Below are 55,248 nucleotides of genomic sequence, written 5' to 3'. Positions count from 1 at the left end.
TTGCCGAAGCTCATCCCGGGCTTGAACTGGTCAAGATAGCGCCGATCCTCGGCGTCGCGCCGCTGCCGCTGGTTCATCTCGCGTTCGCGGGCCTGGCGCTCCATCGCTTCCTGCCGTTGCTGCTCGCGTTCGGCCTGGCGACGCTCGTTTTCCTGCCGCCGCAGCTCCGAATAGTCTGCTTGCGCTCGAACCGCGCCATAGCGGGCCGCATAGGCCTGAAGGTTTCGCGATGCCCACTGCTCATCCGCCGCCTGTCGTAAGACTTCCTTCTCGTTTTCTGCCCGCAGCCGTGCCGCCTCGGCCTCGACGGCGAGCCGCTCCGCCTCGATGCGGCGCAACTCCGTCTGGCGCTCCTTCTCGACCTGGGCATCATGGCTCGACTTCCAATTCCAGCCGACGAATGCGAGTGTCGCAACAACCAGCGCCGCCATGACCTTGGCGCGACTGCCCGACGCGGCCTCGGGCTCCATGGTCGAGGCGCCTCGAGCCTCGAGCGCCCGTTGTGCCGCTCTTTGCAGGGACGCATCATAGACTTCCCGCTTGGCGGGATTCGATAGGGTTGCGAACGCCTCCTCGATCAGATGGATCGAGCAGCCGTCCCGCGTATCCAGTTCCACACCGTTCGCACCGGCATACATCGTCTGCATACGGTCGTAGGCCTTTTCGATCTCCGTCGGCGATGCGTCCCTCCTGACGCCAAGAAAGTCGTAAAGCGTCTTCTTCATTGACCCCCCCCGGGATTTTTCGTGTTTATCGTCAAGCCAGCCGAATTCTAACCAGAATGAATAGCGCGCATCGCCCAGATTCCGGCCCTTGAACAACGCTCGCACAGCCCGATATTGGCTGAAGCCATTATTCAGGAGCCTGCCATGTCCGATGCGTTGCATGTCGTCTGCCCGCAATGTCATTCAGTAAACCGCGTGCCGGCCGAGCGCCTGGCCGAGGGCGGCACCTGCGGCAAGTGCAAGGCCCCGCTTTTCACCGGCGAGCCGGTCGAACTCGATGCGGCCGCCTTCGACAAGCACATCGGCCGCTCGGACCTGCCCGTGGTCGTCGACTTCTGGGCGCCCTGGTGCGGCCCCTGCCGAATGATGGCACCGGCCTTCGCGCAGGCCGCGCGCAGCCTCGAGCCGCGATATCGCCTGGTCAAGGTGAATACCGAGGAAGAACAGCAGCTTGCGGCGCGTTTCGGCATCCGCAGCATCCCGACGCTGGCGATGTTCAAGGGTGGCCGCGAAATCGCTCGCCAGGCCGGGGCGATGGATGCAGCCAGCCTGGTGCGCTGGATCCAAGCCCAGGCCTGAACCTTCGACGCCGGGGTTGAAATCCCCGGATCCATCCCCAATCTTGATAGGGTTAATCGCGACCCCCACCCAAGGAACGGACAAGTGCAGGAGAACAAACAGGAAAATCCCCCCGTCGCTGAACTCGAGGAAAGTCTCGGCGCTGGCACCACGCCGGCGGAATCGACGACCGAGACCATCCCGGCGGCCGACGCCATGCCCAGCCAGGAAGACCTGCTCAAGACCGCCGAGCTCAAGGCCGCCGAGCACCACGACGCCTGGCTACGCGCCAAGGCCGAAGGCGAGAACATCCGCCGCCGCGCCCAGGAGGACATAGTCAAGGCCGGCAAGTTCGCCATCGAGAAGTTCGCTGGCGAGCTTCTCGCCGTCAAGGACAGCCTCGAGGCCGCGCTCGCCAACGAACAGCAGGATGCCGCCGCGCTCAGGGCCGGCGTCGAGCTGACGCTCAAGCAGTTGGTGTCCGCCTTCGAGAAATCGAATCTCGCCGAGATCCATCCGCTCGAGGAGAAGTTCGACCCGCACCGGCACCAGGCCATCAGCCAGATCGAAGCCGATGGCGAGCCCAACCGCGTCATCAACGTGCTGCAGAAGGGCTACGTGCTCAACGAGCGCGTCATCCGCCCCGCGCTGGTGGTGGTGTCGAAGGCCAGGGCCGCCCCGGCGGCTTGAACTGGCCGCGAATAACCCCATCTGCAGAACAGCTTAGTTCTCCAACGAATTTCAGAAGGAATCAGTCATGGGCAAGATCATCGGCATCGACCTGGGCACCACCAACAGCTGCGTCGCCATCATGGAAGGCGGCAAGCCCAAGGTCATCGAAAATTCCGAGGGCGCGCGCACCACGCCGTCCATCGTCGCCTACGCCGAAGACGGCGAGATCCTCTGCGGCGCCTCGGCCAAGCGCCAGGCCGTCACCAACGCCAAGAACACCCTGTATGCCGTCAAGCGCCTGATCGGCCGCCGCTTCGAAGAGAAGGAAGTGCAGAAGGACATCGACCTGATGCCCTTCACCATCTGCAAGGCCGACAACGGTGACGCCTGGGTGCAGGTACGCGACAAGAAAATGGCGCCGCCGCAGGTCTCGGCCGAAGTGCTGCGCAAGATGAAGAAGACCGCCGAGGACTATCTCGGCGAGGAAGTCACCGAGGCGGTGATCACCGTGCCGGCCTACTTCAACGACAGCCAGCGCCAGGCCACCAAGGACGCCGGCCGCATCGCCGGCCTCGAGGTCAAGCGCATCATCAACGAGCCGACCGCGGCCGCGATCTCCTTCGGCCTCGACAAACAGGAAGGCGATCGCAAGATCGCGGTGTTCGACCTCGGTGGCGGCACCTTCGACATCTCCATCATCGACATCGCCGAGATCGAGGGCGAGCACCAGTTCGAAGTGCTGTCGACCAACGGCGACACCTTCCTCGGCGGCGAGGACTTCGACCAGCGCATCATCGATTACATCGTCACCGAGTTCAAGAAGGACCAGGGCGTCGACCTCAAGAACGACGTGCTGGCGCTGCAGCGCCTGAAGGAGGCCGCCGAGAAGGCCAAGATCGAACTGTCCTCCAACCAGCAGACCGAGATCAACCTGCCCTACATCACCGCCGACGCCACGGGGCCGAAGCACCTGGCGATGAAGATCACCCGCGCCAAGTTCGAGTCGCTGGTGGATGAACTGATCGAGCGCTGCGTCGCACCCTGCCGCATGGCCATCAAGGACGCCGGCGTGAAGATCGAGGATATCGCCGACGTCATCCTGGTCGGCGGCATGACGCGCATGCCCAAGGTGCAGGAGAAGGTCAAGGAAGTGTTCGGCAAGGAGCCGCGCAAGGACGTGAACCCCGACGAGGCCGTCGCCATCGGCGCATCAATCCAGGGCGGCGTGCTGCAGGGCGAGGTCAAGGACGTGCTGCTGCTCGACGTCACCCCGCTGTCGCTCGGCATCGAGACCCTTGGCGGCGTCATGACCAAGCTGATCCAGAAGAACACGACGATTCCGACCAAGACCAGCCAGACCTTCTCCACCGCCGACGACAACCAGTCGGCCGTGACCATCCACGTGCTGCAGGGCGAGCGCGAAATGTCGGCCGGCAACAAGAGCCTCGGCCAGTTCAACCTCACCGACATCCCGCCCTCGCCGCGCGGCATGCCGCAGATCGAGGTCACCTTCGACATCGACGCCAACGGCATCCTCCACGTCTCGGCCCGCGACAAGGGCACCGGCAAGGAGAACAAGATCACCATCAAGGCCAACTCCGGCCTCTCCGACGAGGAGATCCAGCGCATGGTGCACGATGCCGAAGCCCACGCCGAGGAGGACAAGAAGGCGCACGAAATGGTCGAAGCCCGCAACCAGTGCGACGCCATGATCCATTCCGTGAAGAAGGCGCTGGCCGATTACGGCGACAAGATCGACGCCGACGAGAAGGCGAAGATCGAGGCCGCCATCAAGGAGGCCGAGGAAGCGATCAAGGGCAACGACAAGGCCGCGATGGAAGCCAAGACCGAAGCGCTGGCCCATGCCTCGCAGAAGCTCGGCGAGAAGGTCTACGCCGAGGCGCAACAGGCGGCGGGCGCTGCGCCCGGTGGCGGCGCCGCCCATGGCGGGGAAGCGAAAAAGGACGATGCCGACGTCGTGGATGCGGAATTTACCGAAGTGAAAGACAAAAAGTAACTTCTTCGACGCAGAGCCGCAGAGGCGCAGAGGAATTGCGGAGAGGTTGAGCTGGTTTCTCGGCCGTCTCTGCGCCTCTGCGCTTCTGCGTCAAGGGTTTTCAAATGGCAAAACGCGACTACTACGAAGTCCTCGGCGTCAATCGCGACGCGTCCGACGAGGAGATCAAGAAGGCCTACCGCCGGCTGGCGATGAAGCACCATCCGGACCGCAATCCGGACAACCCCAAGGCCGAAGAACATTTCAAGGAGGCCAAGGAGGCCTACGAGATTCTGTCCGACGCGCAGAAGCGCCCTGCCTACGACCAGTACGGCCACGCCGGCGTCGATCCCTCGATGGGCGGCGGCCAGGGGGGTGGCGGCTTCGGCAACTTCGGCGACGCCTTCTCCGACATCTTCGGCGACATTTTCGGCGGGGGCCGGGGCGGCGGCGGCCGCTCCAACGTCTATCGCGGCGCCGACCTGCGCTACAACCTCGAGATCACGCTCGAGGACGCGGCACGCGGCACCGAAACGCGCATTCGCATCCCCACCATGGCCGAGTGCGAGGACTGTCACGGCAGCGGCGCCAAGAAAGGCACCGAGCCGAAAACCTGCCCCACCTGTGGCGGCCATGGCCAGGTGCGCATGCAGCAGGGCTTCTTCTCCATCCAGCAGACCTGTCCCAAGTGCCACGGTACCGGCCGCTACGTCGCGGATCCCTGCGGCAGCTGCCATGGTGCCGGTCGCGTCAAGCAGCACAAGACGCTGTCGGTCAAGATTCCCTCCGGCATCGACGAGGGCGATCGCATTCGCCTGTCCGGCGAGGGTGAGCCGGGCGTCAACGGCGGCCCGCCCGGCGACCTCTACGTACAGATCCACCTCAAGGCCCATGCCGTCTTCCAGCGCGATCACGACGACCTGCACTGCGAGATGCCGGTGAGCTTCACCACGGCCGCGCTCGGCGGCGAGATCGAGATACCGACCCTCGACGGCGTCGCCAAGCTCAAGGTTCCCGCCGAAACCCAGACCGGGAAGGTGTTCCGCCTGCGCGGCAAGGGCATCAAGGGCGTGCGTTCGGCCAGCCAGGGCGACCTGCTCTGCCACGTCGTGGTCGAGACGCCGGTGAGCCTTACCGACCGTCAGAAGGAACTGCTGCGCGAATTCGAGAGCGAGAGCCAGAAGAACGCGACGCGCCACAACCCGCGGGCGCAGAGCTGGATGGACCGGGTCAAGGAGTTCTTCGCCGGCTAAGCGCCGGGCGCCGGCGCCGCCAGGCCATTGATGAGGCGGCAGCGCTTGATGTCGCAGGCGGTCGGGAATGCCTGCTGCTTAACGAAAAACAGTTTGTCCGTGTCCCGGATCGTGCGCGGCGCCGCCGGATCGCGATCGCACTTGTCGAACGAGTCCTCGGTCGCCATGACATCGACGCAGCGTGCACTGTGCTCCACCAGGCCGAAGGCATGGCCCATCTCATGCGAGATCAGCCGTTGCATCACGTCCTGGGCGTAGACCTCGGAGTGCGCGCGCATGGTCTGGTAATGCCCGGCATTGAGGTAGATGGTGGTGCCCTTGCGGTAGCCGGCGATCGGCACGCCCTCGGAGTTGTACCACTGCACGACGAAGGTGTTGGCGGCCCCGGACATGTCCTGGGTGGTCCCGACGAATTCGCCGCGGATGCCGCAGGCCGACCATGCCTGTGCCGCGGCCGAAATGATCCCGGCCAGCCGCGCCTCAGGTACGGACTCCGGCGCCAGCGCCGGGTTGTAGGCAAAGCGCAGGGAGTTGAAGCGGCCCGCGACCGCCAGGGCATTGACGGGCACGTTGCCATGCGCGGTCTGCGTCGCCATCTCGCCGTCGGGGCACTCGGCGACTTCCGTCGCCCGCAGGCGTTGCGCCTCGGCCTCGCGCTGCCGATGGGCCGGGTCCGGAGTCACGGCAGCTGCGGCAGGCGTTGTTGCGGCCGGTTTGCCAGAGGCATCGGGCCCCGACGTTGTCGCGAAAAAGATGAACCCGATCAGCACGGCGAAGAACAGGATCAAGGCCTTGCCCACGCGCAGCAGCGAGAAGCCGGCAACGCCTCGATCCGCCCGGCCGTTCGCGTTCGCCATCTTTGCGGCGACATTGAGGAACCTGCCGCAGCCCGGGCAACGGGCGCTCCATGGCAAGGGTCGCGCGAACTCGGTTCCGCAGCCGGCGCAGGCAGCATAGGTCTTTTGCCGGTTCGACATGGTGCGCCCTGTTCGTGGGTCTGTCGCGGCGGCTGATGCCGCCTGTGTTGTTGGTGCCGGGAGTGGGACTCGAACCCACACACCTTGCGGCGGCGGATTTTGAGTCCGCTGCGTCTACCGATTCCGCCATCCCGGCCTGTCGCGGGGCGCGTAGAATGTGCGCCCCGTTGAAGGATCGCGCATTATCCGCGAATCGTCGCCATGCTACAACCGCGGCGGCCGCGGCGTACCGCCGACGCCGGTTTTTCCCATGACATTCACCCTCGACGACTTCGACTATCACCTGCCGCCCGAGTGCATCGCCCAGGCGCCGCTGGCCGAGCGCAGCGCGAGCCTGCTGCTGGTGATGCGCGGCGCGGCGCTCGACGATCGCGCCTTCACCGACCTGCCGGATTTTCTCGTCCCGGGCGACCTGCTGGTGATGAACGATACGCGCGTGCTGCATGCGCGCCTGTTCGGCCGCAAGGACAGTGGCGGCCAGGTCGAGGTGCTGGTCGAACGCGTGACCGGCGACGACGAGGTGCTGGCGCAGGTGCGCGCCAGCAAGCCGCCGAAGGCCGGCGGCACCATCCATCTCGAGGAGGCATTCGATGCCGAGGTGCTCGGCCGCGAGGGTGAGTTCTACCGCCTGCGCTTTCCGGGCGATGCGGTGGAACTGATCGAACACCACGGCCGCCTGCCGCTGCCACCTTACATCGAGCGCGCCGCCGCCAGCGCCGACGAGGAACGCTATCAAACCGTCTTTGCCCGCGAACGCGGTTCTGTGGCGGCACCCACCGCCGGCCTGCATTTCGACGCGCCGCTGCTTGAGCGGCTGCGCCAACGCGGCGCCGGCATCGCCCACGTCACACTGCACGTCGGCGCCGGCACCTTCCAGCCGGTGCGCGTGCATGAACTATCCGAACATCGCATGCACCGCGAGCGCTATGTCGTTCCGCAGGCCACCGTCGAGGCCATCGCGGCGACGCGGCAGCGCGGTGGCCGCGTGGTGGCGGTGGGCACCACCACGCTGCGCACGCTCGAATCGGCGGCCAACGCCGACGGCAGCATAAAGGTCGGCGCCGGCGAGACGGCGATATTCATCACCCCGGGCTTCGCCTTCCGCGTCGTCGATGTCCTGATCACCAATTTCCACCTGCCGAAGTCCACGCTGCTGATGCTGGTCTCGGCCTTCGCCGGCATGGACGAGATCCGTGCTGCCTACCGCCACGCCATGGAATCCGGCTACCGCTTCTTCAGCTACGGCGATGCCATGCTGCTATTCAGAAAATGAAATTCGATCTGATCACCCAAGACGGCGCCGCGCGCCGCGGCACCCTGACCCTGGCCCACGGCACGGTGGAGACACCCGTGTTCATGCCCGTCGGCACCTACGGCACCGTCAAGGCCATGGCGCCAAACGAACTGCACGAGATCGGCGCGAAGATCGTTCTCGGCAACACCTTCCACCTCTGGCTGCGGCCGGGGCTGGAGGTGATCGCGGCGCACGGCGGCCTGCACCGCTTCATGGGTTGGGACGGGCCTATCCTCACCGATTCGGGCGGCTTCCAGGTGTTCTCGCTCGGCGACCTGCGCAAGATCTCCGAGGACGGCGTGAAGTTCCAGTCGCCGATCAACGGCGACCGGCTGTTCATGCGGCCCGAGGATTCGATGCAGATCCAGCACGTGCTGAATTCGGACATCGTGATGATCTTCGACGAATGCACGCCCTACCCCGCCACCGAGAAGCAGGCAGCCGACTCGATGCGCCTTTCCTTGCTCTGGGCCCGGCGCTCGCGTGACGAACACGATCGGCTGGCCAATCGCAATGCCCTGTTCGGCATCGTCCAGGGCGGCATGTTTGAACCGCTGCGCGAAGAGTCATTGGCCGGGCTGGCGGGCATCGGCTTCGACGGCTACGCCATCGGCGGCCTCTCCGTGGGCGAGCCGAAGGAAGAGTTCACCCGCATCCTCGCCCACACCGCGCCCAGGCTGCCTGCGGAGAAGCCGCGCTATCTGATGGGCGTTGGCACCCCCGAGGACATCGTCTATGCCGTCAATCGGGGCATCGACATGTTCGACTGCGTTCTGCCGACGCGCAATGCACGCAACGGCCACCTGTTCACCCGTCACGGCGACATCCGCATCAAGAACGCGCAGCACAAGAACGACCTGCGGCCGCTCGACGCGAGTTGCGGCTGCTACTGCTGCCGCAACTTCTCCCGCGCCTACCTGCACCATCTGCACCGCACCGGCGAGATCTTAGGCAGCAGGCTCAACACCATCCACAACCTCTTCTACTACCAGACGCTGATGGCGGAACTCCGCGCCGCCATCGAAGCCCGGGGACTGGCCGCCTACACGGCCGAGTTCCACCGGGGACGGGCGGGCGGACTGGTATAATTCGCTGGTTTTTCAACGAACTGACCGGAGTTTTTCCAATGCTGATTTCCAACGCCTACGCCCAGGCCGCCGCGGGCGCCACCACCAGCGACAGCCTGATGGGCCTGCTGCCCATCATCATCATGTTCGTGATCCTCTGGTTCCTGATGATCCGCCCGCAGATGAAGAAGGCCAAGGAACACCAAAAAATGGTCGGCGAACTGCAAAAGGGCGACGAAATCGTGACGCAGGGCGGCGTGGCCGGCCGCATCGTCAAGATCGGCGAGAGCTTCATGACGCTCGAAGTGGCCGAGGGCAAGGCCGGCCCGATTGAGATCGTCGTCCAGAAGAACGCCATCGGCACGCTGCTGCCGAAGGGAACGCTGAAGTCGCTGTAAGGCGGCGCGCTGAAATCCCCGTAATTTCTTTCCATCCGCGCCGACCTCCCGCCGGCGTGCGCAGGTAATCCCGCATGAATCGCTACCCCCTCTGGAAGAACGTCACGGTCGTCATCGCCCTGATGCTCGGCCTGCTGTACACCCTGCCCAACTTCTTCGGCGAGGTGCCGGCGGTGCAGGTGTCGAGCGTCAAGGCCACGATCAAGATCGAGCCCAGGCTGCTGTCGCGCATCGAGGACGTGCTGAAATCGGCCGCCGTCGCCCACAACGGCCTCTACGCCGACCAGAACAGCATCCGCGTGCGCCTGGCCGACACCGACACCCAGCTCAAGGCCAAGGACGCCATCGAGAAGGCGCTCAACCCCGATCCGACCGATGCTTCCTACAGCGTGGCGCTGAACCTGCTGTCGGCTTCGCCCAAGTGGCTGTCCGACATGCACGCGCTGCCGATGTATCTCGGCCTCGACCTGCGCGGCGGCGTGCACTTCCTGTTGCAGGTGGACATGAAGGGCGCGATCACCAAGCGCCTCGATTCGACCGCCGCCGACCTGCGCTCGCTGATGCGCGACAAGAACGTGCGCCATGCCGGCATCAACCGCGAGGGGCAGAACATCGCCATCAAGTTCCGCGAGGCCGAACTGCGCGAGAAGGCCAAAGCCGTGCTCGCGGACAACCAGCCCGACCTGCTACTGGTCGAGGCCCAGGACGGCGCCGACCTGAAACTGGTCGCCACACTCAAGCCGGAGGCGCACAAGCGCATCCAGGAATTCGCCATCAAGCAGAACATCACCACCCTGCACAACCGCATCAACGAGCTCGGCGTGGCCGAGCCGGTGATCCAGCAGCAGGGTGCCGACCGCATCGTGGTGCAGCTGCCGGGCGTGCAGGACACCGCCAAGGCCAAGGACATCCTCGGTCGCACGGCGACACTGGAAGTGCGCATGGTCGACGACGAGGCCAGCGACAATCCGGCGACCATGGAGCTGGCCGCCAAGGGTCAGCCGCCGCTGGGTACTGATTACTACGTCGAGCGTGGCGGCCGCGGCCTGCTGGTGAAGAAGCAGGTGGTGCTGACCGGCGAGCGCCTCACCGACGCCCAGCCCGGCTTCGACAACCAGACCCACGAGCCGGCGGTGCATCTGACGCTCGACTCCGCCGGCGCCCGCATCTTCAAGGACGTCACGCGCGAGAGCGTCGGCAAGCGCATGGCCATCCTGCTTATCGAGAAGGGCAAGGGCGAGGTCGTCACCGCGCCGGTGATCCGCACCGAGATCGGCGGCGGCCGCGTGCAGATCTCCGGTCGCATGAGTACCGTCGAGGCCAACGACGTCGCGCTGCTGCTGCGCGCCGGCAGCCTGGCCGCGCCGATGGACATCATCGAGGAACGCACCATCGGCCCCTCGCTCGGCGCCGACAACATCGCCAAGGGCTTCAATTCGACCAAGTGGGGCTTCATCGCCATCGCGGTATTCATGAGCGCCTACTACCTGCTGTTCGGCCTGGTCTCGGTGCTGGCGCTCTCCGCCAACCTGCTGTTCCTGGTCGCGCTGCTGTCGCTGCTGCAGGCGACGTTGACGCTGCCCGGCATCGCCGCCATCGCGCTGACGCTGGGCATGGCCATCGACGCCAACGTGCTGATCAACGAGCGGGTACGCGAGGAACTGCGCAGCGGCTCCAGTCCGCAGGCATCCATCACCGCGGGTTACGAGCGCGCCTGGGCGACGATTCTCGACTCCAACGTCACCACGCTGATCGCCGGCGTGGCGCTGCTGATCTTCGGTTCCGGTCCGGTGCGCGGTTTCGCCGTGGTGCATTGCCTCGGCATCCTCACCTCGATCTTCAGTTCGGTAGTGGTATCGCGTGGCCTCATCAACTTGATCTACGGCCGCCGCCGCAAGCTCGACAAGCTGTCGATCGGCCAGCTCTGGAAGCCCGGCGCGGAATCAGCAGCGGCCGGCGCGGCCGAGTAAGGGGAAAGCACCATGGAATTCTTCCGCATCAGAAAAGACATCCCCTTCATGCGCCACGCGCTGGTGTTCAACGTCATCTCGTTGATCACCTTCCTCGCCGCGGTGTTCTTCCTCGCCACCAAGGGCCTGCACTTCAGCATCGAGTTCACCGGCGGCACGCTGCTCGAAGTGTCTTACACCCAGGCACCGGATCTTGAACGGATCCGCAAGGCGCTCGAGGCCGACGGCTTCGCCGACCCGCAGGTGCAGAACTTCGGTTCATCGCGCGACGTGCTGATCCGCGTCCCCCTGACCAAGAACACCGAGTCGGCCAAAGTCGGCGAGCGCGTCATCGAGTCGCTGCAAAAAGTTCCCGGAGGGACACAGAGCGCTGGCGCTGGCGATACGGCGACAAGCGCCGCAAACACGCCGACGCTCAAGCGCGTCGAGTTCGTCGGCCCGCAGGTCGGCAAGGAACTGGCCGAGGACGGCGCGCTGGCGCTGCTGCTGGTGATCATCGGCATCGTCGTCTATCTCGCCTTCCGCTTCGAGTGGCGCTTCGCGGTATCGGCAATCATCGCCAACCTGCACGACGTCATCATCATCCTCGGCGTCTTCGCCCTGTTCCAGTGGGAGTTCTCGCTGCCGGTCCTCGCCGCGGTACTGGCCGTGCTCGGCTACTCGGTGAACGAGTCGGTCATCGTCTTCGACCGGGTGCGCGAGACCTTCAAGAAGAAGCGCGGCCTCACCACGCCGCAGGTGCTCGACCACGCCATCACCAGCACCATCTCGCGCACCATCATCACCCACGGCTGCACCCAGGCCATGGCGACCTCGATGCTGGTGTTCGGCGGCGCGGCATTGCATTACTTCGCGATGGCGCTGACCATCGGCATTCTCTTCGGCATCTACTCCTCGGTGCTGGTGGCCAGCCCGCTGGTGATGTGGATGGGCGTTTCGCGCGAGCAGTTCGTCAAGGCCAAGAAAGACAAGGCCGAGGGCGTGACCGAGGACGGAGCCTGCGTCTGACATGTGCCTTGCAGTCCCCGGCGGCGCCGAATGGCAGAAGCGGGTCCGTGTCTGGGACCTGCCGACGCGTGTGTTTCACTGGTCGCTGGTGGCGCTGGTTGCCGGCGCCGCGATCAGCGGCTTCATCGGCGGCAACGCCATGGTCTGGCACGGCCGCTTCGGCATCGCCATCGTCGGCCTGCTCGTCTTCCGCATCGTGTGGGGCTTCGCCGGCTCGACCTACGCCCGTTTCAGCCAGTTCGTGCGCGGCCCGGCGGCGATCCGCGACACCCTGCAGGGCCGCTGGCAGGGCCTCGGCCACAATCCCCTCGGCGCACTGTCGGTGCTCGGCCTGCTGACAGTCCTCGCCGCACAGGCCGCCAGCGGCCTTTTCGGCAACGATGACATCGCATTCAACGGCTACTTCTACAACCTGGTGTCCAAGTCGACCAGCGACAGGCTGACCGCGTTGCACAGCCTCAATGCCTGGCTGGTCGGCGCGCTGGTCGCGCTGCATCTGGGGGCCATCACCTTCTACGTGCGCGTCAAGAAGGAAGACCTGGTACGACCGATGCTGCGCGGCTGGAAGGAGCGCAGCGATCAAAGCGAGGAATCGCTGTCCGGCGGCGGGTTCGTCGCCTTCATTGTCGCGCTGGTCCTCGCCCTGGCGGCGGCCTGGTTCGCCACCGGCACGTGGATTTCCGCGCCACCGCCGCCACCGCCATCCGCGGCACCTGCGTTCTAGTCAGCCAGCGGGGAATGTCGCGGCGCGCCACAAGCCGACGACGCCGAAGCCGAGCACCAGCAGCCCCGACGCCAGCCTGACGGCCCGCGCCTGGGCAAAGCCGCGGAAGCGCGCGAACACGTAGCCGGCCAGCAGCAGGTTGGGCAGGGTACCGAGACCGAAGGCCAGCATGACCGCCGCCCCCTTCGCTGGCGAGCCGGTCGCCAGCGCCGAGACCAGCGCGCTATAGACCAGGCCGCAGGGCAGCCAGCCCCAGAGCAGGCCCAACGGCAATGCCTGGGCCACGCCGCGCACCGGCAGGAAGCGCGCAGTGAGCGGCTGGATGCGGCGCCAGATGCCCTGCCCCGCCCGCTCCAGCCAGGCCAGCGAACCCGTCATGCCGATCAGGTACAGCCCCATGGCAACGAGCATCAGGCTCGCCAGCAGATAAAGTCCCTGGCGCAGCGGCAATGTCGGACCGGCGACGACGGTCAGGCTGCCGAGCGCCCCGACGATGGCGCCGGCAATCGCATAGCTGGCGATGCGCCCGGCGTTGTAGGCGAGATGCAGCGGCCAGCGCGGCCCGGTGCCGTCACCCTGCAGCGCCAGCGCGCCGACGATGCCGCCGCACATGCCGACACAGTGGCCACCGCCGAGAAAGCCTACGATGAACAACGACAGGAAGACGGAATCCGTCAAATGACTTTCGAGTAGCGCGCGCGCTCGCGGTCGGTGCGCAGATAGCGGTCAAAGGCCATGGCGATGACGCGCACCAGCATGCGGCCCTTTGGCTGCACGGTGATCCACTGACTGTCGATGGACAGCAGGCCCGCCTGCTCCATCTCGCGCAGCGCGGCGAGTTCCTCGGCAAAATACGACTTGAAGTCGATCAGGTGGGCGATCTCGACCGATTCGATGGAGAGCTCGAAATGGCACATCAGTGCCTGGATGATGGAGCGCCGCAGCAGGTCGTCGGCGGTCAGCTCCAGCCCGCGCATCACCGGCAGCTGGTTGTGGTCGATGGCGTCGTAGTATTCGTCGAGCGTGCGGAAGTTCTGGCAGTAGGTCGGTCCGACCTTGCCGATGGCGGAGACGCCGAAGGCGAGCAGGTCGGCCTCGGCATGGGTCGAGTAGCCCTGGAAGTTGCGGTGCAGCCGGCCCTGGCGCTGTGCCACGGCGAGCTCGTCGTCGGGCTTGGCGAAGTGGTCCATGCCGATGAAGACGTAGCCGGCGTCGGTGAGGCGGCGGATCGCCAGCTGCAGGATCTGCAGCTTGGCGTCGGCCGAGGGCAGCTCGGATTCGTGGATGCGGCGCTGCGGCTTGGCCAGGCTGGGCAGGTGAGCGTAGTTGTAGATCGACAGCCGGTCGGGCGAGAGCTTCAGCACCTCGTCGAGCGTATGGTTGAAGCTGATGACGTTCTGCTTGGGCAGGCCGTAAATGAGGTCGACCGAGATACCCTTGAAGCCGAACTCCCGCGCCGAGTCGATCACCAGCTTGGTCTCGTCGAGGCTCTGGATGCGATTGACGGCCTGCTGCACCACCGGCTCGAAGTCCTGCACGCCGACGCTCATGCGGTTGAAGCCGAGCTCGGCCAGCAGCTTCACCGTCTCACGGTCGACTTTCCTCGGGTCGACCTCGATCGAATATTCGCCCCCGGGCAGCAGCTTGAAGTGGCTGTTGATGATCTCCATCAGCCGCTTCATTTCGTCGTGCGCGAGGAAGGTCGGCGTGCCGCCGCCCCAGTGCAGCTGGATGACGTCGCGGTTGCCGTCCAGCGCCGCGGTCTGCATGGCGATTTCCTTGCCCAGGTACTTGATGTACTTGGCGGAACGGCCGTGATCCTTGGTGATGATCTTGTTGCAGGCGCAGTAGTAGCAGATGGTATTGCAGAAGGGGATGTGGACGTATAATGACAGCGGTCGTCCACTGCCGCCGACCGTGCGTCGTCCCAGCCAATTGCGATATGCATCGGAGCCGAAGGCTTCGACAAAGCGGTCCGCCGTCGGATAGGACGTATAGCGCGGGCCATTGACGTCGAAGCGGCGGATGACTTGCGGATCGAAAACGAGTTCTTGGAAGTTGCTGGTCATCCATTCAACCTTGACGGACTGCGCCGCCTTTTGTCAGGTGGCAACGATGCCGGAACCGCGGGAATGCAGCGTTGACACAGATCAAACGCGTCTCTGAATGCCCTCCGGGCGACGATCTCGGCAATGTTGTGCCGTTGACCGCGCATTCGCTCAAGGCCGCCTGCTCGCAGTGCAATCTGCAGGAACTCTGTCTGCCACTCGGCCTGTCCGAAGCGGAAATCCAGCGCCTCGACTCGCTGGTATCGACGCGGCGCAAGGTCAAGCGCGGCCAGCATCTCTACCGCACCGGCGTTCCGTTCGAAGCCATCTACGCCATCAAGGCCGGTTTCTTCAAGACCGACGTGCTGATGGAGGACGGCCGCGACCAGGTCACCGGCTTCCAGATGGCGGGCGAGATCCTCGGCATGGACGGCATCAGCCTCGAGTCGCACACCTGCAACGCGGTCGCGCTCGAGGACAGCGAGGTCTGCGTGATTCCCTTCGCCCAGCTCGAGCAGCTGTCGAGCGAGATGCGCACCCTGCAACACCACTTCCACAAGGTGATGAGCCGCGAGATCGTGCGCGACCAGAGCGTGATGATGCTGCTCGGCACGATGCGCGCCGAGGAGCGCCTCGCCGCCTTCCTGCTCAACCTGTCCCAGCGCTTCACCGCCCGCGGCTACTCGGCCGCCGAATTCCACCTGCGCATGACGCGCGAGGAGATCGGCTCCTACCTCGGTCTCAAGCTGGAAACCGTGAGCCGCGCCTTCTCCCGCTTCCAGGAAGAGGGCTTCATCGCCGTGCAGCAGAAGCACATCCGCATCCTCGACCTCGCCGCTCTCAAGGCATTGCTCACGCACACGCCGCTGCCGACGCCGCACAGCTCGCACGGTTGAACTAGATCCAGCCGAACCAGGCCAGGAATCCCCGCACGTCCTTGGTCAGCGCCACCGAGGCGACATAGCCGAACATCGCCAGCGCGGCGAGCCAGGCCGCGACGCGCACCGCGCGGGTACGCCCCGCCTTCAGTGCCACCGATCCCAGCACGATGTAGAGCAGCAGGCCGAACACCTTGGCGGTGAGCCAGGCGTCGACGAAGGGGTAGTGTTCGATCACCACGGTCAGCGCCAGCGCCGCCGTCAGCAGCAGTGCATCATTGACGTGCGGAACGATGCGCAGCCAGCGCGCCTGGCGCAGCGGCGAATCGGCCAGCATCAACACGCCGCGCAACAAAAAGCCACTGATGCTGAGCACGACGCAGGTGACATGCAGATGCTTGAGCAGGGAATACCAGTACATCGGGGCTCACCCGCGCGATAAAGCATGGTATTTTTCAGCCCGCCAACCGAGGGAACCATGCAGACCAAACAGGACAAACTCGACATCCCGGCGCTGCTGTCGCGCCTGCCGCTGTTCCAGGAACTCACGCCGGATCAGGTCGCGCCGATCGCGGCCGGCACGCGCGAGAAGCGGCTCGGCAAGGGGGAAATGCTGTTCCAGAAGGGCGACATGCCCAAGGGCTTCTTCATCATCGTCTACGGTCAGGTCAAGCTGGCCTTTCCTTCCGCCAGCGGCAACGAGAAGGTGGTCGAGATCCTCGGCCCGCGCCAGAGCTTCGGCGAGGCCGTGATGTTCATGGACCGCCCGTATCCCATCTTCGCCGAAGCGCTGATGGACACCCTGCTCCTTCATGTCTCGATGCAGGCAGTCTTCGAACTGCTCGGCAGCGACCCGACGTTCGCCCGGCGCATGCTGGCGGGCATGGCGGCGCGGCTGCATTCCCTGATCAACGACGTCGAGTCCTACTCGCTGCGCTCCTCGGCGCAGCGCGTGATCGGCTACCTGCTGCAGCATTGCCCGCATGGCGCCGACGCCGAATGCGACGGGGAACTGGAGATTTCGCTGCCGACTTCGAAGCAGATCATCGCCTCGCGCCTCAACCTCACGCCGGAAACCCTCTCGCGCATTTTCCACGAGCTCTCCGAAGCGGGACTGATCACCGTGCAGGGCAAGATCATCAAGGCGCATGACATGCGTCGACTGCGCGAATACGATCTCTGAACGTTCGATAGACCCGTACCCCGCCGAGCAGGTTCCACTCCAGCCAAGCGCAGGAGGCGGCGAACAGCAGTCCGGCGATTGCCGTCAGCGGCGGCCACGTCGCGGCCCCCAGCAACGCCGCCAGCGCGGCCAGGTGCAGCCGCATCTGCCACACCATGGCGCGCTCGCGAATCATGTCCCTCATGTTCGGCGGGAACACCGTCAGCCCGCCCAGACGCTGTAGATGCAGCCAGTTGAGGAAGGGCACGATCTTGTAGAGCATGCCCGTGATCACTGAGACGAAGAGACCGACGAAAGTCAGGATGCCGATCGGCACGGCCCATTCCCGCACCGGCAGAAAAGTCGGCGCCGGCGGCACGGTGATCAGCGCGATGGCCAGGACGATGACCAACAGGCTCGCCATGCCGATGCGGAAGAAGGTCAGCGTCACGTCGGGCACGCGGCGGCGACGCTGCGCCTGCAGCCGCAGGGTCACCAGCGCGAACAGGCCTGCCGCCAACAGGCCGGCCAGCAGCACCCATGAATGCCAGGCGCGGGCTTCCCCCGTCAGTTGCGTCGCCCAGAGCAGCAACGCCGTCAGCAACGTCCATGGCAGCAGTCGCCCCAGCCACGCCGGATAGGCGGGGGTGAGCTGGAACATCGGCACGACGTAGTAGGAAACGCCGCTCAGAAGCAGCAGCGCCCAGCCACCCAGCCCCCAGGCGGCGTGAACATGGGTGAACTCGAGCAGCGGGATGCCACCCACCCCTCGCAGGCCCTGGGCCAAGGTGAAGCCCAGCACATAGGTGACGACCAGGGCGGCGATGGCGACGCGCAGGGCGAGGATCGTAGCGCCGCGCGCCGGTGCCCGAAACAGCGCGATGCCGACGACCACGACATAGATGCTTAGGGCCGTGACGATCAAGCCGGCACCGACAGCGAACCAGGGACCGGGGCCGGCGAGGAAGCCCCCCGCCAGCAGTGCCGCCCCGACGGCAAGCATGGGATGAACGACGCCGGCCACGAGTGTCGGCCGCCAGATGTTGCCGCCGGCCGCGACGGGGATGAACTGCAGCAGCGCGCCGCACATCGCCTGCAACATGAAGCCGGCCACCATCAGGTGGGTCAGTGCCAGCGCCGCCGGCGTCCACCGCGAGGCCAGCGCCTCCGGCCCGGACCATGCGAGCAACAGACCGGTGGCGATGCCGAACAGCGGCGCGGTCAGGAAGAAACGATAGGGCACCCAGATCGGTGGCGCCTGCTCGAAAGACAGGTTGGGGTGCATGGGAGCCGCGGCGCCGCCCGCTCAGGCCGAGGCAGCCTTGCGGATGTGAATCTCGTTGGTACCGTCGGACTGCATCGTCTCCGTCCAGACGTAGCCGTTGCGACGCAGTATCTGGTAAAGCGGATGCGGCTGGCAGTAGAGCAGCAGGACGAGCTCGCCGTCCGGCGGCAACGTGTCCAGCGCTTCAAGCGCCTTCTCCAGTGGCTCCGGCGGCTGCATGTCGCGGCCGTCGATCACGCGCTGGCTGGACATTTCTCCTCCAGTCGCTCGCGCAGGCCGGCGGCGACATCGACCGAGCCGGCGAGCGTGCGGTCGCACATCGGATAGAGGATGTTCTCCTCCTTCATGTTGTGCTGTTGCATCAGCACCAGCAGGGTCTCCGCCGCACCGGCGAACGGATCGCGCACGCGTTGATCGATCGCTGCCTGCATCTGTTCAAGCAGTTCACGCATCTGGGCATGTTCGAAACGCATCATCTGGGTCGGGCCGCCGACCATGCCGGTCGCCGCCTCGAAGGCCGGGAACAGTACCTGCTCCTCGGTCGAAAAATGCGCCAGCAATTCGTCGCGGAAACGGGTGAAGTCGGCCACGGCGGCCCCCCAGTCGCCCTTCACGCCGGCAGCCTCGGCATCGGCGAACAACTGGTCACAGTGCTTGTGATGGTGATGCAGGACTTCGGTGGTGCTCATCGGGTCGTGACTCATGTCGTTTATGGCAGGAGCCCAGTCTGCCGACCCGGCGGCGGCAGAGCCTTGACGACTGTCAAAGAATCAGGACTTGACGGCGCCGACCTCGATTTTCGCGGTCCGGTCGACGTCGCGGCGCGCTCCGCCGGCATCCCGCCCCGGCTTCACGCGGCTTCCGGCATGGCGGGCAGCGCGATGACGTTGCCCTTGCTGAAGCGATAGTCGTTGAAGATGTGCTCGGCCGAAAGCAGCTGGTAGCTGCCATCGGCGTTGCGGCGCGAGGTGTCCTTGAGCCGGTAGGTGTAATGGCCGCAGGTCCACAGCTCGAAGTTGCGCATATGGGTACACAAGCAGGTCTTGTCCGGGACCGAAATCTTTTTGGCTGCGGGATGGGCCGCGACCTCGCGATTGTAGGCATCGATGTAGGCGCAGCGTCCGTTGGCGTCGAGCAGGTAGCCGAAGGACTCGCAATTCGGGTGGGTGCCGGCACCGATGGCCGGGCTGTTCTTCAGCATGCGCATGGGATAGCCGGTGGGCGAAATGCCATTGACCTCGATGTCGTCCTCGCTGGCCAGGAAGTACTTCTGCTGCACGTCCTCGGGCAGGCCGCATTCCTTCGCCACGGTGAAGCGGGTCGCCACCTGAACCGCCGCGCCGCCGCCGTCGAGGAAGTCCACGGCATCGCCGCCGGTGAAAATGCCGCCGGCCGGAATCAGCGGGATGTCGAGCTGCTCGGCCTTGAGCCAGGCGCGGATTTCGGCGACGATGGTGTGCAGATCGAATTTCGCCCAGTCCATGCCGAAGCCGAGGTGGCCGCCGGCCAGCGGCCCTTCGATCACGACATAGTCGGGCAAGCGACCGATGCGGGCATTCTTCTTCAGGAACAGCTGCAGCGCACGCAGCGATGAAACGATGATGCCGAGCTGGACGTCGCGAAAACGCGGGTGATCCTCCATTAGGGCGAAGGAGCCAAGGTGCAGGCCTGCCGCCAGGGTGATGCCCTCGATGCCGGCATCGAGGGCCGAGGCCAGGCGCACGCGCAGCGTCTCCTTCGGCGCGTTCATGGTCAGCTTTTCCATGCAGTTGATGAAGACCATGCCGTCGCCGCGCTTGGCTTCCATGGTGCGGCCAACGTGCAGGCGCGTGGCCTCGGCGAGGTGACCGAGATCGAAACGCACATCGGTCTTGTCGCTGTTGGTGACGTTGTACTTGTACTGCTTGAGCTTGTCCTTGACGAAGCGCGTCTTGAAGCGCCTGTCGGAAACGGTCGGCACCATGGCGTCGGAAATGTGGCCGATGCCGCCGAGGCGGGCGGCCTCGAGCGCCAATTCGGCCGTCGAAATGTCGACCCCCATGCCGCCGATGACGATGGGTACCAGTTCACGGCCGCCCAGACGCAGGCGGAAGTCATCCACACATTTCATTGTCGATCGTCCAAGGCCGCACGCGCCGGCACGTCCGGTGCGTCCGGCGACATCAGGCCCAAAGTTGCAATGATATCCGATAGCCGCGGCCGTCGTCTCGACCGGATGGCCGGGACGAGTCAGGTTTCGAGCACGTAGGTACCGGGGGCATTGGCCAGTGCCGGATATTGTTTTGTTTCCACGGCCGGCGGCGTGCCCGGCTCGCCCGCCATGGGCTTGAGCCAGGCCATCCAGTCCTCCCACCAGCTGCCGGCGCGATGCTCGGCATGCTCCTTCCAGACGTCGGTCGAATAGTGGCGCTCGGCCGGGCCGACCCAGTACTCGCGCTTGGGCGGGGTCACCGGCGGATTGACGATGCCGAGGATATGTCCCGAACTCGACAGCACGTTGCGCTTGGGGCCGTTGACGTAGTTGTGGATGCGGAAGGTCTGGCGCCAAGGCGCGATGTGATCGTCCTCGGCGCCGACGGCATAGACCGGCTGGGTGATGCGCTCGAGGTTGATCGGCTGCCCGGCCACCGTCAGCAGGTCCTTCTTCACCAGCAGGTTGTCGAGATAAAAGTTGCGCAGGTACCAGGTGTGCATCTTCGCCGGCATCCGCGTCGTGTCCATGTTCCAGAACAGCACGTCGAACGGAGGCGGCGATTCGCCGTAGAGATAGCCGTGCACGACGTAGTGCCAGACCAGGCTGTTCGAGCGCAGCAGGCGGAAGGCGGCCGCCATTTCCTTGCCGTCGAGAAAGCCTTTTTCCTCCATGGCCCGCGACAGCCAGCGGAAACTGCCCTCGTCGAGAAAGACCTCGATGTCGCCGGGCTTGTGATAATCGACCAGCGTGGTGAGAAAGCTTGCGCTGGCGACCGGCATCTGGTTGGCGGGGTATTGCCGGTTGGCCCAGGCCATGTAGGTGGCGAGCGCTGCGCCGCCGATGCAGTAGCCCGCGGCATGCACCTGATTTGCCCCCGAAATTTCCTTCGCCACCTGCATGACGCGATCGACGCCTTCGGTGATGTAGTCGTCGAAGCCGACGTTGCGCATTTCCGCACCCGGGTTCTTCCAGCTGGTGATGTAGACGTCGATGCCCTGGTCGAGCAGCCAGCGCACCATGCTCTTCTTGGGGTTGAGGTCGAGGATGTAGTACTTGTTGATCCACGGCGTCACGATCACCAGCGGCTGCGTATGCACTTTCGGCTGCGTCGGCACGTAGTGGATCAGCTCGAGCAGCTGGTTGCGGAACACCACCTTGCCCGGCGTAGTAGCGAGGTTCTTGCCGACCTCGAAGTCGTGCGGACCGGTCATGCGGATGTTGCCCGCCTGCAGGTCGTCGAGGAAGTTGCGCATGCCGCGGATCAGGCTCTCGCCGTTGGTCTCGGCCGCCTTGCGCATGGCCACCGGGTTGGACCAGAGAAAGTTGGTCGGGGCCATGGCGTTGAGCCATTTCCGCCACCAGAAGGCGGCACGGCGACGATCCTTGCTCGACAGTCCGGGCGTCTGGTAGAGCATGTCCTGGATATGGTGGGTCATCACCAGATACCATTCCTTGGCGATATCCCAGCTCGCCGACTCCCGCCAGACGGGATCACTGAAGCGCGTGTCGTCTGGGTTTGGCCTCTCGACATCGTCGCTCGGCTGACCGAATGCGCGCAGCCACGAGTGCCATTGCAGCTCGAGCATCCTGCTCGAGAAGCCCGACAGCATCTCGGCCAGCTCCTGCGGGTGCGCCAGCCAGGCCAGTTGGGCATGCACCATCGGCATCGCGACGCCCATCGGGTCGATATTGGCCTCGACCGCCTCGTGCATGACCTTGAAGGTTTCGGTCGGGTGCATGGTCGTCTTGCCCAGCTTGAGATTCGTCATCGTTGCCTCCGAAGCCGCGAGCGGCGCGCCAAACCGGCCGTACGGCGGACAAGTGCTATTTTTGTGCACTGCATCGATAACGATGTTGACTTTGATCAAGCCAAGACGCCCCACCGGCCGCATAATTATTACCATAACAGTGCAGGAGATTGGGCATGTTCAAGCACATCCTCGTTCCCACCGACGGTTCCCAACTCTCTCTCGACACGGTGCGGCGTGCCGTCACCTTCGCCCGCGAGACGGGAGCCCGCGTGACCTTCTTCTTCGCCAAGCCCGATTATCCCGTCGCCTTTTACGGCGAGGGCGCTCTGATCGACCCGACGACGCCGGAGAAATTCGCGGAAATGGCGGAACAGCAGTCGAAGGACATCCTCGGCAAGGCCGAGGCGTCGGCCATCGAGGCCGGCGTGGCCTGCGCTTCGCGCAGCAGTACCAGCGACATTCCCTACATGGCGATCATCGAGGCGGCACAGGGCGCCGGCTGCGACCTGATATTCATGGCTTCGCACGGCAGACGCGGTTTCAGTGGGCTGTTGCTGGGATCGGAAACGCAGAAGGTCCTGACCCACTCGACGATTCCGGTGCTGGTCTACCGCTAGACAAGTCGGCGCTGGCGCCACACCCGCCTCACGATGCTCAATTCCGCCCTTGCCATCATCCACGACGAGCATCGCTCGCTCTCAGCAGTGGTGCACGGCCTCAAGTTCCTCGTACGCGAAATGCGCGAGAAGGGAGCCAAACCCGATTTCAAGTTGCTCTGGGCAATGCTCTACTATATGGACGCCTTTTCCGAGAAGTTGCACAATCCGAAGGAAGATGCCTACCTTTTCGCCAGGTTGCGCGTGCGCACCCACGAGGCCGATGCCACGCTCGACGAATTGGAGCGTCAGCATGCCGAATCGGGTGGCCATCTGCGCGCGCTGGAACAGGCGCTCGGCGAACTCGAGGCCGGCAAGCCCGGCGGACTCGAGGCCTTCGCCGCAGCGGCCGACAGGCACTCCGACGAAGCCTGGCAGCACATGGCGTTGGAGGAGCGGGTTGTCATCCCGCTGGCAAAGCAGTATCTGACAGCCGAAGACTGGATCGAGATCGCGCGGGCCTTTGGCGAAAACGGCGATCCGCGCTTCGGCGCGGAACCCGATCACGAGTTCCGCAATTTGTTCTCGCGCATCGTCAATCTCGCCCCGCCGCCGATCGGCGTGGGGCCGCCACTTTAGGTCACCGCGCTGCCGGTGACGCCGGCGGCTGGCCGCAGCCGCGGCCGTTGATTTCCCCCGGCGTCTTCTGCAGGAAGCAGGTGAACAGGCTGGAACCGGCGCAGATCGCCCAGAAGGCGAGGAATCCGATGGATAAGGTGGCGAGAGTCGAGAAATGGACCGGCTCACCGAAAAGGTAGAGTTCCTGCGGATTGACCACCGTGAAGAAGAGGCCCTCGGCCACTCCCGCCACGATGAATGACGGCCAAAGCACCCAAAGCAGTCGCTGCATGCTGTCCCTCCGTTAAGTCGATGGGTTGTTGCTCCAACGGTGCAGACGCGACCTCTTCCGGATCGTCGCCGCGACCGTTAGTTTATACCTGAACTACTTGGCCTGCCTGGCGTCCTCTTCCATATGCTTCGTGGCGTAGCGGTAGAGGAATATCGCCATGGCAATCACGAAAGCGATCACGAAGAGGCTGAACAGCCCCATATCCGAGCCAAACAACAGTTGCCATGCCATGGTCGTGCTCTCCTTTTTAAGGGTGACGGGAAACTTCGGCCGTGCCGCCGATGGAAACCTCCCCGGCAGCAGGTAGAACGACATTGCCCAGCAAACGCCAGGTCTTCGCTTCATCCTCGATCGACACCAGCCAGTGGCCGGAAGCCGGAAGGCGGAATTTGGCGGCGTAGGCAGCACCTTCGCGGATGACGGTCTGCGTTTGATCGAGACCGGCGCGGGTCGGATGGGACACGATCACCACCAGCCGCTCCGGCGCGATGAATTGCTTGTCCGCTGCCGTCAGGCGCAGCGACAGCGTGTCGGAGGTGACGCGCACGGCAGCAACCAGCCCTAGCGCCTTGGCCCGCTCGCTGCGCGCGATGGTCTGGTCGACCTTCAGGCCTTTCCTGTAATAGTCGTCCGTCACCAGACCGTCGCTCGTGGATATCGCCAGCCAGGCGGTATAGGTGCCGGCGAGGATCACCACGAAGGGGCCGAGCATCAGCAGCCAGGGCCAGGGCTCGCGATACCAGGGCTGCGAAGATTTCAGAGGGATGCTCATCGTACGGGTCACCGGGGAATCAGGAAGGTCGCCTTCTCGTGCACGGCGATCTTGTCGTTTCGGGTCGACTTGACGTCGAAGAAGACCACGTTCGAGCCCTGCTTGCCCGATTCGGGCGGCACGCGAACCTGGACCAGGATGCTCTTGTTGGAGGCGGCGGGAACTTCGATTTCCGTCTCTCCCGCGAGGCGAATGCCCGGAAGGCCGGTGACGCTCATCGAATAGCGCTCCGCCGATTCCGAAACGTTCATGACCTGAAGGCGATAAAGATTCTCGATCAGGCCATTCTCGACCTCGCGCGCCAGCGTGGCACGATCGCGGATGACATCGACCCGCAGGACCGGCTTGTTGGCCAGCCCCCAGAACCAGGCGGCGGTGATCGCCACGAGGATGACGGTATAAATCACCACGCGCGGACGCACGATATGGCCGGCGATGTCCTTCCAGCCCCAGTGCTGGGCGATGGCGTGCTCCGTCGAGTAGCGGATCAGGCCCTTCGGATAGGCCATCTTCTCCATCACCTGATCGCAGGCATCGATGCAGGCGGCGCAACCGATGCACTCGTACTGCAGGCCCTGGCGGATATCGATGCCGGTCGGGCAGACCTGGACGCAGATGCCGCAATCGACGCAGTCACCCTTGCCCTGGGTTTTGTAATCGGCGCCCTTCTTGCGGGTGCCGCGCGGCTCGCCGCGCTCCTCGTCGTAGGTGATGGTCAGCGTATCGGGGTCGAACATCACGCCCTGGAAGCGGGCGTAGGGACACATGTACTTGCAGACCTGCTCGCGCAGGTGACCGGCGAAGGCATAGGTGAAGGCGCCGTAGAACAGGATCCAGAAGGTCTCCCACGGGCCGAAGGAGAGCGTCATCAGTTCGCTAGACAGCGTTTTGATCGGCGTGAAGTAGCCGACGAAAGTGAAGCCGGTCCACAGCGCCACCGCGACCCAGGCCGCATAGCGCGAGCCACGAATCATGAACTTGCGGGCCGACATCGGCGCCGCATCGAGCTTCATGCGGGCGTTACGATCTCCCTCGATCTTCTGCTCGATCCAGAGGAAGATTTCCGTATAGACGGTCTGCGGACAGGCATAGCCGCACCAGAGACGGCCGCCGACGGCGGTGAACAGGAACAGCGAGTAGGCCGAGATGATCAGCAGGCCGGCCAGGAAGATGACGTCCTGCGGCCAGAACACCAAGCCGAAGATGTAGAACTTGCGCTCGACCAGATCGAGCAGCACGGCCTGCCGGCCATTCCAGGGCAGCCAGCACAGACCGTAAAAAAGAAGTTGGGTGAACCAGACAAGCGCCCAGCGCCAAGTGGCGAAAATCCCGCTGACGGCGCGGACCTGGATCTTCTTGTGGACTTCGAAAAGGGCGACGTCCTGGGCCTGCTCGGTCGTCGCGGAGGAACTGGAGGTTTCAGTGGTCATGATGACACTCGAATGAACAAACAGGGGTGAAGCCGCTCCCCGGCCCTCCTGCCGGGGAGCGCTTGCTGCAATTTTACTTCTTGTCGGCGGTCATGCCGGACATGCCCCCCATACCGCTCATGCCGGCCTGCTCCGCAGCCGGAACCGCAGCGGGCTTGGCTTCGCCCTTGACGCCACCGCCCAGACCCCAGACATAGGCGGTCAGCAGGTGCACCTTGGCCGGGCCGAGGAACTCGCCGAACGCCGGCATCTGGTTCTGGCGACCCTTGGTGACGGTCTCGATCATGCTGTCTTCGCGGCTGCTGTAGAGCCAGACCTTGTCGGTCAGGTTGGGATAGCCGGCGTCGGGATTGCCCTTGGCTTCGGGACCATGGCAGGCAGCGCAGGCCTGCGGATACAGGTCCTTGCCGCGCTGGACGCGGATCGAATCGGCGGAGAGGCCGGACAGCGAACGGACATAATGCACCACGTCCTTGACCTGCTCGCCATCCATGTCGGGCTTGGTACCCTTCGGCGTCATCACGGCCGTACGACCGCCGGTGATGGTCTCCTTGATCTTCTCGGGCGTGCCGCCCCACAGCCAATCGTTGTCCTTCAGACTGGGGAAACTGGTGGCGCCTCCGGCATCGGAGCCGTGGCACTGCGCGCAGTAGGTCAGGAACAGGCGCTGGCCCATTTCCTTGGCCTGCGGATCGGCAGCCACTGCCGCAACGTCCATCTTGGCGTACTTGTCGAACAGCGGGCCGTACTTCGCATCGGCCTGCTTCATTTCGTCCTCGTACTGGCCGCGCATGGTCCAACCGAACTTGCCGCCAAAGTTGCCCAGTCCTGGATACAGGGTCACATACACCAGTGCGAAGGCCACGGTGATGTAGAACATCCAGCGCCACCAGTTGGGCAGCGGGTTGCTGTATTCCTCCAGGGTTTCGTCCCAGACGTGGCCGGTGGTCTGACCGGCGTTGGACTTGGCTCTGTCCTGGATCAGCAGGAACACGCCGCAGCCGATGATGCTCGCCAAGGCGAGGACCACGACGTACATGTTCCAGAAGCCGCTGACGAAGTCGCTCGTATTTTTGAAATCCATGTCGAATTCCTTTCAGTGATTCGTTTGACCCGCGCCACGCTCCGCGCTGGGCGGCGTGTCATCTTCCAGCACCGAGCGGGCGGCCTTGTCGTAGGCGTCCTTGCGCCGGTCCGAATAGGCCCACCAAACAATGCCGACGAACGCGAGGAACACCAGCACGGTGATGATGGAACGCAGGTCGTTGATGTCCATGGCCGATCAGCGGGTCTGCTTGAGGGCCAGGCCGAGGCCCTGCAGGTAGGCGACCACGGCCTCGAGTTCGGTCTTGCCCTCGATGGCCTTGGCGGCACCGGCGATCTCGTCGTCCTTGTAGGGCACGCCGACCTTGCGCAGCGCCTCCATCTTGGCGCCGATGTGCGGGTCCTTGAGCGGACGATCCAGCCAGTAGTAGGCCGGCATGTTCGACTCCGGCACGACGTCGCGCGGGTTCAGCAGGTGGATCTTGTGCCACTGGTCGGAATAGCGGCCGCCGACGCGGGCGAGATCCGGACCGGTACGCTTGGAGCCCCACTGGAACGGATGGTCATAGACGAATTCGCCTGCCACCGAGTAGTGGCCATAGCGCTCGGTCTCGGCGCGGAACGGACGAATCATCTGCGAGTGGCAGTTATAGCAGCCTTCACGGATGTAGATGTCGCGTCCAGCCAGGCGAACCGGGTCGTACGGCTTGACCAGCTCATTGAGCGGCTTGGTCGTCGAAGTCTGGAAGAAGAGCGGCACGATCTCGACGAGACCGGCAACGCTCACCAGCAGAACCGTCAGAACGATCATCCATCCGACGTTCTTTTCAATTTGCTCATGCGTCAACATGATTATCTAGCTCCTTGTATTTGGACGTGAGCTCAATGAGCGTGGGCCGGCTCGAGCACCGGGGCGTCGTTGACCGCACGACCACCGGCCATGGTCATGAACATGTTGTAGGCCATGATCAGCATTCCGGTCAGGAACAACAGGCCGCCGACGACGCGGATGGTCCAGAACGGGTAGGAAGACTTCACCGATTCGACGAAGGAATAGGTCAGCGTGCCATCCACGTTGGTGGCGCGCCACATCAGGCCTTGCATCACGCCGGAGATCCACAGCGCGGCGATGTAGAGCACGGTGCCGAGGGTAGCCAGCCAGAAATGCACGTTGATCAGCTTGGTCGACGCCATCTCGGTCTTGCCGAAGACGCGCGGCAGCAGGTAGTAGATCGAGCCGATCGAAATCATCGCCACCCAGCCCAGCGCGCCGGAGTGCACGTGGCCGACGGTCCAGTCGGTATAGTGCGACAACGCATTGACCGTCTTGATCGACATCATCGGGCCTTCGAAGGTCGACATGCCGTAGAAGGACAGCGAGGTGATCATGAACTTGAGAATCGGATCATCGCGCAGCTTGTGCCAGGCACCCGACAGCGTCATGATGCCGTTGATCATGCCGCCCCAGGACGGCGCCAGAAGGATCAGCGACATCACCATGCCGAGCGACTGGGTCCAGTCCGGCAGCGCGGTGTAGTGCAGGTGGTGCGGGCCGGCCCACATGTAGGTGAAGATCAGGGCCCAGAAGTGCACCACCGACAGACGGTAGGAATACACCGGGCGGCCGGCCTGCTTCGGCACGAAGTAGTACATCATGCCGAGGAAGCCGGCAGTCAGGAAGAATCCGACGGCGTTGTGGCCGTACCACCACTGGACCATCGCGTCCTGCACGCCGGCGTAGGCGGAGTAGGACTTCGGCGTCAGGACGCCGGCTGCGAAGACCGGGATCTCGGCGCTATTGACCAGGTGCAGCAGCGCCACGGTCAGGATGAAGCCACCGAAGAACCAGTTCGACACGTAGATGTGCGGCGTCTTGCGCTTCATCAGGGTGCCGAAGAACACCACGGCGTAGGAAACCCAGACAATGGTGATCAGAATGTCGATCGGCCACTCGAGTTCGGCGTATTCCTTGGCGGTGGTATAACCCAGCGGCAGCGACAGCGCAGCCAGCAGGATGACCAGTTGCCAGCCCCAGAAGGTGAAGGCGGCCAACCGCGGGCAGAACAGCGTGGTGTGGTTGGTACGCTGTACCGAATAGTAGGAGGTGGCGAACAGCGCGCAACCGCCAAAGGCGAAAATCACCGCGTTGGTATGCAACGGACGGAGACGACCGTAACTCAGATACTCGATGACATTCAACTCCGGCCAGACGAGCTGAGCGGCGACGATTACGCCGACCAGCATACCCACGATGCCCCAAATTACGGTCATCACGGCGAACTGGCGCACGACTTTGTAGTTGTAAGTCGCTTGCGATTGCATGATGGAATCACCTCATAGACTAAGAAAAATCAGTAACTTGCGCACCAATGCCCCTACCGACAGCATTGGTACTCAGCGGCCCGAGCGGAAGAGTATACCCAAGAGCGACCGGGATTTTGACGCAAATCAATAAATCTGTCCTTTCGCATATTCAATCGCCCGATCAACGCAGCTGTTTCAGGGTTCAATTACCGGCGCTTCCGGAGTGTCGGTGTGCAGGAAAAATGGGCGAAAAAAAAGGGTGCGCGTATAGCGCACCCCCAACCCCAACAGAGAGACTAACCGTTGCAGGACGGAGCCCAAGCGACGGCTCGCATCCGAATTCCTAGGGTCGTAGTATGGTCATTGCACCAATGCAGTGCTTTGATCTGGATCAACATTGCAGAAATATTTCATTTCGGTGGGTTCTCGGGGAGCGACGCGTCCTGGCCATCCTCCGCGCGCACGCGGTCGTCATCCATGAGGATGCGGTAGCCCGGCCCATCGAGATCGTCGAACTGGCCGCTCTTCAGCGACCACCAGAAACCGGCGCCGATCAGGAACACCAGCACGATTGACAGCGGTATCAGCAGATAAAGAATATCCATGCCGTCCATCGCTCAGACCCCGCTCATTTCCCACGTTGCCCCTGCAGGCGCAGGGCGTTCATCACCACCAGCAGCGAACTCGCCGACATGCCTATGCCGGCCATCCATGGCGTGATCCAGCCTGCCATGGCCAGCGGAATCGCCGAGACATTGTAGACGAAGGCCCAGACCAAGTTCTGGCGGATCACGCGCAGGGTGCGTCGCGCCACGGTCACGCCCTCGGTGAGGTGGATGGGATCGTCGGACAGCAGCACCACGTCTGCCTGGCTGCGGGCCAGTTCGGTACCGCTGCCCATGGCGATCGAGACATGGGCCTGGGCGAGCACCGGCGCATCGTTCACGCCGTCACCGACCATCGCCACAACCGCCCCGCCATCCTGCAGCGCCTTGATCGCCGCGTGCTTGTCCTCGGGCGTCATCGCGCCACGCGCATCGCCGATCCCGAGGCCGGCCGCCATCCGCGCCACGGCGCCGGGCGAATCGCCGCTAAGCATCGAAATTGCCAGGCCCTGCGCACGCAGGGCCGCCACGGCGGCGGCCGCGCCCGGCCGCGGCGTATCTTCGAGCCGGAACAGCGCAATCCAGCCTGCCGCATCGCCCAGAGCCACCACCGTCGCTCCCTCCGCCGCCCACCCGGCAGCCTCGGCAGGCTCTGCCGCCGCATGGAGTTCAGCCACGTAAGCGGGCGTACCGATGCGCAGCAGCAGCCCGCCGCAGCGGCCCTCGACGCCACGCCCGGTACGCGCTACCAACTCCGTCGCCCCAGGCGGCGCAAAAGTTATGTGCGGCGGTATCCCTTGGGACGGCTCTGGCGCCACGCCAACGACCGCGGAATCGCGCAGCGCGCGCCCGATCGGGTGCTCCGACGCCGCCTCGAGAGCCGCGACCAATGCCCACGCCTCGATGAGCTCCACTTGCCCCAGGGCCAGCGCCGCAGTTACCCGCGGCCGCCCTTCCGTCAGGGTGCCCGTCTTGTCGAAGACGATATGGGTCGCCCGCGCCAGCGTCTCGATCGCATGGCCGCGCGTCACCAGCACGCCATGGCGGGTCATCGCCCCCGTCGCCACCGTCAGCGCCGCCGGCGTGGCCAGCGACAAGGCACAGGGGCAGCTCACCACCAGCACCGCGACGAAGACCCAGAGCGCGCGGGCGGCATCGATATTCCACCAGACGATTGCGGTCACGGCGGCAAGCAGCAAGAGCGTGACGACGAAGCGCCCCGCGATGCGATCGGCCATCTCGACCATGCGCGGCTTCTCGGCGGCGGCACGCTCCATCAGGCGCTGGATCGTCGCCAGCCGCGTGCCCTCGCCGACGCGGTCGACGCGCAGCACCAGCGGACTCGCCACATTGACGCTGCCGCCCACCACAGCGTCGCCCGCCACTTTCGCCACCGGCCGGCTTTCGCCAGTCAGCAGCGACTCGTCGGCGCTGCTTTCGCCCGACAGGACCGTGCCATCGACGGGAATGGTTTCGCCGGGCTTCGCCAGCACCGTGTCGCCGACGCCGACCTCCGCCACCGGGATGCGCTCGACATCCATCGCGGGGTAACGCGGCAGCCGCGTACAGAAGGCGGGAATCGCCCGCGCCAGCTCCTCGATACCGCGCACCGCCTTCTGCCGCGCCATCATTTCCAGATAGCGCCCCGACAGCAGGAAGAACACGAACATCGTCACCGAATCGAAATACACCGCGCCGGCCGCGGTCAGCGTCGCCCAGGTGCTCGCGGCGAAGGCCGCCCCGACGCCGAGCGCCACCGGCACATCCATGCCGACGCGTCCGAGCTTGAGGTCGCGCCAGGCCGAGACGAAGAACGGCGCCGCCGAGTAGAGCACCACGGGCAGCGTCAGCACGAAGCTCGCCCAGCGCATCAGCTGCTCGATGTCTGCCGTCATCTCGCCCTCCCCGGCCATATAGACCGGGATGGCGTACATCATCACCTGCATCATGCCGAAGCCGGCGACGAACAGGCGCCACAGGGCGGCGCGGCGTTCCTTCTGCGCCAGTTGCTCCGAACGCATCACGTCGTAGGGGTGGGCGCGGTAGCCGATCGCAGCGATGGCCTCGAGAATCTGCGACAGCCTGATCTGCCGCTCGTCCCAGCGCACCCGCGCACGGCGGGTGGCGTAATTGATATCCACGGCGGTCACACCGGGCTGGCGCGCGATGTGCGCCTCGTTGAGCCAGACGCAGGCGGCGCAGGTGATGCCCTCGAGTATCAGCGCTGCCTCGCGCTCGTGCTCGCCGACCGGACGCACGAAGTTCTTCTGCACCTCGGGATGGTCGAACAGGCCGAGCTCCTGCAACTCGAGCGGCAGCGCCTCGCGTGGGCTCTCCGGGAGGGCATCGCGATGGCGGTAGTAGTCGGCCAGGCGGTTGGCGACGATCGCCTGTGCCACGGCCTGGCAGCCGGCGCAGCACATCGCACGCGGCGCGCCCTCGATCTCGACGGAAAAGTCCGCCCCGGACGGGATCGGCAGCCCGCAGTGATAACAGTTGTCGGTCATCTGCCCTGATGCAGCGGCATGCACGCCGCCGCCGGAAACGACGAAGGCTTGCCGAGCAAGCCTTCGTGTGAGTTGGGTGGTGCTGCTGGCCGGAATCGAACTGGCGACCTACTGATTACGAATCAGTTGCTCTACCAACTGAGCTACAGCAGCGTAGGGCCGTCGATTATAAGGCCTGTCGACGCTAAGCGAAAGAACGATGTCGACGACTGCCACCCGCCGCCCGCCGGTCAGCAAAAAGGAGCCGTTTGTCGCAGAATACTAGGGCTTCGCTCAAGGGATTTGCTATCAAGCAAGCAGATGCCGAGGAACTGGCGAGCGATACAGTGGACATACAAACCTTGGAGAAATGATAAATGCGCAAAGCAACCGGGTTCTCGCTGATCGAACTGATGATCACCCTCGCCATCATCGGCATTCTCGCCGGGGTTGCGATACCGGCATATACCGATTACCTCACGCGCGCAAAGATTGCCGAAGCCGTGAGCGCCTTGTCGGACATGCGAGTAAAGATGGAACGCCACTTCCAAGACAACCGCACCTACGTCGGTGCCTGCGCGGCAGGCACCCAGGCACCGCTTCCCGCCACGAAGAATTTCACCTATACATGTCCCGAACTGACGGCGACGACCTATCGGATTCAAGCGACGGGCGAGGGCTTCACGTTCGACCTTGACCAAGCCAATGTCCGCCGCACGACGGCAGTCCCCGACGGATGGACCGCGCCGGCGACCAATTGCTGGGTCATGGGCAAAGGGGGAGGCTGCTGATGCCCAGCCCAAGGGGCTTCACTTTGGTCGAACTGATGATCGCAGTCGCGATCCTGGGCGTGTTGTTGTCGCTTGGCATCCCCGCGTTCAGTACGTACTTGGAGAACGCGCGTATCCGCAGCACGGCCGGGGCGTTTCTCTCCGCTGCCGAAGTGGCCAAAGCCACTGCGGCATCGCAAAACGTACGGGTGGAAGTCATTCTGACGAATGCCACGGATCCCGGCAATCTGGCGACCGCGGAAGGCGGCGTCAGTGCAACCGGGGCGCCATCCGGGTGGATGGTCCGGACCTTCGACCGAGCCGCCTACATCGAGGGGAAGAGCGCGGCGGAAGGTGGTCGGGGAACGGTGGCGGTGGTCAATGTCATCCGTACCGTCGCCGGCGTCACCTTCACTCCCCTGGGCGGGACGACGCTCGCTGCGGCCGCCGTTTTTTCCTTCACAAACCCGACAGGCGGGGACTGCATTGCGGATGGCGGGCCGATGCGCTGCCTCAATGTCGTGGTCGCCCCGACCGGACGCATCAAGCTGTGCGACCCCACGATAACCGGAACGGATACACGAGCATGTCCGACCTGAACATGAAAACGCATCAGCGCGGATCATTTATCCTTGAGGCGTTGATCGCCATCCTGATCTTCACCACGGGTATTCTCGGCTTGATCGCCCTGCAGGGCACGGCAATTTCTACGACCACGGACACGCGTTACCGCGTCGAGGCCAACCAGTTCGCCAACAGGATCCTCGCCGCCATCCAGGGCAGCGTCAACCGCACCAGTGAAGCGGCCTTTCAGGCCAGCCTCAACTCCTTCGCGTCCCAACCGGGCGGCGGCGACCTGCCCAATGGTTGCACCTTCAGCAGCGCGGCGCTGAGCGGCGTGGCACCGGGCAACGACATCGTGTCGGCATGGCGCACCGATCTGAATGCCAGCGGCAGCCGACTGCCGGCTGCCAACGCGCAGGTTCGCGTGACCTGGGGCACGGGCACCGCGAATCAAGTCAGGATCGTCGTCTGCTGGCAACAACCTGGCCTGCCGGTCATGCGCCGCCATGTCGTCACCGGGAGCATCAGTTGATCATGGACAAGCAGAAGGGATTTACGCTGGTCGAGGTCATGGTTGGCGTGGTCATCGCGCTGATCAGCATGATCGCGATGTTCATGGTGCAGGAGAACTGGGACAAGCAGAGGAGTTCCATCACCTCCGGCGGCGATGCCCAGGTCGCGGGCTCCATCAGCGCATTCAACCTCGAGCGCAACCTGCGCAACGCCGGCAGCGGATTCGGCAACTCAAACTTTCTCGGCTGCACCGTCTCCGCCCAGGACGCCATTGGCGCCAGAAACTTTTCTTTCACTCTTGCGCCCGTCGTGATCACCGATGGTGCCGGCGGACTGCCGGACACGATCAGCATTCTCGCCGGCAACTCCAATTCGCCGACGGCGACCTTCGAAGTTGCCTCGTCGACCCAGACCGTGACGACGATGAAGGACACTCGCACGGGTCTGTCGTTGGGAGACCTGGTGATCTTGGCCACGCCCTCGCCGACAACATGCCGGCTCGCCGAAATAAGCAACCTCCAGCCTCCAGGCACGAACAGCGGACGCGAAACCGGGCATCTGACGGCAAGCTATTCGCGGACCAGCGAACCGCCGGAGAACCGGCAGTCGGGCGCGGCGGGGGCTTGCACCGGCAGCGCCCCCGGACCGTGGACGTGTGTGCCACGCTACCCTTCGGTTTCCTTCACGACCTTCACCTCGGTCCCGCCGGCCTACGGAGAGCTGCGCTCGCTCGGCGACGATCCGCGCCTGAACGTCTATGCGGTCGATCAGGCGCGAGGGGCGCTGACGCGCAGCGAGTTGATCCATGAGGGCACCACCGCGACCGACATCGGCGAAGGGATCATCAATCTTCAGGCGCAATACGGGCTGGACACGAACAACGACGACATCATCGACACCTGGCAGGCGACCACGCCCACCTGGACCCAGCTACGGGCGGTCCGCTTCGCCCTGTTGGCGCGAGGCGAACACTACGAGAGCGTGGCTGTGACGACGGCGGCGCCGACTTGGTCCGGCGGCACTTTTGCCATGCGCAACGTCGATGGCACCGCCGATTCCGGCGCGGGCAATCTCGGAGTCAACAACTGGCGCAACTACCGCTACTCGGTTTTCGAGGCCACGGTGCCGTTGCGCAACATGATCTGGAGAAGATTTTGGTAGCGAGCAGAAGGCCCAGTCGGCACTCACGCCAGCGCGGCGTCGCGCTGCTCATTGCACTCATCATGCTGGTGGCCATGATGATGACGGGCATCGCCATGTTCCGCAAGCTGGGCGGCGCCGCCATCCTGGCCGGCAACCTCACCTTCACATCAGCCGCCATCAACTCTGCGGAGGAGGGCTCGGAAGCCGCGCGGGCGCGACTGATGGGTAGCAGCACCGCCACCCTCGCCAACGGCGCGGCGGGGTATTTTCCCGCCTCCTGCTACACGAACACCAGCCAGACGCTCGATTGCACGACGGCGGGCGCCCCGGGTCCGTTCGATCCGACCGCCTTCGCATGGGACGACACGGTATCGACCCTCGTCACCGCGGACGACGGCGCCGGCAACCAGGTACGTTACGTCATCCATCGCCTCTGCAGCGTGGCCGGCAGTCTGAGCGCCAGCGGGCAGATGTGTTCCTACTCGTCGACGGTGACGACGGTCATGCATACGGACGTACCGGAGATCACGGCGAGCATCGCGCCACTCTATCGCATTACCACCCGCGTAACCGGGCCCAGAAACACCATCGCGTATACGCAGGTCACGCTGTTCTAGGAGATTGCCATGTTGAAGCCCTCTAAATGGATGCTCGCGGCGAGTGCGGCCTTGTTGGCCCAGGTCATGTCCGCTTGGGCGGCGGTGCCGTCGGACACCCCCTTGGCATCAGGCACGACGGCATCGGTCAAGCCCAACGTGATGTTTATCCTCGACGACTCCGGCTCCATGAACGACGAGTTCATGCCGGATGGGGTGAGCGGCAACACCGATAAGGCCGGATACCGCAACCACCTTTGCAACACCATGTACTTCAACCCGGCGACAAACTACGTCGTACCCAAGGACAGCACAGGCATAATGCTTCATAGCGCGAGCCCTGCCACCTATGCGGCTGCCTGCGACAACGGCTACAGTTCCTCGGCCTGCAGTACCGACCTCGGCACACGCTACTACTGGAAATACGTCGGCGCGACCGCCAACCTGGCGTGGCCAGCGAGCGGCTCCAACCACTGCACGCTGACTGCCGACACAACCAAGACCGGCATATGCAGCGACGGAAGCTTCGTCACCAACTCCCCGGCTAGCTGCACTGCGCCCAAGACGCTGGTGTGGGAACGCATCACGGTCACGGCCGCTTCCACCGATGCGCTCAACTATGCCAACTGGTACAGCTACTACCGCAAGCGGCTGATGATGATGAAAGCTGCAGGCGGCCGCGCGTTCCAGGCATTGACGAACAAGTATCGGGTGGGCTTCATCACCATCAACCCCAACAGCCCGGTATCGGATTCCAAGTTCGTTCCGATCAGGGATTTCGACGCCACGCAGAAGTCCGACTGGTACGAGGCGCTGTATGCCCAGACGACCAACGGCTACACGCCACTACGTGAAGCCTTGTCCCGGGTGGGGCGCTATTACGGGGGCAAGGGCGATGGCATCAACGATGGAATGATCTCCGGGACGGACAAGCCGGATCCGGTACAGTATTCCTGCCAGCAGAATTTCGCGATTCTGACGACCGACGGCTACTGGAACAGCAACAGGGGCAGGGACCTTGCCGGCAACGTTCCCGGTTCGGTCAGCTACGACAGCGACGCCTTCGCGCTCGACGCGTACAACGAAGTCGGCGCCAAGTTCTACATCAGTCCGCGGCCGATGTACGACGGCGCCATCGAAACGCGGGTCACGACCGACAAGGAAAACGAGTACCAGGTGACCAGCACGGGTTGTACCGCCGTAACCGTCGGGTCGCAGTTGCAGGAGCGCACCGCGCAGCTGCAACAATCGACATCGACGCTGACCGCTCAGACCTCGACGCTGCAGAAGGCGACCGGCGCCCTGCAGACCTGCCCGAAGACGCTCAGTTCCTGTACTCAACCTAGCGACTGGACCAATACATCATCCTGCACCTGGGACACGAGCGGAGGTACGCAGAGGAGCTGCCGCTACAACTGGGGTGCCTTTGCGACGGCCACGGGCACCTGCACGAAGACCAGCACCAGTTATTCAAACGGGACCACATGGAATACCGCCACGGGCACCGATTGCCGCTACACGGCCTGGTCTACGCCGACGCCGGTCAGCTCCTGCGCGACCCAAGCCCAATCCGGATCGTCACCCTATACCGTCCTGACCGCCCGTACCTGCCAGACGCAGGTCACCACGGCCCTGCATCCCGTGAGCACCTGCACGGCAACGACAGCCCCCAATGCCTCCGGCGAGACCACGCAATGCTCCTACGCCTCCTGGTCGGCGTGGGCCAACAACTCATCCTGCGTCGCGGTACCGAAATCGACCGGGCCCAGCTACACCGTCGGCTTGGCGACGGAATGCCAGACCATTGGCACCACGGTAGCAACCCAGAAGATCCAGTATCGAACCTATACATCCACGACGACGGGCACGTTCAAAGCCGGACTTCAACAGACGTCATCCACCAACTGGACGCCCGCCAGTCCGACCGTCCCGGCCTGGACCGACGTTCCGGGGACCAGTTGCACCCGCGTGGATCAGCCCACGGTGCCCTATAGCCCGCTACCGGCCCGTCGCCGGCCCGTCGCCGGGGAAGCCCCCCTGCCGACAGCGCCCTGCACCGCCTGGCCATGTACGACCAGCACCCTCGGAACGGGCGGCAGCATGCGCAGCCTTGCCGATGTGGCGCAATACTATTACGTCACCGACCTGCGCCCCACTGGAACCACAGGTGCCGGCGGCATCGATGTCTCCCAGAACAATGTGCCGAGGGCCGGCAACGGAGACGAGGACGACAAGGCCACCTGGCAGCACATGACCACCTTCACCCTGGGGCTTGGCCTCGCTGGCCAGCTGAATTTCAGATCGGACTACAAGACGGCGACCACCGGCGATTTCGCATCGATTCGCTCGGGTGGACTCAATTGGCCGGTGCCGACCGATAACACCACTGTCCCGAATGATGAGCCGGCCAAACTCGACGATCTCTGGCATGCCGCCGTCAACGGGCGCGGACTGTTCTTCAGCGCCTCGAACCCCGACTCGGTGGTGACATCCTTGAACCAGGCGCTCGCGGGCATCAACAATCGGGTCGCCTCGGCGGCCGCCGCCGCGACATCGACCCTGGAGCCGGTGGCCGGCGACAACTTCGCCTACATCGCCAAGTATGTCACCGGCGTATGGTCAGGCGACCTGGAAGCCAAGACCATCGCGCTGGTCAACGATCCGACCACCGGCGTCAAGGCCGGAGACGTCGTTGAACCAGCGGTGTGGAATGCCGCGACGAAACTGGCGGCCCAGACCGCCACCTCATGCGACACCCGCAACATCAAGTTGTTCCGCTACGGCGCCACCGACAACCTAGTCGACTTCAAGTGGAATACCAATACCTGCGATTCCGCCGGTATACCGACCGGCACCGCTGTCACAACCCTGAACACAACCGAACAGGCGTACTTCGGCGCCGCGCAGATCGCCGCCATGGGACAGTATCCGTTCATGACCGATGGCTCCGCCAGTACCTTCGATCAGCGCACGAACGCTGCCGGGGCGCCATTGGTCAATTTCCTGCGCGGACAACGAGCCAACGAGGGGTTCCAAGCGGGCTCGAATACCGCCTTTTTCCGATCCCGCAGTGGCGTGCTGGGCGACGTCGTCAACGCACAACCAATGTATGTGCGGGCACCGGTGCGGAACTATAGCGATACCGGCTATCTCGCCTTCAAGGGAGCGCAGGCGTCGCGGGCTCCGGTGGTCTACCTCGCGGCCAATGACGGTATGCTGCATGCGTTCAACGGGGCGGCTGACGGCGGCAATGAACTGTGGGCCTTCATGCCGACGTTCTCGCTTGCCAACCTCTCCCGCCTCGCGGATACGGACTACCCATCCAACCACCGCTATTTCACGGACGGATCGCCCATATCCGGCGACGTGTACGACACGACGGCCACCGCCTGGAAGACGATACTCGTCGGCGGTCTGAACAAGGGTGGCAAGGGGTACTACGCCCTCGACATCACCGATCCGGCGAATCCCAAGGGCCTCTGGGAGTTCACCCATGCCAACCTCGGCTATAGCTACGGCAATCCGATCATCGGCAAGCTGATCGACGGCACGTGGGTCGTTTTCGTGACCTCCGGCCTGAACAATGCCGATGGCAATGGCTATCTGTTCATACTCGATGCGATGACCGGCACCCTGCGCTACCAGATCGCGACCGGCGCGGGCACGGCGGGCAACCCCTCCGGCCTCAACAAGATCACGGGATGGGTGAACGAGAACGCCGACATCAACATGACCATCAACCACATCTACGGCGTGGATCTGCTGGGCAATGTGTGGCGATTCGACATCAATAACATCTTCGGCCCGGCCGGACGGGAGGCGTGGCTGATCACCACCCTGAAGGACGCCAGCGGCAATCCTCAGCCGATCACGACCAAGCCGATTGCCGCACTCATCGGCAGCAACATCCACTTGTATGTAGGCACGGGCCGCTATCTGGGTCTCGAAGACCTTGCGGACACTCAGACGCAGACGGTCTATGGCTTCATCGACGGACTCACCTTAACGGATCCGTCCGTGGCGCTGATTCCCAATGTGCGCACGGCCCTGACCCAGCAGACGTGGCTTATGGTCGGTTCGGGTAGCTCGGCCGTACGCGGATTCCCGACCTGCCAGGCCGCGCCGGTTGGCTGGTATGTCGACCTTACCTTGCCCAAGGAGCGAGTCAACGTCGATATGCGGCGTGCCCTGGGGTCATTGTTCGTCGCCTCCAACATACCCGAACCATCGGCCTGCAACGTCGGCGGCTACAGCATGGCGAGCACGCTGGACCTCAACACGGGATGCACCAATACGACGACGACGACTCCCCCTGCCGGGTTTGCATCAGGGGGCGCATCTGCAGGCCAGCTAGGCTCCTACGTTCAGGCAACCCTGCCCGACGGTACAGTGGTATACATGAAGGTGGCGAGCAAAGGAGCCGGCACCAGCGGCGAAGCCCTGGTCGTGGGTGTCAGCATCGTGATGATCGACGGCAAGATCTACGCCGTGGTGCAATTCTCGGATGGCCATACGGAAACCATCGACCCCGCCATTCAGGACACTCCTCCGGCCGGGCGACGTCTGACATGGCGCGAGATCGTTCCGCAGTAGCGCGCGCCTATGCTCTGTCCATACTCATCCATGGTGCCGTGCTGGGAATGCCGATGCCCCATGGGTCGGGAAGGGGTGCCAGCCATCCCGCGCCCCTCCAGGCCATCCTGGTAAACGCGGTGCATCTGGCGTCGGCACGGTCTGAAGATTCCGTGCTGACACCGCCCGTGCCGATGGATGCCTCGGATGTGCCCGAAATGGATGCCCCGGCGAGCGCGGACTCGACATCCGCCTCAGGCATACCCTTGGCAAGTCCTCCCCCGCAGCCGCCGGAGCCAATGCAACCGATCTACCGGACTGCGGCCGAACTCCATCTGAAGCCGATCCCCCTGACGCCGATCGACCTCGCCGAGTTCGCCCGAATCTATCCGGGTGCCCGAGCGCGTTTTTCCGTGCTGATCGACGAAAAGGGCAAGATCGATGCGATCAATGTGCGTGAGGGCAGCCACCCGGCATTGGCGGAAGCATTCCGGTCTTTCCTGGGAAAAGCCCGTTTCGTCCCCGGAAGGATTGCCGCGCAGCCCGTGAAGAGCGAACTCATGATAGAAATCGCCCTCCCGGAACTTCGACCTTCGACTGCGCCTCAGGGCGGCTCGACCGCCACCCTGCGCCTCCAGTAGCGCTACGGCGCGAGTTCCCTGGGTAGGGGGAAATTGACGTTCTCGCTCGCGCCGTCGATGCTATCGACCGAACCTGCACCCAGTTCACGTAACCGGTCCACTACACCCGCCACCAGCATTTCCGGCGCGGATGCCCCGGCGGTGACGCCCACGCGTGTGTTCCCCGAAATCCAGGCCGGATCGATCGCAGCGGCGTCGTCGACCAGATAGGCCGGAACGCCGAGGTTCTGCGCCACTTCCCGCAGGCGGTTGGAATTCGAGCTGTTCTTCGAACCGACGACGATAACCGCATCGACATTGCGCGCCAGAGACTTCACCGCATCCTGCCGATTCTGCGTCGCATAGCAGATGTCGTCCTTCTTCGGACCGACGATCGCCGGAAAGTGCGCCTTGAGGGCGGCGACGATGGCCGCGGCATCGTCGATGGACAGCGTCGTCTGCGTGACATAGGCGAGTCGTGCCGGATTCTTGACGTCCAGCGTGGCAACGTCATCGACGGTCTCGACCAGATGCATGCCGCAATGCGCCTGACCCATGGTGCCCTCGACCTCGGGGTGGCCCTTGTGGCCAATCATCACGATCTCGCGGCCGGCCTTGCAGTGGCGCTCGACCTCGAGATGGACCTTGGTCACCAGCGGGCAGGTGGCGTCGAAGACTCGCAGGCCGCGCTTGTCGGCCTCCTCGCGCACCGCTTTCGACACGCCGTGGGCGCTGAAGATCACCGTGGCACCGGCGGGAACCTCGTCGAGTTCCTCGACGAAGACGGCGCCCTTGGCCTTGAGGTCGTCGACGACGAAACGGTTGTGGACCACCTCGTGGCGGACGTAGATCGGCGCGCCGAACTTTTCCAGCGCGCGTTCGACGATGGCGATGGCGCGCTCGACGCCGGCGCAGAAGCCGCGGGGATTGGCGAGCAGGACTTGCATCAGAGCACTCCTATGATCTTCACTTCGAAACGCACGAACTTGCCGGCGAGCGGATGGTTGAAGTCGATCAGCGCGGAGGTCTCGTCGAGTTCGCGCACCGTGCCGACATACTTGCCGCCGCCGGGCGCCTCGAACTCGATGGCACCGTGCAGTTCGATCGCGGCACCCTGCGGAAGTTCGTCGCGAGCGAAGCGCTTGACCAGTTGCGCGCTGTACTGGCCGAAGGCCTGCTGCGGCTCGAGCAGGAAGACATGATGCTCGCCGACCGGCAGGCCGTCGAGGCAGGCTTCCAGGGTCGGTGCCAGCTCGCCGTTGCCGAGTTGCAGGGTGGACGGATTGCCGGCGAAGGTGCTGACGAGTTCGGTGTCGTCGGCGGTGGCAAGACGGTAATGCAGGGTGAGGAGGCTGTCGGCCTTGACGCGGTCATTCATGCGCCATCTCCTTGTGGATGAACGAATGCAGCACCAGCAGCAGCACGCCGACGGTGATGGCCGAGTCGGCGACATTGAAGGCCGGCCAGTGCCAGCCGGCGACGTGGAAGTCGAGGAAGTCGACCACCGCGCCGAAGCGCAGCCGGTCGACGACGTTGCCGAGCGCGCCGCCCATGACCAGCGCCAGCGCGAACGACTGCAGCGTGTCCCTGGCATGGCGCCGCAGCATCACGGCGATCCAGGCCGAGATGACGAACGCCAGCGCGACGAAGAACCACTTCTGCCAGCCGCCGGCACCGGCGAGGAAGCTGAAGGCCGCGCCGGCATTGAACACCAGCACGAGGTCGAAGAAGGACAACACCGCGAGCGACTCCTGCGGCTGGAAGGCGGCGAGCACCCAGAGCTTGGTCGCCTGGTCGAGCCCGATCACGACGGCGGCGAGGCCAAACCAGATCTCGGGCCGGGGCAGCCAGTTACGCAAACTCGCGCGCCTCGCCGGTACCGTACATATTGATCGCGCATCGGCCGCAGAGCTCGGGATGCCCGGCCGCGTGGTCGTGGCGGCCGACATCCTCGCGCCAGTGCCAGCAACGCACGCACTTGGCGTGGGCGCTGGGCGCAACCGTAATCACCGTATCGCCAGCGCCGACTTTTTGCAACGTGACCTTGGAGCAGATCAGCACGAACTTGAGGTCCTCGCCGAGCGATGCCAGGAGATCGTAGGTCTCGCCCGCCGCACGGATTTCCAACTCGGCCTGCAGCGAGGAACCGACGCCGCCACTGCTCCGCACCTCCTCGATCGCCTTCATGGCCTCGGCGCGCACAGCACGGAGCGCCTGCCAGCGTGCCGCCAACGCCCCAAAGGAAGTCCCCTTTGGGGACGCCGACTTTTCGGCAAGCTCCGGTAGGGTGTGCCAGGTCGTCAGCATCACGCTCTCGCCACCCTGGAGCTGGGTGATCTCTTCGGCGGTGAAGGACAGGATCGGCGCCATGAGGCGGGTGAGCGACTGCACGATGTGCCACAACGCGCTCTGCGCCGAGCGCCTCGCGCGCGAGTCGGCGGCCGTGGTGTAGAGACGATCCTTGAGGATGTCGAGGTAGAACGCGCCCATGTCTTCGGCGCAGAAGTTCTGCAGCGCTTGCACCACCTTGTGGAACTCGTAGCGCTCGTAGGCGGCGAGGCAGTTCGCCTGCAGCTCGTGCGTCAGTGCCAGTGCGTAGCGGTCGACCTCGAGCCACTCGCCGACCGGCAGCATCTGCGTAACCGGATCGAAATCCGCCGTATTGGCGAGCAGGAACTTGAGGGTGTTGCGCAGGCGGCGATAGACTTCGACCACGCGGTCGAGGATCTCCTTGGAAATGGTCAGCTCGCCCGAGTAGTCGGTGGCGGCGGCCCACAGGCGCAGGATCTCGGCGCCGAGGGTGTCGGAGACCTGCTGCGGCGCGACGACGTTGCCCTTGGACTTGGACATCTTCATGCCCTTGCCGTCGACGACGAAGCCGTGGGTCAGCAGCGCCTTGTAGGGCGCGCGGCCGTCGATGGCGCAGCCGGTGAGCAGGCTCGAGTGGAACCAGCCGCGATGTTGGTCGGAGCCTTCGAGGTAGAGGTCGGCCGGATAGCCACAGTCGGCCTCGTGCGAGCCGCGCATCACCGACCAGTGGGTGGTGCCCGAGTCGAACCAGACGTCGAGGGTGTCGCTCATCTTGTCGTACTTGGCCGCGTCGTCGCCGAGCAGCTCCTTGGCGTCGAGCGCGAACCACGCCTCGATGCCGCCGGCATCCACGCGCTTCGCCACGTCCTCGATCAGCTCCAGCGTGCGCGGATGCGGCTCGCCCGTCTCCTTGTGCAGGAAGAAGGGAATCGGCACACCCCAGTTGCGCTGGCGCGAGACGCACCAGTCGGGACGGTTCGCGATCATGGCGTGCAGCCGCGCCTTGCCCCAGCCGGGGAAGAACTCGGTGGCCTCGATGGCGGCGAGCGCCGCAGTGCGCAGCGTCTTGCCCTCGTTCGGCTGGCGATCCATGCCGACGAACCACTGCGTGGTGGCGCGGTAGATGATCGGCGTCTTGTGGCGCCAGCAGTGCATGTAGCTATGGACGATCTCGCCGCTGGCCATGAGCGAGCCGACCTCGGCCAGCTTGGCGATGATTTCCGGATTGGCCTTCCACACGTTGAGCCCGCCGAAGTACGGCAGGCTCTCGGCGAAACGACCGTTGCCCTGAACGGGGGTGAGGATTTCGTCGTTCTTCATGCCGGCACGGCGGCAGGAATCGAAATCCTCGACGCCGTAGGCCGGCGCGCTATGGACAACGCCGGTGCCGGTGTCGAGCGTCACGTATTCGCCGAGGAACACCGTCGAGGCACGATCGTAGATAGGGTGGCGGAAGACCATGCGGTCGAGCGCGATGCCGCGCGCCGCGCCCACCACCTTGCCTTCGAGGCCGTAGCGCTCCAGTGCGGAAGCGCGCAGTTCGGCCGCGAGGATCAGCAGCCCCTTCGACGTATCGACCAGTTCATAGACGAACTCGGGATGGACGTTGAGCGCCTGGTTGCCGGGGATGGTCCAGGGCGTGGTGGTCCAGATCACGGCATAAGCGGTCTTTTCCGGCAGAACGTCGAGACCGAAGGCCCCCGCCAGCCGGCCGCGTTCGGTCGCGTCGAGCGGGAAGGCGACGTCGATGGCCGGCGATTTCTTGTCGGCGTATTCGACCTCGGCCTCGGCCAGCGCCGAACCGCAGTCGAAGCACCAGTTCACCGGCTTCAAGCCCTTGAACAGGTAGCCGCGCCGGTACATCTCGCTCAAGGCACGGATCTCGTCGGCCTCGGTGCGGTATTCCATCGTCTTGTAGGGCCGATCCCAGTCGCCGAGCACGCCGAGGCGGATGAAGTCCTTCTTCTGCCGCTCGATCTGCTCCTGCGCGTAGGTACGACAGTGGGCGCGCGCCTGGTCGGCCGGCAGGTGCTTGCCGTGGGTCTTCTCGATCTGGTGCTCGATAGGCAGGCCGTGGCAGTCCCAGCCCGGGATATAGGGCGCGTCGAAGCCGGCCAGCGTCTTCCAGCGGACGATGATGTCCTTGAGGACCTTGTTCACCGCATGGCCGATGTGAATGTCGCCGTTGGCGTAGGGCGGGCCGTCGTGCAGGACGAAGCGCGGCCGGCCCTTCGATGCCTCGCGGATGCGCTGATAGAGCTGCTTCTGCTGCCATTGTGCGATCCAGCCCGGTTCGCGCTTGGCGAGGTCGCCGCGCATCGGAAACGGCGTGTCGGGCATGTTGAGGGTCTTGCGATAGTCGGCCATGGTGCGGCTCAGTTGCCTTCAAAGTAATTGCGGATGTCTTTGACGTCGCGGCCGATCTGGGCCGTCAGCGCCTCGAGCGAGTCGAATTTCATTTCGTCGCGCATCTTGTGCAGGAAATGCACCGTGATGTGCGAGCCGTAGATCTCGCGGTCGAAATCGAACAGGTTCACCTCGAGCACCGGCTTGAGACCCTGGCCCAGCGTGGGCCGCACGCCGAGGCTTGCCGCGCCTGGCAGGTGGCGCTTGTCGAGGCCGGAGACGGTGACGGCGAAGACGCCGGTCAGCGGCAGGCGCTTGCGCTTCAACTGGATGTTGGCGGTGGGCCAGCCGATGCGGCGGCCGATCTTGTCGCCATGGACGACGCGTCCGGCGATGCAATAGGGATGGCCGAGCAGGGCCGCGGCATGCTCGAGGTTGCCGGCCGCCAGCGCCTCGCGCACGGCGGAACTGGAGACCCGCTCCTCCAGCACCTCGACGGTGTGCATGGCCTCGACGCCGAAGCCGTGCGCCTGGCCGGCCGACTGCATCATGGCGAAGTCACCGGCGCGCCCCTTGCCGAAGCGGAAGTCGTCGCCGATGATGATGTGCTTCGCCGCCAGGCCATTGACGAGAATGCGCTCGATGAACTCCTCGGCCGGCAGACCGGCCAACCGCCGGGAGAAATGACAGACGAAGGCGCGGTCGACGCCGCAGCCGTCGAGCAACTGTAATTTTTCCCGTAGCGACGTCAGGCGCGCCGGGGCCTGCTCGGGCGTGAACAACTCGCGCGGGTGCGGCTCGAAGGTCATCACCGTGGTCGCCAGGCCGAGTTCGGCGCCGCGCGCCGTCAGGCGCTCGAGCATGGCGCGATGGCCCAGGTGCAGGCCATCGAAGTTGCCGATGGTCAGCACGGTGGGCTGGGTGGAATGTTCCGGAACCCGGCGAAACACCTGCATGCCGCAAGACCTTGTCGCTGCGTGGAAAAGCGGCGGATTATATCAGTCCAGCCTTGCCAGCCTGGACTTGGCCAGCGGCGGATTCCTCGCGAAATAACCCTTGATGCCGCGCAGGATGGCCTCGGCCATCCTGTCCTGGTAGTCCTCGTCGGTCAGCCGCCTTTCCTCTTCGGGATTGGAGATGAAAGCGGTCTCGACCAGGATCGATGGAATGTCCGGCGCCTTGAGCACGGCAAAGCCGGCCTGCTCGACATGGCCCTTGTGCAGGGAATTGATGCCGCCGAGTTCGCCGAGAACGGCCTTGCCGAGCTTGAGGCTGTCGTTGAGCGTCGCGGTCTGCGACAGGTCGAGCAGCGTGCGCGCCAGGTGCGGATCCTTGACGCCGATGTTCACGCCGCCGATGAGGTCGGCCGAGTTCTCCTTGTTCGCCAGCCAGCGCGCGGCCGACGACGATGCGCCATTCTCCGACAGCACGAACACCGAGGAACCCCGCGCCGTCGGCTTGATGAAGGCGTCGGCATGCACCGAGACGAAGAGGTCGGCCTGCACCCGCCGCGCCTTGCCTACGCGGCTCTGCAGCGGTATGAAGAAGTCGCCGTCGCGCGTCAGCGCCGAGCGCATGTTGGGCTGGGCGTCGATCTTTTCCTTGAGGCGACGCGCGATGGACAACGTGACATCCTTTTCCCTGCTGCCGCCGCGGCCGATGGCGCCCGGGTCCTCGCCGCCGTGGCCGGGGTCGAGCACGATGGTGACCATGCGCGTCACCACGGGCTTGCCGGGGTCCTGCTGGGCCGGCTTGCCCTTGCCGGGCTCGTCCTTGATCTCGCTCTTCTCCAGCAGCGCCATCAGCGGGTCGATTTCCTGCGCCGGATAGAGGTCGAGCACCAGGCGGTGGCCATACTCGCCGACCGGCTTGAGGGTGAACACCTGCGGCTTGATCTCGCCCTTGAGCTCGATGACGATGCGCACCACACCCGGCTTGTTGCGCCCGGCGCGGATCAGCTTGATGTAGGGGTCGGTCTCGGCGATCTTGCCCGGCAGGCTCTGCAGCACAGTGTTGAACTCGACACCCTCGAGATCGACGACGAGACGTTCGGGATCCTTGACCAGCAGATGCGTAAAGCGCATCGGCTGGTCATGCTCGAGGGTGACGCGGGTGTAGTCCTGCGCTGGCCAGACACGGACGCCGAGGATGCTCGCTGGACTGGCCGTGGCAGCAGCGCCGACTCGCGATACGGCCAGCGTCAGGCTGGCGGCGGCGAACTTGAGGACGGCGCGCCGCGAGACGGAGAACTCGTCACCATGCGACTCAACTCGGCGAGACATTGCGCCCCCCGCTCGCTTCGCGCCGAAACCCGTACGACCCGCCCTGCCCCGGCATGCTCCAGCATGACGACGACATCGGCAGCCGGCAAATAGGGTGCAGCGCGATCCGGCCACTCGACCACGCAAACGCCCTGCCCGCCGAAATACTCGTCCAGCCCCGCATCCAGATATTCCTCAGGCTGACTGAACCTATAAAAATCAAAGTGATACAAGTTTAACCCAGAAACCGGGTGAACTTCAACCAGGGTGTAGGTCGGGCTCTTGACCGGCCCGGCGTCGCCGAGCGCTCGCAGCAGGCCGCGCACCAGCGTCGTCTTGCCGGCGCCGAGATCGCCCTCGAGCCAGATCACCAGGCCGGGCAACATGGTTTGCGCCAGCGCCGCCCCGAGCGCCAGCGTGGCCGCTTCGTCGGCGAGGTCTAACGTACACTGCTCGGCATGCATGACTGGACTCGACTCGCACGAAGTATCAAGGACTGGGGCCGCGAACTCGGCTTCGATGCCATCGGCATCACCGGCACCGATCTCGGCGAGGCGGAGCGCGAACTCAACGACTGGCTCGCCGCCGACTGCCACGGCGAGATGGATTATATGGCGACCCACGGCACCAAACGCTCGCGCCCCGCAGAACTAGTGCCCGGAACGCGCGCGGTGATTGCGGCGCGGATGAACTACCGCCCCCCTGTCGCCCCGGCCGCGAGCGCCGAAGTCGCCGCCATCTCCCGCTACGCCCTCGGCCGCGACTACCACAAGCTGCTGCGCGCGCGGCTGCAGAAGCTGGCCGATCGCATCGTCGCGGAAGTGGGCGAATTCGGCTACCGCGTGTTCACCGACTCGGCGCCGGTGATGGAAGTCGCGCTCGCCGCGAAGGCCGGCCTCGGCTGGCGCGGCAAGCACACCTTGTTGCTCTCGCGCCAGGCGGGCTCGTGGTTCTTCCTTGGCGAGATCTACGTCGACCTGCCGCTGCCGCCCGACGCACCGGCCACCGATCACTGCGGCACCTGCCGCGCCTGCCTCGACGCCTGCCCGACCGACGCCTTCCTCGCGCCCTACAGGCTAGACGCGCGGCGCTGCATCTCCTACCTGACGATCGAACTGAAGGGCGCGATTCCCGAGCCGCTGCGGCCGCTGCTCGGCAATCGCATCTACGGCTGCGACGATTGCCAGGACGTCTGCCCATGGAACCGTGAAGCGCCAATGACGCGCGAGCCCGACTTCCTGCCGCGCCACGCCCTGGATACGGCGACCTTGATCGAACTGTTCGCGTGGGACGAGGCCGAGTTCAATGAAAAGCTCGCCGGCAGCGCAATACGCCGCATCGGCCATGAGCGCTGGCTGAGGAACATCGCCATCGCGCTCGGCAACGCGCCATCATTGCCTGAACTCATCGCCGCGCTTGAGGCGCGGCGCGAGGATTCCTCAGCCCTGGTGCGCGAACACGTCGCGTGGGCGCTCAATCAACATCCCCATCCCCCGCCCCCTTCCCGAGAAAGGGGGTGACGGGTGTTCGCGGACTGCGTCCGCTCCGGTTCGTTGAAGCGGCTGGCTCGGGACGGCCCGTCGCCAGCCGGTCACTCCCCGGTCGCGATGGGCCGCGACGGGTCCGCGCACCACTCGCTCCACGACCCAGCGTAGAGCCGCGAGCCATTGAGCCCGGCGACTTCCATCGCCAGCAGGTTGTGGCAGGCGGTGACGCCGGAGCCGCATTGCTGGATCACGTTCTGCGGCAAGCGCCCCTTGAGCACGGCGTCGAACTCCTCGCGCAGTTCCTCGGCCGTCTTGAAGAAGCAGCCGGCATCGTCGAGGTTGTCGAAGTAGAAGCGGTTGATGGCACCGGGGAGGTGGCCGCCGACGGGATCGAGGTTTTCCTCCTCGCCACTGAAGCGCTCGGGCGCGCGAGCGTCGAGGATGAGGAACTGCGGATCGTCGAGCCGCTCGAGCACATCGTCGGCGCCATAGGGCAGGGCGCCGGCGCGGACGGCAAAGGGCGCCGGCGGATACGTCGGCACGGCGGTCTCGAACTCGCGCTTGGCCCGGCGCCAGCAGGGCACGCCGCCGTCGAGCACGGCGACCTTCTCGTGCCCCACCCAGCGCAGCATCCACCACAGGCGCGAGGCGAAGATGCTGCCCTCGTTGTCGTAGGCCACCACTTGGGTATCGGGCCCCACGCCGCAGGCCGCCATCTTCGCGGCGAACGCTTCCTTGCCCGGTAGCGGATGGCGACCGTTGGCTCCGTTCTTCTCGCCGGAGAGATCGCGGTCGAGGTGCAGGAACAGCGCGCCTGGAATGTGGCCCTTGAGGTAGGCCTTCTCGCCGTAGCCGATATCCTGCAGGTCGTGGCGGCAGTCGAAGATGCGCCAGTGCGGGTCGTCGAGGTGGGCGGCCAGTTCGTCCGCGGTGACCAGCGTCGTGCTCATACGGGCAAGCCATCCAGCCAGGCGCGGGCATCGTCGGCGTCATGGAACACGCGCAACTCGGCGGCGACGAAGACCTGCGACAGCCAAGCGCTCCAGGCGATCCATTCGCTATCGGTGACGACGGCGATACGGGCGAAGTCGCCACCGTGGGCGCGCGAGAACTTGATCTCCTCCCATGCCATGTCGACGGTGAAGTCGGCCATTTCGGTGAGATCGAAGAGCAGATTGACCGGCCCCTCGAACTTGACCTTGTATTGAACCAGTTCCTCGAATTCCTTGAAGTCGCCGAGCGTGAACTCGCCGAGCACGGCGACGGAGACCTGGCTGTCTCGATAGTCGATGGTGATCATGGCATTTCCTGATTATCCGAAGTCTGTCGGCGCATTATGGCTCAATCCGTAACGGCCGGAGCGGCGCGCGAGCGCAGCGTCGCGGCGATGCCGCCGGCGACGATCAGCGCGATGCCGGCCCACGCCCGCCACGGCAAGGTCTCGTGCCACATGACGAGGCCGAACAGGCTGGAGAAGATCACCGTGGTATAGGCGAGGCTGGCGGCGGCCAGGGTGCTGCCGCGCTTGTAGGCGGCCGTCATGCACAGCTGCGCCAGGGTGCCGAAACCGCCGACGCCGAGCAGCAGCAGCCAGCCGCGGCCGTCGATCGCATGCAGCGGCCCGGCGGCGATGAACGACGGCAGGCCGCCGACGCTGGCGAACAGCGAGAAGTAGAACACCGTGCGCCACTCCGGTTCGCCCAGCTCGCCCAGCCGCCGCACGTTGAGATAGGCGACGCTTGATATCATGCCCGAGGCCAGCCCCAGCAGCCCGCCGAACCATTGTTCCGCGGTCAGCGTCGGCTGCAGCAGGAGTGCGATGCCGGCGAAGCCCGCGGCCAGAGCGAGGTAGACTTCGGCAGCGATCGGTTCGCGCCGCCAGAAGGCGAGCAGCAGCGCCAGAAACAGGGGCGACGTGTAGTTGAGCGTCACCGCAGCCGCCAGCGGGATCAAACTGATGGCGTAGAAATAGGCCACGAGCGAAACGAAGCCTGACAGTCCGCGCCAGAAGTGCATGCGCCAGTGACGCGTCGTCAGCGCAAGCCCGGTCCATGCGATGAAGCCGCCGAGCAGCAGCAGCGAGACGAAGCCGCGATAGAACACCAGTTCCGCCGCCGTGAAGGCGGTCGCCGCAAGCTTGACACAGACGCCCATCGCGGCGAACAGCAGGCTGGCGGCGAGCATCCAGAGCGGTTGCATGAGGCAAAGGCGCCGGAGCGAACCGGAGCCTTTCGGGCTCGCGGCCTACTCGAGGTGCGCGCCCATGGTGCGGCGATAGAACTCGTGGAAGTGCTGCATGCCGTCTTCCATCGGCGACTGGTAGGGCCCGATCTCGCTGCGCCCCTGCTGCAGCAGGGCGTGGCGGCCGCGGTCCATGCGCTCGCCGATGTCGTCATCCTCGATCGCAGTTTCCATGTAGGCGGCCTGCTCGGCCTTGATGAACTCCGGCTCGAACAGCGCGATATCCTCGGGGTAGTAGAACTCGACGACGTTCATGGTGCGGTCCACGTCCTGCGGGATCAGCGTCGACACCACCAGCACGTGCGGATACCACTCGACCATGATGTTGGGATAGTAGGTGAGCCAGATCGCGCCATGCGGCGGCAGTTTGCCGCCGTAGTAGTCGAGCACCGCCTTGTGCCACCGGGCGTAGGTCTTGCTGCCGGGCTTGGCCAGCGAGGTGATGCCGACGCGCTGCACCGAATACCAATCGCCGAACTGCCAGGTCAGGTCATCACAGGTGACGAAGCTGCCCAGTCCCGGATGGTAGGGGGCGACATGGTAGTCCTCGAGATAGACCTCGATGAACGTCTTCCAGTTGTAGTTGCACTGATGCATCTCGACGTGCTCGAGCCGGTAGCCGGAGAAGTCGAGCTCCGTCGCGACCTTCATCCCGGCAAGATCGGCATTGGCCGAGCGCGGGCCCTTGAACAGCAGGCCCTGCCAGTTCTCCAGCTTTTCCTTGTTGAGATTGAGGCAGGGATTGGCCGGAAAATGCGGCGCGCCGATCAGTTGCCCCTGGGTGTCGTAGGTCCAGCGGTGGATCGGGCAGACGATGTTCTGCGCGGTGCCGGCACCCTGCAGCATGATGGCCTGGCGGTGGCGGCAGACGTTGGACATGCGGTAGATGCCGTCGGGCTGGCGCACCAGGATGTGCGAGTGGTCGCTCCACTCGGTCGAGCGATAGTTATAGAGTTCAGGAACCATCAGCTCGTGGCCGACGTACCCCGGACCGGCATCGAAGATGAGCTTCTTCTCCATTTCGAAGAGCTTTTCGTCGAAATACCAATCCACGGGGAACTGCGAGACGCCGGGCGCAAGTTGCGCGCGGGAGCCGATGTCGGACATTTTTTCCCAACCTCCAAGAAGTGGCCCGGAAACAGGAAACTTGAAATACCCGCAACCTCAAGCAATTGAGCGCTTTGCGGGGACCGGAAAGTATAGCGAAATCGGCCTGAAAATTGACCGCAGGGGGTCGGATAAGTTATTTTTGCGACTTTACGCTTTACCGTCCCCCTCTCTGATGCCCAAGGCGCACGCAAAAGACGCTCCCGCTTCCTTCGAGGCGGCGCTCGCCGAACTCGAGTCCATCGTCCAGACCATGGAGCAGGGCAACGCCCCGCTCGAGTCCTCGCTTGCTGCTTATGAGCGCGGCACGGCGCTGTTGCGTTATTGCCAGGATGCGCTGTCGGGCGCGGAGCAGAAGATCCGCATCCTCGAGGGGCAGACATTGCGCGAGTTCGCCCCGGCCGGCGGCGACGGGGACGAGTAAGGCCCGATTCCATGAAATTCGCCGACTGGATGTCCGCGGTGCAGGACCGCACCGAAACCGCTTTGGCGGCCTTGCTGCCGCCGGCCGACGCTCTGCCCGGGCGCCTGCACGACGCCATGCGCTACGCGGTATTGGGCGGCGGCAAGCGCGTGCGCCCCCTGCTCTGCCATGCCGCCGGCGCCGTGTTCGATGCGCCCGCCGCCGAACTCGATCGCGCCGCCTGTGCCGTCGAGCTGATCCACGCCTACTCGCTCGTGCATGACGACCTCCCCTGCATGGACGACGACACCCTGCGCCGCGGCAAGCCGACGGTGCATGTCGAGTACGACGAGGCCACCGCGCTGCTGGTCGGCGACGCACTGCAGTCGCTTGCCTTTCAAGCGCTGACCGAGGACGGCGCACCGTCCTGCCAGAGCCGACTTTCCATGCTGGCGCTGCTCGCTCAGGCTGCCGGCTCGCGCGGCATGGCCGGCGGCCAGGCCATCGACCTCGCCGCAGTCGGCCAGGCGCTGACGCTCGAGGAACTCGAGCAGATGCACATCCACAAGACCGGCGCGCTGATCCGCGCCTCGGTCCTGCTCGGCGCGCATTGCGGCCATGCCGACGAGGACGCGCAGAAGCGCCTCGCCCACTTCGCCAACCGCATCGGCCTGCTGTTCCAGGTCGTGGACGACATCCTCGACGCCGAGGCCAACACCGCGACCCTGGGCAAGACCGCCGGCAAGGATGCGGCGCAGAACAAGCCGACCTACGTCAGCCTGCTCGGCATCAGACAGGCCAAGGCCCTGGCCGGGGAACTGCGCGACGAGGCGCTGGCTGCCCTCGCCCCCTTCACCGGCCGCGGCGAGCGGCTCGCCGGACTGACCCGCTACATCGTCGAGCGCACCTTCTGATGCCCGCCACACCGCTTCTCGACGCCATCCACGATCCGGCCGACCTGCGCGCCTTGGATCGGGCCCTGCTGCCGCAGATCGCCCAGGAACTACGCGCCTTCCTCATCGAGTCGGTGGCGAAGACCGGCGGCCACTTGTCATCGAACCTCGGCACCGTCGAGCTGACCATCGCGCTGCACTACGTGTTCAACACGCCGGAGGATCGCCTGGTGTGGGACGTCGGCCACCAGACCTATGCCCACAAGGTACTTACCGGCCGCCGCGAGGGCATGGCGCGCCTGCGCATGCAGGATGGCATCTCCGGTTTTCCGCGGCGCGAGGAAAGCCGCTACGACACCTTCGGCGTCGGCCACTCCTCGACCTCGATCTCCGCCGCGCTGGGCATGGCGGTCGCCGCCCGCGACAAGGGCGAGGATCGCCGGGTCGTGGCGGTCATCGGCGACGGCGCCATGTCAGCCGGGCAGGCCTTCGAGGCGCTCAACAACGCCGGCGTGGTCGACGCCAACCTGCTGGTGATCCTCAACGACAACGACATGTCGATCTCGCCGCCGGTCGGTGCGCTCAACAAGTATCTGGCCCGCCTGCTCTCGGGCCGTACCTTCAACGCCGCGCGCAAGGCCGGCGAGAAGGTGCTGTCGGTATCGCCGTCGCTGCTGGAACTGGCCAAGCGCGCCGAGGAACACGTCAAGGGCATGTTCGTGCCGGGCACCCTGTTCGAGGAATTCGGCTTCAACTACATCGGCCCCATCGACGGCCACGATCTCGACTCGCTTATTCCGACGCTGGAAAACCTGCGCCAGCTCAAGGGGCCGCAGTTCCTGCACATCGTCACGCGCAAGGGCCAGGGCTACAAGCTGGCCGAGGTCGACCCCATCCTCTACCATGGCGTCTCCAAGTTCGATTCGAACAACGGCATCCAGTCGGGCAAGGCCGGCGGCAAGCTGACCTACACCCAGGTCTTCGGCGACTGGCTTTGCGACATGGCGCGGGAAGACACGCGGCTGGTCGGCATCACCCCGGCGATGCGCGAGGGTTCGGGCATGGTGCGCTTCGCCGAAGAGTTCCCGCAGCGCTACCACGATGTCGGCATCGCCGAGCAGCACGCGTTGACCTTCGCCGCGGGCCTGGCCTGCGAAGGCATGAAGCCGGTGGTGGCGATCTACTCGACCTTCCTGCAGCGCGCCTACGACCAGCTGATCCACGATATCGCGCTGCAGAACCTGCCGGTGATGTTCGCGATCGACCGCGGCGGCCTCGTCGGTGCAGACGGTGCGACCCACCAGGGCGCCTTCGA

General features: G+C 64.8%; 56 protein-coding genes and 2 tRNA genes (2 of these 58 cut by a window edge). 25 read left to right on the top strand and 33 right to left on the bottom strand.

Going from position 1 to position 55,248, the window contains the following annotated elements:
• A protein-coding gene (locus EJE94_RS07725; protein ID WP_165904780.1) for a J domain-containing protein crosses the window boundary here: on the bottom strand, window positions 1–887 show its 5' portion. The gene continues 4 nt to the left of window position 1, outside the view; the window shows 887 of its 891 coding nt (coding positions 1–887); the start codon lies at window positions 885–887; the stop codon falls past the left edge of the window.
• On the opposite strand from EJE94_RS07725, the gene trxC reads away from it, so the two are divergent.
• The 4 genes from trxC to dnaJ all read left to right on the top strand — a co-directional run bounded on the left by trxC (window position 870) and on the right by dnaJ (window position 5,204).
• Window positions 870–1,304 (top strand): thioredoxin TrxC, encoded by a 435-nt coding sequence (gene trxC / locus EJE94_RS07720; RefSeq protein ID WP_121242367.1) that lies wholly within the window; start codon window positions 870–872, stop codon window positions 1,302–1,304. The two genes, EJE94_RS07725 and trxC, sit on opposite strands and share 18 nt — an antisense overlap.
• Window positions 1,305–1,388: 84 nt before the next feature.
• Complete coding sequence (gene grpE, locus EJE94_RS07715; protein WP_121242368.1) at window positions 1,389–1,973, top strand: nucleotide exchange factor GrpE; 585 nt, start codon at window positions 1,389–1,391, stop codon at window positions 1,971–1,973.
• 67 nt (window positions 1,974–2,040) lie between these two features.
• Window positions 2,041–3,972, top strand: a complete 1,932-nt coding sequence (gene dnaK, locus EJE94_RS07710) for a molecular chaperone DnaK (RefSeq protein WP_121242369.1) — start codon at window positions 2,041–2,043, stop codon at window positions 3,970–3,972.
• A 104-nt stretch (window positions 3,973–4,076) separates the two neighbouring features.
• Window positions 4,077–5,204: a molecular chaperone DnaJ gene (dnaJ, locus tag EJE94_RS07705; protein WP_121242370.1), complete on the top strand. Its 1,128-nt coding sequence runs from the start codon at window positions 4,077–4,079 to the stop codon at window positions 5,202–5,204.
• On the opposite strand, the gene EJE94_RS07700 is transcribed toward dnaJ, so the two are convergent.
• Complete coding sequence (locus tag EJE94_RS07700) at window positions 5,201–6,061, bottom strand: zinc metalloprotease (RefSeq protein WP_121242371.1); 861 nt, start codon at window positions 6,059–6,061, stop codon at window positions 5,201–5,203. The genes dnaJ and EJE94_RS07700 overlap by 4 nt on opposite strands.
• A 171-nt stretch (window positions 6,062–6,232) precedes the next feature.
• Window positions 6,233–6,317, bottom strand: a tRNA-Leu gene (locus EJE94_RS07695).
• A gap of 114 nt (window positions 6,318–6,431) precedes the next feature.
• Here EJE94_RS07695 and queA point away from each other — a divergent pair.
• The 6 genes from queA to EJE94_RS07665 all read left to right on the top strand — a co-directional run bounded on the left by queA (window position 6,432) and on the right by EJE94_RS07665 (window position 12,642).
• A complete protein-coding gene (gene queA, locus EJE94_RS07690) occupies window positions 6,432–7,454 on the top strand; it encodes a tRNA preQ1(34) S-adenosylmethionine ribosyltransferase-isomerase QueA (RefSeq protein WP_121242372.1) in 1,023 nt (340 codons plus the stop codon).
• Entirely contained in the window at window positions 7,451–8,563 is a 1,113-nt protein-coding gene (tgt, locus tag EJE94_RS07685; protein WP_121242373.1) for a tRNA guanosine(34) transglycosylase Tgt, read from the top strand. Before queA ends, tgt begins: the two co-directional genes overlap by 4 nt.
• Window positions 8,564–8,601: 38 nt before the next feature.
• A complete protein-coding gene (yajC, locus tag EJE94_RS07680) occupies window positions 8,602–8,940 on the top strand; it encodes a preprotein translocase subunit YajC (RefSeq protein ID WP_121242374.1) in 339 nt (112 codons plus the stop codon).
• Between the two features lie 74 nt (window positions 8,941–9,014).
• Window positions 9,015–10,910: a protein translocase subunit SecD gene (gene secD, locus EJE94_RS07675; RefSeq protein WP_121242375.1), complete on the top strand. Its 1,896-nt coding sequence runs from the start codon at window positions 9,015–9,017 to the stop codon at window positions 10,908–10,910.
• Between the two features lie 12 nt (window positions 10,911–10,922).
• Window positions 10,923–11,918 carry a protein translocase subunit SecF gene (secF, locus tag EJE94_RS07670; RefSeq protein WP_121242376.1) on the top strand — a complete coding sequence of 332 codons (996 nt, stop codon included), beginning with the start codon at window positions 10,923–10,925 and terminating at the stop codon, window positions 11,916–11,918.
• Window position 11,919: 1 nt separating this feature from the next.
• Entirely contained in the window at window positions 11,920–12,642 is a 723-nt protein-coding gene (locus EJE94_RS07665) for a cytochrome b/b6 domain-containing protein (protein WP_121242377.1), read from the top strand.
• Here EJE94_RS07665 and EJE94_RS07660 read toward each other — a convergent pair whose 3' ends face one another.
• Together EJE94_RS07660 and hemN are read right to left on the bottom strand one after the other, a co-directional pair.
• A complete protein-coding gene (locus EJE94_RS07660) occupies window positions 12,643–13,320 on the bottom strand; it encodes a sulfite exporter TauE/SafE family protein (protein WP_121242378.1) in 678 nt (225 codons plus the stop codon).
• On the bottom strand, window positions 13,317–14,711 hold the full coding sequence (gene hemN, locus EJE94_RS07655) for an oxygen-independent coproporphyrinogen III oxidase (protein WP_121242379.1): 1,395 nt from the start codon (window positions 14,709–14,711) through the stop codon (window positions 13,317–13,319). The genes EJE94_RS07660 and hemN overlap by 4 nt, the downstream gene beginning before the upstream one ends.
• Before the next feature lie 80 nt (window positions 14,712–14,791).
• On the opposite strand from hemN, the gene fnr reads away from it, so the two are divergent.
• Window positions 14,792–15,586: a fumarate/nitrate reduction transcriptional regulator Fnr gene (fnr, locus tag EJE94_RS07650; RefSeq protein ID WP_121242800.1), complete on the top strand. Its 795-nt coding sequence runs from the start codon at window positions 14,792–14,794 to the stop codon at window positions 15,584–15,586.
• A 1-nt stretch (window position 15,587) separates the two neighbouring features.
• Here fnr and EJE94_RS07645 read toward each other — a convergent pair whose 3' ends face one another.
• Window positions 15,588–15,989 (bottom strand): SirB2 family protein, encoded by a 402-nt coding sequence (locus EJE94_RS07645; RefSeq protein ID WP_121242380.1) that lies wholly within the window; start codon window positions 15,987–15,989, stop codon window positions 15,588–15,590.
• Window positions 15,990–16,046: 57 nt separating this feature from the next.
• Here EJE94_RS07645 and EJE94_RS07640 point away from each other — a divergent pair, with 57 nt between their 5' ends.
• Window positions 16,047–16,751 (top strand): Crp/Fnr family transcriptional regulator, encoded by a 705-nt coding sequence (locus EJE94_RS07640; protein ID WP_121242381.1) that lies wholly within the window; start codon window positions 16,047–16,049, stop codon window positions 16,749–16,751.
• Here EJE94_RS07640 and EJE94_RS07635 read toward each other — a convergent pair.
• The 5 genes from EJE94_RS07635 to EJE94_RS07615 all read right to left on the bottom strand — a co-directional run bounded on the left by EJE94_RS07635 (window position 16,708) and on the right by EJE94_RS07615 (window position 21,978).
• Window positions 16,708–18,015, bottom strand: coding sequence for a hypothetical protein (locus EJE94_RS07635; RefSeq protein ID WP_121242382.1), 1,308 nt, complete (start codon window positions 18,013–18,015; stop codon window positions 16,708–16,710). The two genes, EJE94_RS07640 and EJE94_RS07635, sit on opposite strands and share 44 nt — an antisense overlap.
• Window positions 18,016–18,036: 21 nt before the next feature.
• A complete protein-coding gene (locus EJE94_RS07630) occupies window positions 18,037–18,267 on the bottom strand; it encodes a DUF2249 domain-containing protein (protein WP_121242383.1) in 231 nt (76 codons plus the stop codon).
• On the bottom strand, window positions 18,249–18,704 hold the full coding sequence (locus EJE94_RS07625) for a hemerythrin domain-containing protein (RefSeq protein ID WP_121242384.1): 456 nt from the start codon (window positions 18,702–18,704) through the stop codon (window positions 18,249–18,251). Before EJE94_RS07625 ends, EJE94_RS07630 begins: the two co-directional genes overlap by 19 nt.
• Before the next feature lie 161 nt (window positions 18,705–18,865).
• Window positions 18,866–20,125, bottom strand: a complete 1,260-nt coding sequence (locus EJE94_RS07620; protein WP_121242385.1) for a nitronate monooxygenase — start codon at window positions 20,123–20,125, stop codon at window positions 18,866–18,868.
• A gap of 119 nt (window positions 20,126–20,244) precedes the next feature.
• Window positions 20,245–21,978 (bottom strand): PHA/PHB synthase family protein, encoded by a 1,734-nt coding sequence (locus EJE94_RS07615; RefSeq protein WP_207855806.1) that lies wholly within the window; start codon window positions 21,976–21,978, stop codon window positions 20,245–20,247.
• Between the two features lie 155 nt (window positions 21,979–22,133).
• Here EJE94_RS07615 and EJE94_RS07610 point away from each other — a divergent pair, with 155 nt between their 5' ends.
• Both EJE94_RS07610 and EJE94_RS07605 read left to right on the top strand, forming a co-directional pair.
• On the top strand, window positions 22,134–22,577 hold the full coding sequence (locus tag EJE94_RS07610) for a universal stress protein (protein ID WP_121242386.1): 444 nt from the start codon (window positions 22,134–22,136) through the stop codon (window positions 22,575–22,577).
• A 33-nt stretch (window positions 22,578–22,610) separates the two neighbouring features.
• Complete coding sequence (locus EJE94_RS07605; RefSeq protein WP_121242387.1) at window positions 22,611–23,195, top strand: hemerythrin domain-containing protein; 585 nt, start codon at window positions 22,611–22,613, stop codon at window positions 23,193–23,195.
• A gap of 1 nt (window position 23,196) precedes the next feature.
• Here the strand turns inward: EJE94_RS07605 and EJE94_RS07600 are convergent, their stop codons facing one another.
• From EJE94_RS07600 to EJE94_RS07550, 11 genes are all read right to left on the bottom strand, one after another.
• Entirely contained in the window at window positions 23,197–23,466 is a 270-nt protein-coding gene (locus tag EJE94_RS07600; RefSeq protein ID WP_121242388.1) for a hypothetical protein, read from the bottom strand.
• Window positions 23,467–23,559: 93 nt separating this feature from the next.
• The gene (locus tag EJE94_RS07595; protein ID WP_121242389.1) at window positions 23,560–23,697 is read right to left on the bottom strand and encodes a DUF3149 domain-containing protein; all 138 of its coding nucleotides are present in this window, start codon (window positions 23,695–23,697) and stop codon (window positions 23,560–23,562) included.
• A 16-nt stretch (window positions 23,698–23,713) separates the two neighbouring features.
• Window positions 23,714–24,238: a FixH family protein gene (locus tag EJE94_RS07590; protein ID WP_121242390.1), complete on the bottom strand. Its 525-nt coding sequence runs from the start codon at window positions 24,236–24,238 to the stop codon at window positions 23,714–23,716.
• 8 nt (window positions 24,239–24,246) lie between these two features.
• Window positions 24,247–25,668 (bottom strand): cytochrome c oxidase accessory protein CcoG, encoded by a 1,422-nt coding sequence (ccoG, locus tag EJE94_RS07585; RefSeq protein ID WP_121242391.1) that lies wholly within the window; start codon window positions 25,666–25,668, stop codon window positions 24,247–24,249.
• Between the two features lie 73 nt (window positions 25,669–25,741).
• Complete coding sequence (gene ccoP, locus EJE94_RS07580) at window positions 25,742–26,752, bottom strand: cytochrome-c oxidase, cbb3-type subunit III (RefSeq protein ID WP_121242392.1); 1,011 nt, start codon at window positions 26,750–26,752, stop codon at window positions 25,742–25,744.
• A 12-nt stretch (window positions 26,753–26,764) separates the two neighbouring features.
• Window positions 26,765–26,944: a cbb3-type cytochrome oxidase subunit 3 gene (locus tag EJE94_RS07575; protein WP_121242393.1), complete on the bottom strand. Its 180-nt coding sequence runs from the start codon at window positions 26,942–26,944 to the stop codon at window positions 26,765–26,767.
• Window positions 26,945–26,950: 6 nt separating this feature from the next.
• The gene (gene ccoO / locus EJE94_RS07570) at window positions 26,951–27,562 is read right to left on the bottom strand and encodes a cytochrome-c oxidase, cbb3-type subunit II (RefSeq protein WP_121242394.1); all 612 of its coding nucleotides are present in this window, start codon (window positions 27,560–27,562) and stop codon (window positions 26,951–26,953) included.
• Window positions 27,563–27,594: 32 nt separating this feature from the next.
• The gene (ccoN, locus tag EJE94_RS07565; RefSeq protein WP_121242395.1) at window positions 27,595–29,034 is read right to left on the bottom strand and encodes a cytochrome-c oxidase, cbb3-type subunit I; all 1,440 of its coding nucleotides are present in this window, start codon (window positions 29,032–29,034) and stop codon (window positions 27,595–27,597) included.
• Window positions 29,035–29,426: 392 nt separating this feature from the next.
• Window positions 29,427–29,621: a cbb3-type cytochrome oxidase assembly protein CcoS gene (gene ccoS / locus EJE94_RS07560; RefSeq protein ID WP_121242804.1), complete on the bottom strand. Its 195-nt coding sequence runs from the start codon at window positions 29,619–29,621 to the stop codon at window positions 29,427–29,429.
• A 23-nt stretch (window positions 29,622–29,644) separates the two neighbouring features.
• Window positions 29,645–32,128, bottom strand: coding sequence for a heavy metal translocating P-type ATPase (locus EJE94_RS07555; protein ID WP_121242396.1), 2,484 nt, complete (start codon window positions 32,126–32,128; stop codon window positions 29,645–29,647).
• A gap of 77 nt (window positions 32,129–32,205) precedes the next feature.
• Window positions 32,206–32,281 (bottom strand) — tRNA-Thr (locus tag EJE94_RS07550).
• Between the two features lie 203 nt (window positions 32,282–32,484).
• On the opposite strand from EJE94_RS07550, the gene EJE94_RS07545 reads away from it, so the two are divergent.
• The 7 genes from EJE94_RS07545 (at window position 32,485) to EJE94_RS07520 (ending at window position 40,906) form a co-directional block, all read left to right on the top strand.
• The gene (locus EJE94_RS07545; RefSeq protein ID WP_121242397.1) at window positions 32,485–32,898 is read left to right on the top strand and encodes a type IV pilin protein; all 414 of its coding nucleotides are present in this window, start codon (window positions 32,485–32,487) and stop codon (window positions 32,896–32,898) included.
• Window positions 32,844–33,476, top strand: coding sequence for a prepilin-type N-terminal cleavage/methylation domain-containing protein (locus tag EJE94_RS07540; protein WP_121242398.1), 633 nt, complete (start codon window positions 32,844–32,846; stop codon window positions 33,474–33,476). The genes EJE94_RS07545 and EJE94_RS07540 overlap by 55 nt, the downstream gene beginning before the upstream one ends.
• Window positions 33,464–33,973 (top strand): PilV family protein, encoded by a 510-nt coding sequence (locus EJE94_RS14580; protein ID WP_165904778.1) that lies wholly within the window; start codon window positions 33,464–33,466, stop codon window positions 33,971–33,973. The genes EJE94_RS07540 and EJE94_RS14580 overlap by 13 nt, the downstream gene beginning before the upstream one ends.
• A gap of 2 nt (window positions 33,974–33,975) precedes the next feature.
• Window positions 33,976–35,115: a PilW family protein gene (locus EJE94_RS07535; RefSeq protein WP_165904789.1), complete on the top strand. Its 1,140-nt coding sequence runs from the start codon at window positions 33,976–33,978 to the stop codon at window positions 35,113–35,115.
• A gap of 74 nt (window positions 35,116–35,189) precedes the next feature.
• Window positions 35,190–35,714 carry a pilus assembly PilX family protein gene (locus EJE94_RS07530; RefSeq protein ID WP_124962416.1) on the top strand — a complete coding sequence of 175 codons (525 nt, stop codon included), beginning with the start codon at window positions 35,190–35,192 and terminating at the stop codon, window positions 35,712–35,714.
• A 9-nt stretch (window positions 35,715–35,723) separates the two neighbouring features.
• Window positions 35,724–40,286 carry a PilC/PilY family type IV pilus protein gene (locus EJE94_RS07525; RefSeq protein WP_124962415.1) on the top strand — a complete coding sequence of 1,521 codons (4,563 nt, stop codon included), beginning with the start codon at window positions 35,724–35,726 and terminating at the stop codon, window positions 40,284–40,286.
• A gap of 278 nt (window positions 40,287–40,564) precedes the next feature.
• Window positions 40,565–40,906 (top strand): energy transducer TonB, encoded by a 342-nt coding sequence (locus EJE94_RS07520; protein ID WP_121242402.1) that lies wholly within the window; start codon window positions 40,565–40,567, stop codon window positions 40,904–40,906.
• A 2-nt stretch (window positions 40,907–40,908) separates the two neighbouring features.
• Here the strand turns inward: EJE94_RS07520 and ispH are convergent, their stop codons facing one another.
• Genes ispH through tsaE form a run of 7 tightly spaced genes read right to left on the bottom strand, consistent with a single transcriptional unit; the run spans window position 40,909 to window position 48,266 of the window.
• Window positions 40,909–41,832 carry a 4-hydroxy-3-methylbut-2-enyl diphosphate reductase gene (gene ispH / locus EJE94_RS07515; protein WP_121242403.1) on the bottom strand — a complete coding sequence of 308 codons (924 nt, stop codon included), beginning with the start codon at window positions 41,830–41,832 and terminating at the stop codon, window positions 40,909–40,911.
• Window positions 41,832–42,263 (bottom strand): FKBP-type peptidyl-prolyl cis-trans isomerase, encoded by a 432-nt coding sequence (locus EJE94_RS07510; RefSeq protein WP_121242404.1) that lies wholly within the window; start codon window positions 42,261–42,263, stop codon window positions 41,832–41,834. The genes ispH and EJE94_RS07510 overlap by 1 nt, the downstream gene beginning before the upstream one ends.
• A complete protein-coding gene (gene lspA / locus EJE94_RS07505) occupies window positions 42,256–42,744 on the bottom strand; it encodes a signal peptidase II (RefSeq protein ID WP_243642556.1) in 489 nt (162 codons plus the stop codon). The genes EJE94_RS07510 and lspA overlap by 8 nt, the downstream gene beginning before the upstream one ends.
• Window positions 42,737–45,562, bottom strand: coding sequence for an isoleucine--tRNA ligase (gene ileS / locus EJE94_RS07500; protein WP_121242406.1), 2,826 nt, complete (start codon window positions 45,560–45,562; stop codon window positions 42,737–42,739). Before ileS ends, lspA begins: the two co-directional genes overlap by 8 nt.
• 8 nt (window positions 45,563–45,570) lie before the next feature.
• Window positions 45,571–46,497: a bifunctional riboflavin kinase/FAD synthetase gene (locus tag EJE94_RS07495; RefSeq protein ID WP_121242407.1), complete on the bottom strand. Its 927-nt coding sequence runs from the start codon at window positions 46,495–46,497 to the stop codon at window positions 45,571–45,573.
• A gap of 42 nt (window positions 46,498–46,539) precedes the next feature.
• Entirely contained in the window at window positions 46,540–47,823 is a 1,284-nt protein-coding gene (locus EJE94_RS07490; RefSeq protein ID WP_121242408.1) for an N-acetylmuramoyl-L-alanine amidase, read from the bottom strand.
• Complete coding sequence (tsaE, locus tag EJE94_RS07485) at window positions 47,742–48,266, bottom strand: tRNA (adenosine(37)-N6)-threonylcarbamoyltransferase complex ATPase subunit type 1 TsaE (protein WP_121242409.1); 525 nt, start codon at window positions 48,264–48,266, stop codon at window positions 47,742–47,744. The genes EJE94_RS07490 and tsaE overlap by 82 nt, the downstream gene beginning before the upstream one ends.
• Between tsaE and queG the strand changes: the two genes are divergently transcribed.
• Window positions 48,261–49,322: a tRNA epoxyqueuosine(34) reductase QueG gene (queG, locus tag EJE94_RS07480; RefSeq protein ID WP_124962414.1), complete on the top strand. Its 1,062-nt coding sequence runs from the start codon at window positions 48,261–48,263 to the stop codon at window positions 49,320–49,322. The two genes, tsaE and queG, sit on opposite strands and share 6 nt — an antisense overlap.
• Window positions 49,323–49,393: 71 nt before the next feature.
• On the opposite strand, the gene EJE94_RS07475 is transcribed toward queG, so the two are convergent.
• The 4 genes from EJE94_RS07475 to EJE94_RS07460 are packed head-to-tail and all read right to left on the bottom strand — an operon-like array spanning window position 49,394 to window position 52,637.
• A complete protein-coding gene (locus EJE94_RS07475) occupies window positions 49,394–50,239 on the bottom strand; it encodes a sulfurtransferase (RefSeq protein ID WP_121242411.1) in 846 nt (281 codons plus the stop codon).
• Window positions 50,236–50,589, bottom strand: coding sequence for a SpoIIAA family protein (locus tag EJE94_RS07470; protein ID WP_121242412.1), 354 nt, complete (start codon window positions 50,587–50,589; stop codon window positions 50,236–50,238). Before EJE94_RS07470 ends, EJE94_RS07475 begins: the two co-directional genes overlap by 4 nt.
• Window positions 50,590–50,630: 41 nt before the next feature.
• Window positions 50,631–51,488 carry a DMT family transporter gene (locus EJE94_RS07465; protein ID WP_121242413.1) on the bottom strand — a complete coding sequence of 286 codons (858 nt, stop codon included), beginning with the start codon at window positions 51,486–51,488 and terminating at the stop codon, window positions 50,631–50,633.
• A 45-nt stretch (window positions 51,489–51,533) separates the two neighbouring features.
• Window positions 51,534–52,637, bottom strand: a complete 1,104-nt coding sequence (locus EJE94_RS07460; protein WP_121242414.1) for an aromatic ring-hydroxylating oxygenase subunit alpha — start codon at window positions 52,635–52,637, stop codon at window positions 51,534–51,536.
• Between the two features lie 175 nt (window positions 52,638–52,812).
• Between EJE94_RS07460 and EJE94_RS07455 the strand changes: the two genes are divergently transcribed.
• The 3 genes in view from EJE94_RS07455 to dxs are tightly spaced (at most 11 nt apart) and all read left to right on the top strand, a layout consistent with a single transcriptional unit that may run on beyond the window.
• Window positions 52,813–53,061, top strand: a complete 249-nt coding sequence (locus EJE94_RS07455; protein ID WP_121242415.1) for an exodeoxyribonuclease VII small subunit — start codon at window positions 52,813–52,815, stop codon at window positions 53,059–53,061.
• Window positions 53,062–53,072: 11 nt separating this feature from the next.
• Entirely contained in the window at window positions 53,073–53,954 is an 882-nt protein-coding gene (locus tag EJE94_RS07450; protein WP_121242416.1) for a polyprenyl synthetase family protein, read from the top strand.
• Window positions 53,954–55,248, top strand: the 5' portion of a protein-coding gene (dxs, locus tag EJE94_RS07445) for a 1-deoxy-D-xylulose-5-phosphate synthase (RefSeq protein ID WP_121242417.1). Its footprint extends 571 nt past the window's final position; only the first 1,295 of its 1,866 coding nucleotides appear in the window; it begins with the start codon at window positions 53,954–53,956; its stop codon lies off the right edge, out of view. The genes EJE94_RS07450 and dxs overlap by 1 nt, the downstream gene beginning before the upstream one ends.

Source organism: Sulfurisoma sediminicola, assembly GCF_003865015.1.
Lineage (GTDB): Bacteria > Pseudomonadota > Gammaproteobacteria > Burkholderiales > Rhodocyclaceae > Sulfurisoma > Sulfurisoma sediminicola.
The sequence above is the reverse complement of the archived record's forward strand: the minus strand, read 5'-3'. Positions and strand labels throughout refer to the sequence as shown.

What these genes read in the sequence shown, in the direction of transcription:
- EJE94_RS07625 (WP_121242384.1), bottom strand. Translation starts at nt 18,704, where the DNA reads ATGAGCACCACCGAAGTCCTGCATCACCATCACAAGCACTGTGACCAG.
- dnaJ (WP_121242370.1), top strand. Translation starts at nt 4,077, where the DNA reads ATGGCAAAACGCGACTACTACGAAGTCCTCGGCGTCAATCGCGACGCG.
- EJE94_RS07465 (WP_121242413.1), bottom strand. Translation starts at nt 51,488, where the DNA reads ATGCAACCGCTCTGGATGCTCGCCGCCAGCCTGCTGTTCGCCGCGATG.
- EJE94_RS07520 (WP_121242402.1), top strand. Translation starts at nt 40,565, where the DNA reads ATGCAACCGATCTACCGGACTGCGGCCGAACTCCATCTGAAGCCGATC.
- ccoO (WP_121242394.1), bottom strand. Translation starts at nt 27,562, where the DNA reads ATGTTGACGCATGAGCAAATTGAAAAGAACGTCGGATGGATGATCGTT.
- ccoP (WP_121242392.1), bottom strand. Translation starts at nt 26,752, where the DNA reads ATGGATTTCAAAAATACGAGCGACTTCGTCAGCGGCTTCTGGAACATG.
- ispH (WP_121242403.1), bottom strand. Translation starts at nt 41,832, where the DNA reads ATGCAAGTCCTGCTCGCCAATCCCCGCGGCTTCTGCGCCGGCGTCGAG.
- EJE94_RS07700 (WP_121242371.1), bottom strand. Translation starts at nt 6,061, where the DNA reads ATGGCGAACGCGAACGGCCGGGCGGATCGAGGCGTTGCCGGCTTCTCG.
- EJE94_RS14580 (WP_165904778.1), top strand. Translation starts at nt 33,464, where the DNA reads ATGTCCGACCTGAACATGAAAACGCATCAGCGCGGATCATTTATCCTT.
- EJE94_RS07460 (WP_121242414.1), bottom strand. Translation starts at nt 52,637, where the DNA reads ATGTCCGACATCGGCTCCCGCGCGCAACTTGCGCCCGGCGTCTCGCAG.
- tgt (WP_121242373.1), top strand. Translation starts at nt 7,451, where the DNA reads ATGAAATTCGATCTGATCACCCAAGACGGCGCCGCGCGCCGCGGCACC.
- EJE94_RS07555 (WP_121242396.1), bottom strand. Translation starts at nt 32,128, where the DNA reads ATGACCGACAACTGTTATCACTGCGGGCTGCCGATCCCGTCCGGGGCG.
- trxC (WP_121242367.1), top strand. Translation starts at nt 870, where the DNA reads ATGTCCGATGCGTTGCATGTCGTCTGCCCGCAATGTCATTCAGTAAAC.
- EJE94_RS07575 (WP_121242393.1), bottom strand. Translation starts at nt 26,944, where the DNA reads ATGGACATCAACGACCTGCGTTCCATCATCACCGTGCTGGTGTTCCTC.
- EJE94_RS07510 (WP_121242404.1), bottom strand. Translation starts at nt 42,263, where the DNA reads ATGAATGACCGCGTCAAGGCCGACAGCCTCCTCACCCTGCATTACCGT.
- EJE94_RS07635 (WP_121242382.1), bottom strand. Translation starts at nt 18,015, where the DNA reads ATGCACCCCAACCTGTCTTTCGAGCAGGCGCCACCGATCTGGGTGCCC.
- EJE94_RS07620 (WP_121242385.1), bottom strand. Translation starts at nt 20,125, where the DNA reads ATGAAATGTGTGGATGACTTCCGCCTGCGTCTGGGCGGCCGTGAACTG.
- EJE94_RS07540 (WP_121242398.1), top strand. Translation starts at nt 32,844, where the DNA reads ATGGACCGCGCCGGCGACCAATTGCTGGGTCATGGGCAAAGGGGGAGG.
- tsaE (WP_121242409.1), bottom strand. Translation starts at nt 48,266, where the DNA reads ATGCATGCCGAGCAGTGTACGTTAGACCTCGCCGACGAAGCGGCCACG.
- EJE94_RS07535 (WP_165904789.1), top strand. Translation starts at nt 33,976, where the DNA reads ATGGACAAGCAGAAGGGATTTACGCTGGTCGAGGTCATGGTTGGCGTG.
- EJE94_RS07590 (WP_121242390.1), bottom strand. Translation starts at nt 24,238, where the DNA reads ATGAGCATCCCTCTGAAATCTTCGCAGCCCTGGTATCGCGAGCCCTGG.
- queG (WP_124962414.1), top strand. Translation starts at nt 48,261, where the DNA reads ATGCATGACTGGACTCGACTCGCACGAAGTATCAAGGACTGGGGCCGC.
- ccoG (WP_121242391.1), bottom strand. Translation starts at nt 25,668, where the DNA reads ATGACCACTGAAACCTCCAGTTCCTCCGCGACGACCGAGCAGGCCCAG.
- EJE94_RS07490 (WP_121242408.1), bottom strand. Translation starts at nt 47,823, where the DNA reads ATGTCTCGCCGAGTTGAGTCGCATGGTGACGAGTTCTCCGTCTCGCGG.
- secD (WP_121242375.1), top strand. Translation starts at nt 9,015, where the DNA reads ATGAATCGCTACCCCCTCTGGAAGAACGTCACGGTCGTCATCGCCCTG.
- EJE94_RS07600 (WP_121242388.1), bottom strand. Translation starts at nt 23,466, where the DNA reads ATGCAGCGACTGCTTTGGGTGCTTTGGCCGTCATTCATCGTGGCGGGA.
- EJE94_RS07645 (WP_121242380.1), bottom strand. Translation starts at nt 15,989, where the DNA reads ATGTACTGGTATTCCCTGCTCAAGCATCTGCATGTCACCTGCGTCGTG.
- EJE94_RS07455 (WP_121242415.1), top strand. Translation starts at nt 52,813, where the DNA reads ATGCCCAAGGCGCACGCAAAAGACGCTCCCGCTTCCTTCGAGGCGGCG.
- EJE94_RS07475 (WP_121242411.1), bottom strand. Translation starts at nt 50,239, where the DNA reads ATGAGCACGACGCTGGTCACCGCGGACGAACTGGCCGCCCACCTCGAC.
- EJE94_RS07595 (WP_121242389.1), bottom strand. Translation starts at nt 23,697, where the DNA reads ATGGCATGGCAACTGTTGTTTGGCTCGGATATGGGGCTGTTCAGCCTC.
- queA (WP_121242372.1), top strand. Translation starts at nt 6,432, where the DNA reads ATGACATTCACCCTCGACGACTTCGACTATCACCTGCCGCCCGAGTGC.
- ccoS (WP_121242804.1), bottom strand. Translation starts at nt 29,621, where the DNA reads ATGGATATTCTTTATCTGCTGATACCGCTGTCAATCGTGCTGGTGTTC.
- EJE94_RS07665 (WP_121242377.1), top strand. Translation starts at nt 11,920, where the DNA reads ATGTGCCTTGCAGTCCCCGGCGGCGCCGAATGGCAGAAGCGGGTCCGT.
- ccoN (WP_121242395.1), bottom strand. Translation starts at nt 29,034, where the DNA reads ATGCAATCGCAAGCGACTTACAACTACAAAGTCGTGCGCCAGTTCGCC.
- EJE94_RS07610 (WP_121242386.1), top strand. Translation starts at nt 22,134, where the DNA reads ATGTTCAAGCACATCCTCGTTCCCACCGACGGTTCCCAACTCTCTCTC.
- yajC (WP_121242374.1), top strand. Translation starts at nt 8,602, where the DNA reads ATGCTGATTTCCAACGCCTACGCCCAGGCCGCCGCGGGCGCCACCACC.
- EJE94_RS07470 (WP_121242412.1), bottom strand. Translation starts at nt 50,589, where the DNA reads ATGATCACCATCGACTATCGAGACAGCCAGGTCTCCGTCGCCGTGCTC.
- dnaK (WP_121242369.1), top strand. Translation starts at nt 2,041, where the DNA reads ATGGGCAAGATCATCGGCATCGACCTGGGCACCACCAACAGCTGCGTC.
- EJE94_RS07530 (WP_124962416.1), top strand. Translation starts at nt 35,190, where the DNA reads ATGATGATGACGGGCATCGCCATGTTCCGCAAGCTGGGCGGCGCCGCC.
- EJE94_RS07545 (WP_121242397.1), top strand. Translation starts at nt 32,485, where the DNA reads ATGCGCAAAGCAACCGGGTTCTCGCTGATCGAACTGATGATCACCCTC.
- EJE94_RS07640 (WP_121242381.1), top strand. Translation starts at nt 16,047, where the DNA reads ATGCAGACCAAACAGGACAAACTCGACATCCCGGCGCTGCTGTCGCGC.
- secF (WP_121242376.1), top strand. Translation starts at nt 10,923, where the DNA reads ATGGAATTCTTCCGCATCAGAAAAGACATCCCCTTCATGCGCCACGCG.
- EJE94_RS07450 (WP_121242416.1), top strand. Translation starts at nt 53,073, where the DNA reads ATGAAATTCGCCGACTGGATGTCCGCGGTGCAGGACCGCACCGAAACC.
- hemN (WP_121242379.1), bottom strand. Translation starts at nt 14,711, where the DNA reads ATGACCAGCAACTTCCAAGAACTCGTTTTCGATCCGCAAGTCATCCGC.
- ileS (WP_121242406.1), bottom strand. Translation starts at nt 45,562, where the DNA reads ATGGCCGACTATCGCAAGACCCTCAACATGCCCGACACGCCGTTTCCG.
- EJE94_RS07525 (WP_124962415.1), top strand. Translation starts at nt 35,724, where the DNA reads ATGTTGAAGCCCTCTAAATGGATGCTCGCGGCGAGTGCGGCCTTGTTG.
- EJE94_RS07605 (WP_121242387.1), top strand. Translation starts at nt 22,611, where the DNA reads ATGCTCAATTCCGCCCTTGCCATCATCCACGACGAGCATCGCTCGCTC.
- EJE94_RS07495 (WP_121242407.1), bottom strand. Translation starts at nt 46,497, where the DNA reads ATGCAGGTGTTTCGCCGGGTTCCGGAACATTCCACCCAGCCCACCGTG.
- EJE94_RS07630 (WP_121242383.1), bottom strand. Translation starts at nt 18,267, where the DNA reads ATGTCCAGCCAGCGCGTGATCGACGGCCGCGACATGCAGCCGCCGGAG.
- EJE94_RS07615 (WP_207855806.1), bottom strand. Translation starts at nt 21,978, where the DNA reads ATGACGAATCTCAAGCTGGGCAAGACGACCATGCACCCGACCGAAACC.